The organism is Deltaproteobacteria bacterium IMCC39524 (assembly GCA_029667085.1).
Lineage (GTDB): Bacteria > Desulfobacterota > Desulfuromonadia > Desulfuromonadales > BM103 > M0040.
Genome location: JARUHJ010000001.1, coordinates 865,073 through 922,743 on the forward strand (window position 1 = coordinate 865,073; position 57,671 = coordinate 922,743).

Consider the following 57,671-nt stretch of genomic DNA (forward strand, 5'->3'; position numbering starts at 1 on the left):
AACGCAGACGAGTCATCAGGAAAGCAACTAGGGAGATGGAAAAACAAATCAGCAGAGCTCTCGGAACACAGCTCCAGTTGTGCTATGGAAGAAATCAATACCGAGAGACGGGGTTTGTTTTTTAAAGTAGTCGGTTCTTCTAATCGCGGGATCTCGATCGGCTCAATCTCGTCTGTTGAGCCATTGAGGACAAAAAGCATGCTCTTCTTGATTGTAGTGAGCTCTTTAAGTGGCAGGAAAAGGCCCTTTTGCAGATTTTCGCATTCCAACTCGCCAAGAACATGTTCCGATTCATCGCCAGGTCCCAGCCGTTGATACAAACTCTCGTAATCCAGCCCTGCTCTGCTGCCCTGCACAGGGACTAACCTCGACACAGAAAGAATTTCGAACGGGGTGATGGAAATATCAGCACTCGTTATGAAGGCTTTCAGAACCCCGCCGAACTCACCGGAAACACAAATCTTCAAGGGAGTTTTCCCAACGTCCAAGAGGGCAATCTTTGCTTGTGCCTTGTTGATAATACCGGTTCTTATGTCGTGGAGTTCAGTCTTCGTCAGTCGGATATCTGTATCAGCGGAACGTCTATTTGCTTCATGGAAATAAAGGGCGGAATTATCTCTGGGATTGTCGATAAAGACTTCATTATTGAGGTTGTCCATCAGAAAAGCATTGGTGAAATCCCGGTTAAACACCTGATAAAGAGCGGTATCATCGCCGCTGGACTGATTATGACGATAGAAATTATCGAGCAGGCTTCGCCACGCATTCACAACCGTATAGACGTAATGAAACTTCTTCATCCGCCCTTCTATCTTTACAGAGTCAACGCCGGCGTCAGAGAGCGCTTTAAGATCATTAAAAGCAGAATTGTCTTTAAGGTTAAGGGGGAATTTTTTGCCCTTAGGGGTGGTCACGTACTGCTCCCGGCAGGATTGGTTGCAGCGACCGCGATTTGCCGATTTCCCTTCAAGGGCAGAACTTATATAGCAAATCCCCGAGAAAGAGAGGCAGTGGGATCCATGGACAAAGACTTCACTGAGAATGTTATTTTCATGCCCAACCCGCGTCAGAGTATGCAACTCATCAAGATTCAGCTCCCTGGATAAATTGACCCGGGTTGCAGAGATCTCACTTAGGAATTTTATCTGACCTTCGTTGTGCGTTGTCAGTTGAGTCGAGGCATGGATTTTAAGACTTTTAAAGTAGGTTGATAACAAATAAAGCAAGCCCAGGTCCTGAACAATCACGCCATCGATTTTGGTATTTACGAGTTTGTTCAGCAGGTTGATTAGAGCTCGAATTTCACTTTCAACGATCACAATGTTGATCGCTATAAAGATTTGGCAGCTGTTCCTGTGGGCAAGAGAGACGATACCGGCTAAGTCATCAAGTTCGATATTGGTTGCCCGCATCCTGGCGTTAAAAGTATTCAGGCCGAAGTATATCGCATCAGCACCGGCCACAATGGCAGCCTTTACAGATTCGATATCCCCGCCTGGTGCGAGCAGTTCAATTTTTCTTTTCATAGGATGATCGTAACTTAATTGGAGTAAAGGCGTGCAAAAAACACTCGCTAAGAATTGGGGCACTCAAAAGTGAGCGGCCCCAAAGCTTCTGACAGAGTTTAGTCTTGCTCCTATGATCTCGTCGAAAATAGAGAGGACAACAGATCGTTAATCTGATGTCCTTTAAGTCTTTGTTGAGAACCAAAAACAGAACCGGCGAGTCGCGTCTCGCCAGACGCCTTACTTTTGTCCAAGCGGCGACAAAAGTAAGCAAAAACGCCTAGCTCCTAGCGGAGGGCATATTCCTTTGCCAGGTTCCTGAGTTTTCTACTCGTAGAGGTTTTAGCATTCCGGCCCGTTTCAGGGGGACTGGCTGTAGTGTTTTCTAGTAGCAAGAAACATAAGAACACGAAACCCTGGTACTGAAACTAATGGAGAGGTCCTCAAGGGCCTCGTCAACTACGGGGGAACAGTAGCTTGATTGTCGGAAAATCTTTGCTGAATTGATGTTGCCGTGATAACGAGCCTGACATGCCAAGCGCAGCGCCAAGTTTTCTTTTGCTTCGTTTTCTTTGTCGCCACAAAGAAAATGACGTTGCTGTCGGGCAACCCCGACGGTTTTGCTTTTGTCTGTAGGGTTCAAAGTTCAACAATGAGAGCAACAGATTAACAATCTATTGGCTTGAGTCTCCCCTGCTCCAATAATCCTGCCAGAGTTGGCTGGCCACATCCCGACTAAACGCCTCCGGTTCTCCGCAGAGGCAGCCTTGTTCTTGCTCCAGAGTCTGTTTGTTTGGAATCAGCGCCAGACATTGGCAAGGCCGTTCAGCAACCGGGAAACGACAACCGTCAACCTCGAGAAACGAGCACCCAGAGGCCAATGACCGGGGAGCAGGAATCGGCACACCAGACTTCTCCCATAGCACCAGCCCCAACCCGGGTAAACGTTCGCGAAGTTGCTCAATCGTCAAATATTGGCCGGAGAAAAATATCGCAAAAAACCGTTCTGGATCGACCCAGACTCCAGGGCTTCCTTTACAGCAACGCCCTCCACATTCCCGGCAGAGAGGCAAATCCAGAGAGTCTCTTGTTTCTAACATCATCGGCGAAATTCTTGGTCAAAAGTCAGCGGCAATTTCCACACCCATAAAACTGGGCACTCAATTTTGAGTGCCCCCGATTTTCGATTCTGCACAAACTAGCGGACCTGAACCTGCGACTTATAGTCCTTTGGTGTTTGTTGAACAGCAGCCCCTTGTTGCTGAAATTTATCAAGGGGAATCTGCATCGCCAACATGCCGAAAGAGGTCACCGCCAGCAGGGCCAGAAAAGCCAGACCCATGCCGATCCGTTTCCCTGGAGTCACCGCATAGTAGCGAGCCTTTTCAACGGCTGAACGTTTGCTCGAACCATAGATTTGCAGACTGCCCATGATGATAATCAAGGCGATAATCGGAGACCAGGTCAGATAAAAGAGCCCGACCGCTCCGATCAGGCCGAGAACCCATAATTTAGGGCTGATAACCCCGATAATCCGGCCACCGTCGAGGGGGGAGATTGGCAACAGGTTGAAGAGATTAAGCAAGAAGCCGGTTGTCGCCAGCGCATACCAGAAGGGGTTGCCGGTTAGCATGCCGACTCCGGCACAGCCGATTGCGCCCAGGGTGCCAAGTAAAGGGCCGCCATAGGCCATCAGCGCTTCGGCAAAAGCATCTTTGGGCATCTGCTTCATACCAATAAATGCGCCCATAAAGGGGATAAACATAGGCGCCGTCGCCTTGATCCCCATCATCCTCAGGGCCACCACATGCCCCATTTCATGAATAAACAGCAACGCGACAAAGCCGACCGCGAAGGGCCACCCCCAGAACATAGCGTAGGCCCAAATGCTGATCAGCATGGTGATGAAGGTTTTGAACTTGCCGACCTGCAGGATTACCGCGAGGTATTTAAGTTTACCGAAAACAAAAAAGAGCAACAGGCCGATTGGCCCGAACTTGCTCAGTAAACCCTTTTTAGCCGGTGGTGGGGCAATCGGCTCAAAGGTAAATTGAACATCCTCTTTAGACTCTGACTGTGGATCACTCATTTACATATCCATATTCAATAAAGCGGGGGACTCAAAAAGGACACTCTATTTTGAGTGTCCCAGGTTCCAATGTCCAGGCCTCCAGGTGACGTGCCTTGTGAGGTCGGCCTTTAAAATTCAATCCGTCTCACACCACGACTTCACCCGACCAACCTGCCCATCTTCAAGCCGAACTTTGATGCCGTGAGAATGAAACGGGCTTTTGGTCAAAAGATCTTTAACCACACCCTGGGTCAGCTTACCGCTACGTTGATCTTTTTTCAGAATAATCATAACCGCCATCCCAGGCGTGATCTCTTCGCGATGTTGTCCATTCATAGGTTACTTCTTTGCAGCTTTCTTCTCTTGTTTTTCAGCCTTTTTTTCTTTCGGAGTTTTAGCCGAAGCTTTCTTTACCGCTTTCTTGCTGTCTTGACCCTTACCCATGGCTTTCGCTCCTTATTGTTTAAGATTATGGTGTGTATTCATCAACTAGCATCATACACTACAATCTGGAACGGGGAGTGGTTATTATAAAGCTTCATTGCAGCTGTTCCCTCCACCCTTAGCTCTGCAATGTCATACATATAGAATGGGACTTGATGTTTTCCAGTAACACACTACCTATGTGTCATCGAAATAAGCACTATCCTTAAGGCTGTCAGTTCTTCTATGGTGTCATAAGCACCTCTAAAAAAAGGAAAGGCGGTCATCCGTTGGCGCTACTACAAAAAACAAAGAAACCGAACAAGTTCAGGAAATCAGGAGGGATGACCATTCTCCACGAAGATAAGGATCTGCTCGTGGTCGAGAAACCTTCAGGACTGCTGACCGTCGGCACGGCACGGGACAAGGCGCGCACGGCCCACTACCTGCTTAATAATTATGTTCGCAAAGGCGACCCGAAGTCGCGCAACCGGGTGTACGTGGTTCATCGCCTCGACCAGGAGACCTCCGGGATTCTACTATTTGCCAAAAGTGAAAAGGCCAAGCAGTTCCTGCAGGAACACTGGGATGAAACCGACAAATACTATCTAGCCATAGTTCACGGCCGATTGACGCCTCCTGAGGGCAAAATCTCCACCTATCTCGCCGAAAACAAAGCTCACAATGTCTACTCAACCGGTGACGTTACCAAGGGCAAGCTCTCTCATACGGAGTACCGGGTTCTTCAGGAGACCAGGGAAAACAGCCTAGTAGAAGTTCATCTGCTCACAGGCCGCAAGCATCAAATCCGTGTGCATTTCGCAGAGCAGGGGCAACCTGTTTTGGGAGACCGGAAGTACGGCACCACCGCTCGGGCGGCGAAACGACTCGCTCTGCATGCCCGCACGATCAGCTTCCTTCACCCTTTTAACGGCAGGCGGATGAAATTTGATGCCGGGGTACCGGAGGATTTTGTCAGGATGTTAGGCTAAGGGTTTTCATATTCGTTGGCAAAGGCAAGCCGGTGCTTGTTACGAACAAAGCTAAAGAGTTACGGACTTATAAGTCAAACAACAGTTGTAAGTATTTAACGCAATTTACAAGGCTGAAGGGGATTAAGGGGTGGGGTCAATCTTAAAACTATCTGAACGCTGATTTTCACGGTGAATGCTGATCAAGCCAAAGGATAAATTCTCTTCTCTACGTGCTGAACTCCAAACAGCGGCTATACTTAGCCGAACGATCCTATTATCTGAGGAGTACATTTCTGTAAGGAGGACGACTCATGGACACTTTTGACGCTATTTACCAACGTCGCGCAATCAAGCATTTTGACCCTGAGCATCAATTGACTAATGAAGAAGAAAACAAAATTCTTGAGGCGGCCATTCAGGCCCCCACCAGTTTCAACATTCAACATTGGCGGTTTGTGATTATTCGCGACCCAGCCTTGCGACAGAGAATTCGCACTGAGTTTGGCAATGATCAAGCCCAGATGACCGATGCCTCCCTTCTTATCATTATGACTGCGGATACCATGGCCTGGGCTAAAGAGCCAGGCCGTTACTGGCAGAACGCGCCACAAGAGGTATGCGACCTGCTGGTAAACTGGATGGGCCCATTTCATGAAGGACGTGAGTGGTTGCAGCGTGACGAAGCACAGAGATCAATCGGCCTGGCGATGCAGACGATCATGCTCTCTGCGAAAGCAATGGGCTATGACTCCTGCCCAATGATCGGTTTTGACATTGATAAGGTCGCAGAATTAATCAACTTGCCAGACGACCATGTTATGGGCCCAATGGTGGCCATTGGTAAAAAAACCAAGGAGTCCTGGCCAAAGCCTGGTCAATTACCTCTCAACCAGTTAGTTTTTGAAAATTCTTTCTAGTGTCGTGCCAATGATGAAAAGACGTAAAGACAACGCCGTAGTTTTTTGTGCCAGCAAGGCATGTCTTGAGTCACATAGTTGTAACTACGTGGATTAAGACATAACGAAGCAGGCGCGGAAAGGAACAAGTTGGATGCGTCAGTTTGTCGTTGACGCGGCACTAGGTTGGCTTTTCTTTAAATGCATGGCCGCACGATACTGATCGTGCGGCCATGTTATTGAAGACCCCTCCCATTAAAAATATTACCGCCCCATCTCCGGCAATGTTCCCTTGCTAAATCACCGTCACCTTTTATCCTTTAGTAAAGGTTCCGGATCACTACTATTCCAAGAAGGAGTGCCTATGGTCGACCGATTGCAGATCACCAAAAACTGGTTACCGCGCTACACCGGAATGCCGCTCGATAACTTTGGCGAGTACATTTTGCTGACCAACTTCAGACACTATGTCGACATGTTCGCGGAAATGTTCTCCTGCGATATCCACGGTGAAAGTAAACCAATGCAGGCGGCAACCAACAGTGATGGCCTGACCATTGTCAACTTCGGCATAGGCTCAGCGAACGCTGCCACCATCATGGATCTGCTCAGCGCCATACAGCCCAAGGGAGTGCTGTTTCTCGGCAAATGTGGAGGATTGAAGAAATCATCGGAAATCGGTCACTTCATACTGCCGAATGCCGCAATTCGCGGGGAAGGGACCAGTAACGATTATTTCCCGGCCGAAGTACCGGCGCTGCCCTCGTTCAAACTACATAAATTTGTTTCCGAGAAAATTCTCGAACTCGGTCACGAGTACCGAACGGGCGTAGTTTACTCGACCAATCGACGTATCTGGGAACACGACCAGAATTTTATGGAAAAGTTGCAAAAGATGACCAGCATCGGCATCGACATGGAAACCGCGACGATCTTTATCGTCGGACACTACAATGTCATCGCTCGCGGTGCCCTGTTGCTGGTCTCGGATGTGCCCCTCACCCCCGAAGGCGTCAAAACCGAAGAGTCAGACCTGATGGTGACTCAACGATGGGCTGACAGCCACTTGAAGATAGGCATTGATGCAATGACCGAAATTGGGGAAAAGGGAGAGAAAATCAAGCACTTTCAGTATTAAAGACAAGAGACTCCCTATCGTTTTAAAGAGCCAGGGATCAAACGTGAGCCATCAGCGGCCCCTTCTTGTCCGGCTATGTTATTGTCGCCATGACCTGGTCAGCAATATGCTCTGCGATACTCAAAGAGGCCGTTGCTGCCGGTGAAGGAGCATTGAGAACGTGCACCATGCGCCCTTCCGTCTGGATGCAGAAATCATCGACCATCCTGCCCTCGTTATCAACGGCCTGGGCACGCACGCCGCTGCCACCTGACACCAGGTCACTTTCCCGGACTTCGGGCATAAGCCGCTGCAGGCTTTTCACGAACTGTTTTTTCGAGAAAGAACGTCTGTATTCCTCAATCCCCGTCTTCCAGAAACGGGCCGACAATTTCCAGAAACCAGCAAACGCAAAAGTGCCAGCCAGATCGGGCAATGAAATATCACTGCGTCGATAGCCTTCGCGCTGCCAAGCCAATACGGCGTTCGGCCCTGCTTCGACAGTGCCATCGATCATACGCGTAAAATGGACGCCGAGAAACGGCATCAACGGATCTGGCACCGGGTAGATCAAATGATTCACAAGCTTGCTGCGCTCCGGTTTGAATTCATAGTATTCACCGCGGAACGGGATGATCCTTAACTTTGGGCGGAGCCCGGCCAGACGAGCAATCTGATCTGCGTGCAGACCGGCACAATTCACCAGGCTGCGGGCTTCAAAGGTTTTGTGACCACTATGGATCAGGTAGCCATCCTGCTTCGTTTGAATCTTCGAGACCGGTGAGTTCAGGTGAACCACACCACCACGAGACTGAAAAAGTTCAGCGAGCTTCTGCGTAACACGAACATAGTCAACGATTCCGGTCTGTGGCACAAACAAGCCGGCAACTCCTCGAACATGCGGCTCATGCTCCTGCAATTGAGCCACTGAAAGCCTTTGCAAACCCTCAAGACCATTCGCTTTCCCTCGGCGTTCCAGCTCCTCCAACGCGGGCAATTCTGTATCATCAACAGCAACAACGACCTTGCCACAACGCTGATGAGGGATGTCATAGACATTGCAAAAGCGGTAAAGAGCCTCTCGCCCAGACGCGCAGGTTTCCGCTTTCATGGAACCAGGCTTGTAGTAGAGACCGGCGTGGATCACACCACTATTGTGGCCGGTTTGATGAGATGCCAGGCTTGCTTCTTTCTCTAATAGAGCTATTTTCAGATTGGGATTGCGGGAGCTGATCGCAAGTGCAGTGGCACAGCCTACGATGCCTCCGCCAATGACAACCAAGTCGATGTTTGTGCTCATATGACTGAAGACCTCACAAGTTAAAGTGTTGTATCAGAAGTTAACCACAAAACATTATTATTACAACGAAAGCGGGGAGCACTAATGATTAAGTGCCCCCCGTAAGAGTTTCGTTTCGATTTGATTGAATGTGAACAGGCTGACCTACTTAATCGTTTTCGTCCTGCTCAATCGGCGACCGACCTTGGGCGCAGGGGACTTGGTGTCAGCTTTACCCCGTCGACCTGTTGTGGTCTTGGTCGGAGACTTGGCTTTCGCAGGTTTTGCTGCGGCCTTTTTGGTCTTTGCAGGAGATTTCGCCTTGGCAGATTTTTGTTTAGATTTGGACGCGCCCTTGGCTTTTTTCCCGGGTTTCGCCTTGACTCCTCGCTTGACTGCAATCACGGGGAATTCGGCAATTGATTCCTGCGGAATGGCATATTCAAGCAGCTTTTCAATTTCCACCAGCCGTGCCTGCTCAGCAGGGCAAACCAGCGAAATCGCAACACCATCTTCCCCTGCCCGGCCGGTGCGACCGATCCTGTGTACGTAGTCTTCCGGGACCTGGGGCAACTCGTAATTAACAACGTAAGGCAGATTTGCAATATCAAGCCCGCGTGCGGCGACATCAGTTGCCACAAGCACACGTACTTCACCCTTCTTGAATTCTGCCAGGGTCCGCGTTCTGATCGACTGACTCTTGTTGCTGTGGATGGGGGCGGCCTTGATCCCGTCAAAGAGCAACTCGTCGGTCAACTTATCGGCACCATAGCGGGTGCGCGTGAAAACAAGAACCTGGCTCCAATTGCCCTTACGGATCAGATGCGAAAGCATTTCACGCTTGCGACTGCGCTCAACCGGATAGATCGCCTGGGTGATCGCATCAGCAGCGATGTTACGGCGTTCGACTTCGATCCTTCGTGGTTGATCGAGCAGTTCGTCAGCAAGCTGCTTGATGCTCTTTGAATATGTAGCCGAGAAGAGCAGGTTCTGTCGATCTCCCGGCAGGAATTCCGCCACCCGAAGGATGTCATCAATAAAGCCGAGGTCGAGCATGCGATCCGCTTCGTCCAGAACCAGGAATTCAATTTCGTTAAGTTTGATCGTGCCACGTTCAGCGTGATCCAGAAGCCTGCCTGGCGTTGCGACCACAATATCAACACCCCGGTCCAAACGCTCCATCTGCGGCCGGATGTTGACACCACCGTAGATCTTGATGGAACGCAAAGACAGACGACGACCGTAGTTCTGCATCTGCTCGCTGACCTGGGCGGCAAGCTCACGGGTAGGAACCAGAACCAGGGCCCTGGGATGCCGGCGCTTTTTGTAGGTGGTCGTTTCACTCAGCATCTGCACGATCGGCAAAGCAAATGCGGCTGTTTTGCCGGTACCGGTTTGAGCGCCGGCAAGCAAATCGCAACCTTCGAAGATGACCGGGATCGCCTGACTCTGGATCGGGGTCGGTGTTGTGTATCCTTGTGTTGCAATCGCGCTCAATAGTTCAGCGCGCAGACCGAGCGAAGAAAATGACATCAGAAAAGTCCTTACACCCCCCTTTACAGGAGTAGCGTCTTACTTATAAGAAAATAGAAAACAACAGTGACCGGGACATTAGCCGATTGACCCGACACTGTCAATTAAGCGATGTTCCATCAATTGCTAAGATCAATCTCGCCCTGCAGTGCAAGAAGTGTTAGTTTGTCCAGTCACAGAGAAAAGGCCAGTAAACCTGCTTGATTTTCAGATGATTTTTTTTTATAAATTTACTCCAAAAAAAATTTTCTCACTTAAAAAACAAGGGCTTGAACATGAATGAAATCCAGGCTGTTTTTTCTGATCTGTCGAATTCGTTAAGCACCCAGGTCCTCGGACAACCACACCTGATCGAGCGCCTGCTGATTGCCTTGCTGGCCGATGGCCACCTGCTCGTTGAAGGTGCTCCGGGGTTGGCCAAAACCCGTGCCATTCAGAAACTTGGCGAACATATAGAAGCAAATTTTCATCGCATCCAATTCACGCCGGATCTCCTGCCTGCAGACCTGACCGGTACCGACATTTTTCGACCACAGGACAGCAGCTTCGTGTTTCAACCCGGGCCGCTCTTTCACAACCTGATCCTGGCAGACGAGATCAATCGCGCCCCTGCCAAGGTCCAGTCTGCACTACTCGAAGCGATGGCCGAACGTCAGATTACCATCGGCCAGACCAGCTACCCACTCGACGATCCGTTTCTGGTTATGGCGACCCAGAACCCGATTGAGCAGGAAGGCACCTATCCGCTCCCTGAAGCGCAGCTCGACCGTTTTCTGCTGCATGTGATGGTCGGTTACCCGCAGGTTGCAACGGAACAACAAATCCTGAACCTGGCACGCAACGAAGCGAGAAACGGCAGAGCGGCAAAAGAGGAAAAAGCTGCGCAGCTCAGCAACAGGCAGTTACAAGAAGCCCGCTCACAGGTTCTGGATCTCTACCTGGCAGACAACCTCGAAGAATACTTATTGCAGCTGGTGCTGGCCACCCGACAGCCTGAACCTTACGGCGAGGATCTGGCCGGCTGGATCCAGTACGGTGCCAGCCCCCGGGCAAGCATTGCCCTCGATCGTTGCTCGCGGGCACGCGCATGGCTGGCAGGTCGGGATTTTGTTAGCCCGGAGGATATCCAGTCCCTCGCCTTTGACGTCCTGCGTCACCGGGTGCTGTTGACCTATGAGGCTGAAGCCGAAGGAGTTAACGTCGATCGCCTAGTTGCTGAACTGATTGCCCGGGTTCCGGTGCCCTGAGGACTTTGTCCGTGCAACACTCCCCGAAAATATCCAGACCGCCGGAAGTCAGTATCAACCTGGCCGATCTGATCGCCTTGCGCGGTAAAAGTCGCGGTTTTTCCCTGCGCCCCGGCCAGATCCGTGCTGCGCAGAACGGTGCCTATCTGAGTCGGGTGCGAGGACGCGGCATGGAGTTCGCTGAAGTGCGCGGCTACCAGCAAGGCGATGATGTACGCAGCATCGACTGGCGGGTCACGGCACGCCAGGGCAAGCCTCACACCAAGCTATTCCAGGAAGAACGTGAACGGGCGGTGTTGCTCGCCGTCGATTATCGACGTCCGATGTTTTTTGCCACCCGTGGTTCGTTCAAGGCGGTGCAGGCATCGAAACTGGCGGCACTCCTGGCCTGGCGATCCCTGCAACAGGGTGACCGGGTGGGTGCCTTTCTCTTCTCTGAAGAACGCCAGTGCGAACTACGCCCGCAGCTCGGCAAAGCCGGCGTGCTCACCTTGTTAAGGCAAATGGTGGCAGACCCGGCCTGGCAACGCCCCTTGCACCAGCCCTTTGAACCACAGCAGCGGCTCGCCCAGACCCTGATGCGCCTGCGTCGGGTCGCACGCCCAGGCAGCCTGATTTTACTGTTGAGTGATTTTTCCCAATGGGACGAACAGGTTGAGAAGCAACTAAGCCTGCTCAGTCGACATAACGACCTGGGTCTAATCTTCTGCCATGACCCACTCGAGGCAGAGCTGCCTCCTGCCGGCAGCTACCGGGTCAGCGACGGCAGAAATGATCTGACCATGAGCACCCTTGATCGTTCCGGCCGCGACCATTATCGCGACAAATTCGCACAGCACCTTGAGACTATTGAGCAGTTTTGCCGTCAGAGGCGCAGCCTGTTTCTGACCTGCGCCACCAACCAGGCCCCACTGGACTGTCTGCAGCAGGATTTACTTAAGCGAAGCGGAGGCTGAGATGCCATCAGTGCCCTTCTCCCCTGACACTCTGCCTTTACGCGATATTCACCTGCCACCGGCGATCTCATGGTGGCCCCCGGCTCCCGGATGGTGGCTGCTGTTGCTCGTACTGCTCCTGTTGATTGCCGCACTCTACGCCCTATTCCAACGACGACAGCGCAAACAGTTACAGCGTCTAGCGCTCTTTGAATTGGAAGAACTTCAACGCCAACACAGTAAGTTTGAGAACCCGCTGCAGCTGCTTGAGGGGTTGTCCCGTCTGCTTCGCCAAGCAGCAATCCTGCACTTCCCGCAGAACCACTGTGCAGGCCTGGTCGGTGAAGACTGGCTCCGTTTTCTTGATCAGCAGCTTGAGGACCGACTTTTCTCTCAAGGGCCAGGTCGACTCTTGGCCGAAGGCCCTTACCTGCCGCGGATCGAGCAGATGGACACTGAAGCACTGTTGGTCCTCTGTCGCAGATGGCTGCAACAGCTGCCACCGGCACCGAAACCGCAGGGGAGACGAAGATGATCGAGTTTGTCTGCCCCTGGGCGTTCCTGCTGCTGCCTCTGCCTTACCTGGTCCATCGCCTCTTCCCCCCGGCGCTGGCCGCTGAAGAAGCCGCTCTCTGGGTTCCTTCTTTACAACCATTTGTCGACAACCGTCATCAACGCAGTCGGCGGCGCTGGCCATGGTGGCTGCTGATACCGATGCTCTTCTGCTGGTTGCTGCTTGTAACGGCAACAGCTCAGCCGCAATGGCTCGGTGAGCCCTTGGAGTTGCCGGTCAGCGGCCGCGACCTGGTGATGGCGGTCGATCTTTCCGGCAGCATGAAAACTGCCGACTTTGTCCTTGAAGAAGAGACCGTCGACCGCTTGACAGCACTCAAAAAAGTGGCCGTTGAGTTCATTCGCCGTCGTCAGGGAGACAGAATCGGCTTAATCCTGTTTGCTGACCAGGCCTATGTACAAACCCCTTTGACCTTCGACCGGCAAACCATAGAAAAGCTACTGCTCGAAGCTGTGTTAGGACTGGCTGGAGAAAAAACGGCCATCGGTGATGCCATTGGTCTAGCCGTCAAACGCCTGCAAGAGGCAAAAGCAAAACAAAGGATTTTGATCCTGCTCACCGACGGCGCAAATACCGCTGGCCAGGTCAGTCCCATCAAGGCAGCGGAGCTTGCCGCAAGAGAGGGCCTGAAAATCTACACCATCGGCATCGGCGCAGACGAGATGACGGTGGGGTCCTTCTTCTTCAAACGCACCGTCAACCCTTCTGCCGATCTCGATGAGAAGAGCTTGCGCAAAATCGCCGAGCAAACCGGCGGCCGTTATTTCCGTGCCCGTGACACTGCTGAGTTGGAACAGATTTACGCCATGCTCGACGAACTGGAACCTGTGGAGAAAGACCAGGAAATATTTCGCCCGGTCACTGCGCTCTATTACTGGCCGCTCGGCCTGGCGCTGTGCGGTGCGTTGTTGCTTGGGCTGATCGATCAGGGACGACAGCGTTGGGGGTGGCGATGAACCAGTTTCATTTTCTACGCCCGGACTGGTTCTGGTTTCTGTTACCAGTGGCCTTGCTGCTGGTCTGGCTTTGGCGACAACAATTGCGTAGCCGCAACTGGCAGGCGGTCTGCGATCCTCAGCTGCTCCCTTACCTGCTGCTCGGTCGTTCCCAAAGACGCCGCAACTGGCCGCTTCACCTGATCATGATCGCGCTGTTACTGGCAATCATCGCCTTGGCAGGGCCGACCTGGGAGCGCCTGCCGCAGCCACTTTTTCGCCAGAATTCAGCCTTGGTGATTCTGTTCGACCTTTCAGCGTCCATGAATGCTGCTGATCTCAAGCCGAATCGACTGATACGGGCTCAGTTGAAGATCACCGACATCCTTCGTCAGCGTCGGGAGGGGCAAACCGCCCTGGTGGTCTTTGCCGGTGACGCCTTCATCGTGACTCCATTGACCGATGACAGCAAGACGATCGAAGCGCTGCTCGACAGCCTGGAGCCAGGCCTGATGCCAGTCCTTGGAAGTCGCCCTGACCTGGCCATCAAGCAGGGACAACGCTTGTTGCAACAAGCCGGGCTGGCAAAAGGAGCTCTGCTGCTGGTCACTGACGACGATCAAACAGGCAAAGCACTGGGTGTGGCCAAGCGCCTGCAGCAGAGCGGATACCGTCTGTCAGTCCTCGGAATCGGTACAGAAGCGGGCGCGCCGATCCCTCTCAAGGACGGTGGTTTTTTCAAAGACAGCAACGGGCAGGTTGTTTTGCCGCGCCTCAACCCTGCAGCGCTGCGCGAACTTGCACAAGCCGGTGGCGGTATTTACCAGACCATCCGGGTCGACAATCAGGATTTAAAACAGTTGCTGGCGGCCTCTTTACAAAGCAAGCTAGCAATCGACCAGCAGCGGAGTGAACAGCTTGGCGACCAGTGGAAAGAAGCCGGTGTCTTGCTGCTCTGGCCGTTGCTGTTACTGACCGCATGCGCTTTCCGACGCGGCTGGTTGACAATTTTCATCTTCTGCACCTTGCTGACTCAAACGGCGCAAGCGTTTGACTGGCAACAGCTCTGGCAGCGCTCTGATCAGCAGGGCGCTCAGGCTTTTGCAGAAAAAGACTATGCAAACGCAGCAGAGCAGTTCCAAGACCCGCGCTGGCAGGCCAGCGCTCAGTACCGGAACGGCAACTACGCTGAAGCCGCCAAGTTGCTGGAGCAGGCAGAGAGCGCAGATGACTGGTACAATCGGGGCAACGCGCTAGCCAGGAGCGGACAGTTGGCCGAAGCAATCAGCGCCTACGATGAAGCCTTAAAGCTCAACCCTAAAGACCAGGATGCATTGGCTAACAAGCATCTGGTCGAAGACGCTCTTGAGCAACAGCAACAACAGTCTTCATCTGAAAACAACGAGCTTTCATCGCAGAACGATGAATCGGCATCAAAAAACAGCGAATCGTCACCGCAGAACGGTGACTCCTCCTCAGAACAGTCGGAGTCCGGTTCTGATCAGAAGGATAAAGAGTCCGATGCTGATTCAACTCAGGAGGACGGAGCGCCATCATCTCCGAATCAGGAACAGAATCCTGCAGACTCAGACAATTCAGAGACTGAAGAATCCGGACAACAACAGCCGAAAGCTCAAACGGCACAGCAGGAACAGCAGAAATCTGAACAAGCGTCCCCAGAAGCGGCCGAGGAGATGGATAGCCAAGCCTCTACGGAGGAGCAGCGAGCGGCCCAGCAGTGGCTGCAACGCATTCCAGATGATCCGGGTGGACTGCTGCGCCGAAAATTTCTCTACCAATACCGCCAACGACAAGAGCGACAAACGAGTGACAAGCCATGGTAATGCGACACATATATTCTCTCCTGATCCTGTTACTTTTACTGGTACTGAGCCCGGCGTTAAGTCTTTCCGCCCAGCTTAAGGCTGTTCCTGACCGGACCCGGGTTGGGCTGGATGAAAGTTTCAACATGGAGCTGCGCGCAGACGGCAGCCTTGACGGCGATCCGGATTTAAGCGTACTGGATCAGAATTTCGAGCTACTGGGCCGCTCCCAGTCTTCGCAGATGCAAATTATCAACGGAGACTTCAGCCGCTCAACGGTCTGGAGCCTTACCCTAATGGCACGCAGCGCCGGCAGCAAAGAGATCCCGGCCCTCTGCGTTGGCAGCGATTGCAGCAAACCGATCAAAATTGAGGTCCTGCCAGCCGGAAAGAGCAACACCCTGGCCGGTGCGAATGATCTGCTTCTCGAAGTTGCCACCGAGCCAAACAAGGTATGGGTGCAATCACAGGTTCTCTATAAGGTCAAGCTGCTAACCCGTCTCAATTTCCTGCAGGCCAGCCTCAGTGAACCGGAGCCAGTCGGCATCGAAGCGGTGGTACAGAAGCTCGGCGAGGATCGCAACTATGAAACCGAGCGCGATGGCTTACTTTACCGAGTTTTCGAACGCGATTATCTTATTTTCCCGCAACAAAGTGGCCAGCTAAAAATTCCGCCGGCACGCTTTACTGCACAGGTCGCAGATGGTGGCCGACGCAGCCTTGACCCTTTTAACCAGAGAACCAGGCAGATCCGTAGGAGCTCTGAAGAAATCAACATTGAGGTGCTGCCGGCGGCAGAAGCCGAAGGACGCAGTTGGCTGCCGGCTAGAGAACTGCAACTGGAAGACGATTGGCAAAATCCTCCGCGGCTAACCGTTGGTGAACCGGCAACCAGAACGATTACCTTGAGCGCCATGGGCGTGCCCGCGGCACAACTGCCTGCTCTGAAAATTGACGTTCCTGACGGCTTTAGAAGCTATCCTGACCAGCCAAAACGAGAGGACCAGTTAAAAGAGAACGGTGTGCTCGGCATCCTGCAGGAGAAGCTGGCCCTCGTGCCGACCCGTCCAGGCACACTCCGCCTGCCTGAGATCAAGATCGACTGGTGGGACCTGGACGATGAGCGCTGGCATCAAGGGCGGTTACCGGCGCTGGACGTTGAGGTCCTGCCGGCAACAAACCAACCTGCTGTCACCGCCACTCCGCCTGCGGTTCCACAACAAGAGCCTTTGCCGCAAGAAGACAAACCACAGGTGGAGGTTCCCACCTTACCAACGTCCGAAGAACACGGGTTTTGGCCCTGGCTGAGTATGGCGCTCGGTGGCGGTTGGTTTTTGACGCTGCTGTTTATCGTCAAGGGGAAACTGGTGAAGCGCAATCAGGAGAACAAACAGGAGCAGCAAGAAGATAGACCGGACCTCAAGACAGCACGAAAGAGATTAGATCAAGCCCTTGCCTCGGGCAACCCGGCGCTCATTCGCAGTGCAATGCTCGATTGGGGGACTGCCCTCTTCCCGAAGCAGCGGCCCGGCAATCTGGAAGAGCTGGCGGCTCTCTGCGGCGAACCACTCAAGCAGAAACTGGAACTGTTCAGCAGAAGTCTTTACAGCCGCGAGAGCAACGATTGGGATAGCCATGGGCTGAGCGCAGCAGTGCAAGAGGTACAACAAAAGGCGACGAAAGCTGAGAACCACAAAAAGCTGCCACCACTGTATCCGCATTAGATCCCTGGACAAGAGCATGTCTTTAAACCCTGCATCAAGATAAGGAATTAAACTTAAATGGGGATTGCCAAACACCCATCACGCCTCAGCTTGCCCTTTATTGACAAGCCCTACCCTGCGATCCTGGAGTTCCTGATGCAAAGGTTCCCCAAGGTCGGCATGGCTGTGTGGGAAGAACGCATCCTCAACGGCAAAGTCCTTGACGATGCCGGAGCACCGATCACTTTAGAAACACCTTATGTCCCTCAGAAGAGACTGTTTTATTACCGGGAGGTCGCAGAGGAGCCACTGATTCCTTTACAGGAGAAGATCCTCTTTCAAAATGATGAGCTCCTGGTTGCCTGTAAACCGCCTTTTCTGCCCGTTACGCCATCAGGCCCTTATGTCAACGAATGCCTGCTCAATCGCTTGCGCCGCAAAACGGGCAACAGCAGCCTGGTCCCCTTGCACAGGATCGACCGTGAGACCTCGGGCCTGGTGCTGTTTTCCATGAACAAGGAAACACGTGGGCTCTACGGAGGACTTTTTCTGTCCAGAACAATTGAAAAGACTTATGAAGCGCTTTCCGAAGTATCTTTTTCCACGGAGAGGAAGGACTGGACTGTTGAGAACAGGCTGGTTGACGATGACATCTGGTTCCGCAGCAAGGTTGTTCCAGGCGTTGTGAACGCCAGGTCCAGAATCAAACGGGTGTCATACCGCGACAACAAAGCACATTTTCTACTCTACCCGATCACAGGCAAGAAACATCAGTTAAGGGTCCATATGAGCGGGCTGGGATTCCGTATCATGCACGACCGCTATTACCCCGAGCTGCTGGACAAACAGGAAGACGATCTGAGCAACCCTTTACAATTGATCGCCCGTCGGGTCAAGTTTACAGATCCCGTTTCCGGGGAAATCATGGAGTTTGAATCCGATCGTCAATTGCTCTTATAGAGGTTTCGGTATCTTTAACCCACAAAACTATGACCATCAAGGCAGTCCTTAATAGCCTTTCTCGTAAAACAGAGGTTGTAAGTAATTTCGCGATTCAGTCAACTGAGCGGCCAAAACAATGTGGGAGGACAAATAAGATTGTCACCTGTTTGACCTCTGCTAACTGTTTGGTATATTTGAGAACATGCAAGCGACACTGTTTCAATAGTGGCAGTAAGGACCTAAGGGGAAACATGAGAATGGAATCAATAATTAACAAGGTACTCGTAGTAGCTGTTCTGTTACTTACTCAGCCATTGACAACGACTCTCGTGACCGCTGATGAACTCCCCGACTTCTTACAGAGTAAGGGCGGTGTCATCTACCCAATCACAGGTGACTCAACACAAGAAGTTTTCCGCACTCCTCCCTTTGCCACGGATTACCTCAAGCCCGGAATGCTCATAGGCGTTTTACCTAACGACTGCAAATCTGCCAGCCGGGGAACGATTGGAGATTATTACATGTGTCATCATGATTTAGCTCTCAAGCCTGAGGAGCAGGAAGGCAAAACCGTCTACAGAGTAATCGAGGTCAATTGATTCTATTGTCGTTAGTAAATGCACTCCTCATAACTTACTATTAGCAATAATGCCTCAATCCATCCAGAACACTTCTTATTGATCACCTCGCAGCGAATCCCTGGATAGCCAAATCGAAGCAAGCTTTAAAGAAATTCTCCCTCTTCAGTATTTAACGGATAATTTCTCTTTATCTTTTGTCAGAACCTGACGCACACTACCCACTGTTTAGCCTGCGCATCCGAAAGGTCAAAAGAATGGTAAAAAGCGAACAGCGCCCCATGCTGCGTTTCCTGATCGTACAGACAACAGCCTCGGTCGTCGGCCTGCAGTGTTGGATGATCCTGTTCAACAACTTCGCCGTGGAAATTGCCGGCCTCGACGGTTTTCAGGTCGGAGTCATCGGTTCGGTGCGTGAAATTCCAGGTTTCCTGGCCCTGCTCGCTGTTTTCGTCATGCTGGTGATCCGTGAGCATCGCCTTTCAGCCCTCTCCGTTATTTTTCTCGGCGTCGGCACAGCTTTGACAGGGTTCTTCCCCAGCTTCACCGGGTTGATCATCACCACACTGATCATGAGCTTCGGCTTTCACTATTACGAAACAACCAACCAATCGCTGACGCTGCAGTATTTTGACAATGCCACATCACCTCTGATCTTCGGCAGGCTACGCAGCCTTGCCGCAGCGACCAGCATCCTTGTCGGTTTACTTCTGTTCCTGATGGGTCTCGCATTCAGTTACAAGGTCATGTTCTTGTTGGTGGGGAGTTTGGTCGCTGTTGCGGGGATATGGGGGTTGTTGCAGGATCCGACTCACCGGAACCTGGTGCCGCAGCATCGCAAGATGATCCTCCGGCGAAGATACTCTCTCTACTACTTTCTCACCTTTATGGCCGGCGCCAGGCGTCAGATCTTCATGGCCTTCTCGGTTTACCTGCTGGTGAAGGTTTTCGAGTGTACGGTCACCGAGATCACCCTGCTGTTCGTTGCCAACAACGCGGTCAACTTCTTTTTAAGCCCGCTTATCGGTCGCGCCATTGTCCGTTTCGGAGAACGTCGAGTGCTGTCGGTTGAGTATGGCGGTCTGATCGCCATCTTCCTGATTTATGCATTTATTGATATCAAGGGGGTGATTGTGGCGATGTACATCCTCGATCATATCCTGTTCAACTTCTCAATCGCGATCCGCACCTACTTCCAGAAGGTCGCAGACCCACAGGATATAGCGCCAAGCATGGCGGTGGGCTTCACCATCAACCACATCGCGGCCGTGGTCATGCCGGTTATCGGTGGCGCCCTATGGATGGTTGATTACCGCATACCTTTTGTCGTCGGGGCCATTTTCAGTATGGTTTCCCTGTTGGCCGTGCAGCGTATTCCCAACGCTCAAAGAGTTACCAGTGACTAGGTCTCGAAGGCGTCAACCTTCTCTATAAAAACCGCATCAAGACGTCTTGGCTTTCGCTTCTCATAATCAAAACAGATCAGCACAGTCTCCCCTTCGGCGGTCGCTTCGCCATCACGCTCTATCCGGTAGCACATTGTAAAAGACGAGCGGCTGACATTGGTGATCCTCGCCCCGATCAACAGCTCATCACCGAGGAACATTTCGGCCAGATACTTAACATGGGCTTCCGGAAGGATGATGCCGCAACCCTTGCCGATATCCATTTCCGAGTAATCGCCTAGGTTTTTCAGGTAAGCGATACGGGCATCCTGGAAAAAATTCAGCACGGCGGAGTTCGCAACGTGTGCGCCGTAGTTAACATCGACGACGCGAACGGTGTAAGGGATGATGAAATTGAATCCGTCCATGGAGACTCCGTCTTTGATTGTTTATAAGGTGCAGTTACTTTTGACAACTGGGGCAGTAAAAAGTTGAACGCTGCCCGAGTATGATCTGTTTGACGAGCGAACCACAAGCTTTGCACTTCTGCCCTGACCGCCCGTAAACTCGTAGTTCCTGCGTAAAATATCCCGGTTTACCTTCGCTGTTTGCGAAATCCTTGATCGTGGTGCCCCCTGCAGCAATGGCTTCAGAAAGAATGCCTGTAACGGCCTGAATCAAGCGTTCGTAGGCAGCCTTACTGACTTTACCAGCAGGTCGAGCGGGAGCAATGCAGGCGCGATAGAGCGCTTCACTGGCGTAGATATTTCCTACGCCGACCACAACATGAGCATCCATCAGAAACGGCTTGACCGCAACTTTTCGGTTACGTGACAGTTTATGGAGATAGGACGCATTGAATTTACTATCGAACGGTTCCGGACCCAGGGCCGACAAACGAATATGTTGCAACGGATCGGCAAGGGTCCAGAGGATGGAGCCAAAACGCCGTGGGTCGTTGTAACGCAAGGCAGTGCCATCGGTAAAAATGATTTCGACATGATCATGCTTACGTTTTTCTGTTTGCATGGAGTCGACCCGCAGATGTCCGGTCATGCCGAGGTGCACAATCAAGGTGCCTGACGAGAAGGCAAACAGCAGGTACTTGGAACGCCGGCCAACAGCACCAATTCTCTGGCCAGGCAAGAAGCTTATCAGTTCCCGGGGAACAGGCCAACGCAAGGAACCGTTGTAAATCAGAACCTGCGCGACGACCTTATTGGCTACCAGCGGCTCAATGCCGCGGCGGGTGGTTTCTACTTCTGGAAGTTCAGGCATAACAAACCGTAACGAGGGACGAGGAACGTGTGACGAGATAAATATTCAATAATTTCCTTCGACAACCTTGGCCAAGGCAGAAAGATAATCGCCAACCTCTGGAGAATTTTCTTTGGGCGCCCAGGGAGCGAAGTCCTTATCTGACATAGCGACATAGGGGCCGGGCTTGGTTTCGAAGAAGATGCTGCCCGGTTCAAGGACTACGATCGAATGCCACTCCCCGGCCGGCAGATCGATCGCCAGGGTGTCGCAGCCATCGCCGAAAGAGATAACCTGTTTGACCTCGCCGTCGTCATCAAAAACAACCATTGCCAGCTTGCCGCGTATAGCCATGAAGCATTCGGGTTTCGGTGGATCGGTGTGACGATGCGGGCGGATGTAGGTGCCGGGTTCCATGGCAATGAAAAGCCGTTGACAAGGATCGGCATAGTCATCATGCAGATTGAGGTTCTTGCGCAGGCGCTCTGATCCCGACGCTTCGAGACTTAATTGATCGAGAACCTTATGGCTGATGATTTTCACTTGCCGCCTCTTTAGAAAATCGTTGATGGATCACGCTTGGCGAAGTCGGAGAAGCTTATTGAATGCGGATCTTCGGGAAATTCATCTTGGGTCACCTTTTGTCCGCGATGATAACGCCAGGACATCTCTTCACGATGCAGCCAGGCAAGTTCAACAAATTGCTGCACGGCCCCCTGCACTTTCATCTCCATGAGAAAGATAACCTGGCCCTCGTCTGCACTCTCCTGTTCTTGCAAAACCTGACAACGGGTTATCTCATAATCCGCCCCCAGGCTAGCCTTACCGAATTCGAGATAATCATCACGATCAGGAAACTGACGACGAAAGTTTGATTCAGAATGGTAGGTGTCGAAGATAAAACCGAAATCACCACGCGCGAAGGCTTCGCTGCGGGCGATGATAAGGTCTGAGGGTGAGTATGTAGAAAGGTTGTTTTCAAACATTTTTGAAATCCTGCGAAAAGCGGGGGTTGGGTTTTAATCTTACCTCTTACCCCCTAAAACTAATCCTTTATCCTCGGGTCCATAGCGTCGCGAAGCCCCTCACCCAGGAGGTTGTAACCAAGCACTGTAATCAGAATCGCCATGCCGGGGAAAACGGAGAGCCACCATGCGGTGCCGAGGGTTTGTTTACCGGAAATCAGCATGTTGCCCCATGATGGTGTTGGCGGCTGCACACCGATACCGAGGAAAGAGAGTGCGCTCTCGGTCAGGATGGCACCTGCGACACCAAGCGTTGCTGAGACCAGTACGGGAGAAATCGCATTGGGGAGGATGTGGCGAAAAATAATCCGGGCATCTTTTGCCCCTATCGCTCTTGCCGCAAGAACAAAATCACGTTCACGCAGGGAAAGGAATTCAGCGCGCACCAGTCGCGCAACCCCCATCCAGCTGGTCAAGCCGATAATAATCATGATGTTCCAGATGGACGGTTTAAGGAAGGCAATGACCGCGAGAATCAGGAAGAAGGTCGGGAAGCAGAGCATGATATCGACAAATCGCATAATTAATGCGTCGATCCAGCGACCGTAATAACCAGCCATTGCGCCAAGCAGGATACCGATAAAGGTAGCGATACCGACAGCCACGAAACCGACTAACAGGGAGATTCTTGCACCATAAAGGATGCGGACCAGAACGTCTCGACCGAGGTCGTCGGTACCGAGAGGATAAGCGAGGCCAGGTGGCTGCAATCTGTGGGCAATATCGATAGCCCCTGGGTCACGGCCGATAACCGGCGCTAGAATGGCGAGAAAAAACATAGCCAGCACAATAGCTGCACCAGCCATGGCCATGCGGTTGCGCCTTAAGCGCAGCCAGAGAACTTCACGAAAAAAAGTGGACATTACAACCTCTGGGGTGCATCACATCAACTCGTCCAGATCTTCAGGACCAATTAAATCTCGATCAAGAAGAATGCGGACGAGGTTCTCATAACGATCTTCAAGTTTCTTCAGAGCTACCATGTAGTGGCCCATATCAGGGACAGGCGCCGCAGGTGGTACAATCGGTGCGGGTGCGGGTGCAGGTGCAAGTATCGTCTCAGGCTCCGGGATCGGCATTACAGGAACAACAGGTTGTGCAGGTTTAGGAGGTTCGGCAAGATCCTCCAGTGCGAAATCGAGTTCTTCCTGATCGTCCACCTCGGGTCCATAATACTTTTCTATGGCAGAGGTGATCGCTTCCTCGGAAGCAAGCGCCGGCTTGATTCGGCATCCCGTCATGAATTGCAGTGAATCTGTCACCATGAGATTCGTCGGATCAGTCATGGCGACGACAAGGTGTATGCTACCGTTTATTTCTTTTTGCTCGACTGGAAGGACATGAAACTCGCGGGCTTTTTCCTGAGGGATGTAAGCCAGAACAGCCTCGGGGATTTTTCGCCCGAAAAGTTCTATCTGCGGAAGGTCAAATTGTCGGGCGAGAAAGTCCTGGAGCTTATCTTCAGTGAGATAACCGAGCTTTATGAGCGACTCACCGAAACGCCCTCCCCAATGGCGTTGATAAGACAAAGCCGAATTCAGCTGGAAATCATCGATAACCCCTGCCTGTTTGAGGATTTCTCCAAGCTTGAGATTCTTGGTCAAAACAATCTCCTGAGTAACTTAGGTCAAAAATAGACTGACTTTAATAGCTTATAACTGATCATCGAGAAATACACCATAGTATAGTCTACCAAGTTCACCTGCGACCGATACCGAAATATTCGAAGCCCTCGTCTTTCAGGCTCTGCGGGTCGTACTGATTACGACCATCGAAGACAACCAACTGCTTCATCATCTCTTTCATCGCCCGGAGATCAGGATGGCGGAACGGCTTCCATTCGGTGACAAGGGCCATGGCATCGACATCTTCAAGAGCTTCGTACTGGTGACGAACCAGCGTGATGGAACCATTTGCGAACCATTGCTCTGGCAATTCGTTGCGGGCGGCTTCAAGTGCTTCCGGATCATAAGCTTTCACGCGCGCACCGGCTGCGAGAAGCTCTTCCATGAGAACGACCGCCGGAGCTTCGCGGATGTCGTCGGTGCCGGGTTTAAAGGCTACACCCCACAACCCGAAAGTCAGGCCGCTAAGGTCTTCACCGAATCGGGCCGTTATCTTTCTGAACAGGACGTGCTTCTGGTCCTCGTTACGCTCATGCACAGCCTGCAGAACCACTGACTTATAATCGTTCTCACCGGCCGTATGGATAAGAGCCCGGACATCTTTAGGGAAACAGGAACCACCATAGCCGCAACCGGGATAGATAAAAGAATAGCCGATACGGCTGTCGGAACCGATACCAAGACGAACGTTCTCGACATCGACACCGAGGCGATCACAGAGATTGGCAACTTCATTCATAAAAGAGATTTTGGTGGCCAGCATGGCATTGCCTGCGTACTTGGTCATTTCGGCATCTTTGACACCCATAAACAGAATCCGGTCATGGTTGCGACTGAAATCTTTGTAAAGCTCTCGCATAACCTCACGAGAACGGTCGGAAGCCACACCAACAACGATACGGTCCGGCTTCATAAAATCTTCGACTGCGGCGCCTTCTTTCAGAAACTCCGGGTTACTAACGACATCAAAGGGGACATCTACCCCGCGCTTGTCGAGAGCCTGGCTGAGTGCAGCATGAACCTTCTCTGCGGTACCCACCGGAACGGTTGATTTGGTTACAACGACAGCGTAGTCAGAGAGATTGGTGCCGATCTCATCGGCAACTCCGATGACATATTTTAAATCAGCAGAGCCATCTTCACCAGGGGGCGTTCCCACAGCGATAAAGACGATCTCCGTATCCACCATTGCCTCGGCAAGTGAAGTGGTAAAGAGCAGACGCCCTTCCTCATGGTTCCGCAGCACGATCGGTTTCAGGCCCGGCTCGTAAATCGGGATACAGCCTTCTTTGAGCTTGGCCACTTTTTCTGCATCAATATCGACGCATGTAACCCTGTGACCCATTTCAGCAAAACAGGCACCCGTCACAAGGCCGACATATCCGGTTCCAACAACAGCAAGTTTCATTTTTAACTCCGGGGCGCGTAACACGTAAAGCGTGGCGCGAAAAGAAAAAAGATCAAACCATTCAAGCTTCTAAATATGTGTCCCACGCTCCGCGCCACGCGCTACAAGCTTTTTCTCCCACTCCCAAGCCGTCTTCAGGATTGTCTCCAAATTATCATGGCGAGGTTGCCATTCGAGAACTTTACGTATTTTAGCACATCCGGCGATCAGTTCAGCGGGGTCACCTTCACGGCGGTTCGTCTCTTCGACAAGAAAATCGATACCGGTGACCTGCTTGGCCATATCAACCACATCAGTGACAGAGAAACCATGACCGTAGCCACAGTTAAAAATGGCAGAAGATTCGCCGTTAAAAAGGTACGACAGGGCATCCAGATGCGCCTGGGCCAGATCTGCTACATGGATATAATCACGGATACAGGTGCCATCTTCGGTAGGGTAGTCAGTACCGAAAACCTGCAACTTCGGAAAAACCCCCAGAGCGGTCTTTAACGCCCGTGTAATCAGGTGCGTCGGATTAGCATAGTCTTGGCCGAGGCGGGCCTGCGGATCAGCCCCGGCCACGTTGAAATAACGCAGGGCAACGTAGCGAAAGTCCTTGTCTGCCAGCGACAGATCCGCCAGAAAGTGCTCGGTCATCATTTTTGAGGTGCCATAGGGATTAATCGGCAGCAACGGCGTCTCTTCAACAACCGGCAACTCGGCAGGGTTGCCGTACACAGCTGCGGTCGAGGAGAAAATCATCTGACCGACACCTGTAATTCGGAGGGCCTCCAGGAGGTTCAAGGCATTCGCTGAATTGTTGCGATAGTACTTGAGCGGATTGGAAACGCTTTCACCAACCTCGATCGAAGCGGCAAAGTGCATCACTGCGTCCGGCTTGAAACCTGTCAGGGTCTTGACCAACAGCTCCTTGTCGTCCATATCACCGATAACCAAGTCCCCGTAGAGTACCGAATCTCGATTACCGGTCGACAGGTTATCGTAGGTCAGCACTTCATAGCCTGCCTCGCCGAGAGCGAGGACAACATGGCTGCCGATATAACCGGCCCCACCAGTTACGAAGATACGTTTCTTATGTTCAGCTTGCTGCAATGTGGATCCCTCCCTAAAAATCAATCTTTTAAAATATAAGCTTAACGCAAAGTCGCAATGAAAGGCGGTAAGACGCAAAGGAAAAACCCAAAAAGAAAAAGGATTGTTTCAGTCGCTATCTTTTCTCCGCGCCTTCGCGTCTCCGCGTTGAATCAGTTTTTGTCTTTAGCGTTAACCACCATTTGGCTTTAAGGGTTTTCTTTGCGTCTTGTCTTTCACCCTTTGCGTCTTTGCGTTAACTACTCGTACCCGAATTCCTTCATCATACGGCCGGAAGAAGTCCAGTTCTTCTGGACCCGGACAAAGAGCTGAAGGTGAACCTTGACGCCCAGCATACGCTCAATCTCTTTACGAGCGCCCTGGCCGATCTGCCGGAGCATGGTGCCGCCCTTGCCTATCAGGATGCCCTTTTGCGAATCGCGCTCAACATTGATGACAGCGTCGATACCGACCATGTTCTTGACCGGGTTTTCCTGAAAGCGCTCGACCAGGATTGCCACACCATAGGGGACTTCATCCTTGGTGCGCATGAGGATCTGCTCGCGAATCATTTCTGCAACGATAAAACGCTCGGGAACATCTGTAAGCTGGTCTTCAGGGTAGTAGCGCGGACCCTCGGGCAGCAGTTGCGGGATCTCGTTCATCAAGGCCTCGACGCCGTCCCCTTTCAAAGCAGAAATCGGTACGATCGAAGCAAATGGACAGATTTTGCTGTAAGCCGCGATCAAGGGGAGTAGCTTATCCTTGGGGATCGTATCGATCTTATTGATTACGAGCAGCACCGGCCGTGTACTTTTTTCCAGCAACTTGGGAATCATAGGGTCGGTATCAACGGGGCGGTCAGCCTCGACCAGCCAGAGCACCACGTCTACATCGAGGGCTGCTGAACGAGCCTGATCGACCATGTAGCGATTCAGCGGCGAATGTGCCTCATGAATGCCTGGCGTATCGACGAAGAGAACCTGGGCATTTTCAAGGTTCTGGATACCGAGGATACGATTGCGTGTCGTCTGGGGTTTTGGCGACGTGATCGCAATCTTCTGACCGACGATATGATTCAACAGCGTTGATTTGCCAACATTAGGACGACCGATAATAGCGACAAAACCGGAATGAAATTTTTCTTCTGCAGCCATTAGTGGCCTCCCTGGACGTTATGATCGAACAATTGCAAGTCGACGTCAGACGTCCTCAATGATTCTCGTGCGACGCTTTGATCAGCGCTAATAATTATATTCGGGTTGCTCTGTTTGAGCCATTCACGATTTTCACAGCGATGGCCAAGCGCATCGCTCAGGTCTGAAGGGTTAACGGTAAGATTATTACCATGCTTACCAGCATGACTGAGTGCGCGTCGCCATAACCGGGAACGAACCAGTTGCCCGAAAGCCGGATGATACGGACCAGCAAGCAAGTTCGCCTCCAGTTGCGGATCACTCTGCAACCCCAGGCGGATAATCGGCACACCATGTTTTCGGCAGAGCAGCAGCATATCGGCACAAAGGTCTATCGCCCGGTCCAGAGGCCAGGGCGTAAAGTCACCAGCCCTCCAGAGTTCGGCCAGTTCCGTGCCTTCAACAACAACTGTCGGATAGATGCGCAGAAATGACGGTTGCAGATCAATGGCCTGCTGCAACGATCGCATGGCTTCTGCACCATCACCTCCGGGCAAGCCGGGCATCAACTGAACACCGACCCGAAAGCCTGCAGCCTGGCAGGCCTGAACCGAGCTAAAGTTATCTACATCGGTATGCCCACGCCCGGAATTCGCCAAAACTGCGTCGTTAAAACTCTGGCAGCCGATTTCAACAGTTGTAACACCTGCGTCACTCAACCGCGCCAGGGTCCTGGCATCCAGCGCGTCCGGCCGGGTGGAAATCCGTACCCCGGAAACCCGGCCGGAGGCAATATGACAAGTGGCCGTGTCCAGGTAAAGAGTCTGCTGCTCTTCTGGCAACGAGGTAAAGGTGCCGCCGTAAAAGGCTATCTCACCGTCACCTTGCTCCGGCAATACCGTTTCAAGCCAAGCGCCAACAGTTTCGGCAGAAGGGACATCAGCGTGGCTGGTCGAACGATCCTGGGCACAGAAGAGACAACGGTGTGGACATCCCGCATGGGGAATAAAAACCGGGTAAATTTTCACGTTTCTTCACTCAGTGCAACCAATGCCAACTCTGCTGCAGCCTGCTCAGCGCTTTTTTTGGTGCGCCCCTGCCCTGAGCTGATGACAGTATCGTCAAGGATCACTTCAACAAGGAAAATACGTTCATGGTCTGGCCCGGAAGCATCTGCCACCTTATAAATCGGCAAAGCACGTTGCGAAGCCTGCAACATCTCCTGAAGGCGACTTTTAAAATCCTGACCTTCAACTTTCGAGGCTTCTTCCAGCATCGGCACAAAAAGCGGCAACACGACAGCCCTGGCCGCATCAAAGCCGCCATCGGTAAAGACAGCTCCGATCAGGGCCTCAACGGCATCTGCCAGCAAACTCGATTTTTCACGCCCTCCGCTACGTTCCTCACCCTTACCCAGGAGCATGGCAGAGCCTATATCGAGAGAAGATGCAATACGTGCCAAACCAGGCATGGAAACAACTTCGGCCCTGATGCGCGTCAGTTGACCTTCCGGAGCCTGCGGGAGCGTGGTCATCAGGTACTCGCTGGTGACCAGGTCAAGAACTGCGTCGCCAAGAAATTCAAGCCGTTCATTGTCCGGCAGGTTTTCTACTTGGTATTCATTGGCAAAAGATCGGTGCGTAAGCGCTTCGGTGAGCAGAGCTTTGTCATGAAAAGAGTGCCCCAGGGACGCTTCCAGTTTCGGCCAATACTTTTGTACTTCGCTCACAAACACCTTCATTCCAAACTCACTCGATCAGTTTTTTATCGTGATTAATTCACCGCAACAGGAGTATGAGACGACACCGCTATCACGGCTTTCCTCAAGACTAAAGAGCGGCTGTGATTCAAACAGCTTAAAAGCGAGACATACTACACTAACTACCTGCATATATCAATTGCGCCTGACCACAAATCACTATACTATAACGATTCTTTTTAAATCTTCGCACCGATGCCACTAATTTCAAGCTAAGTAGCTGTTTTATGTCTTTTTTTATAACTTTTGAAGGGATCGAAGGAAGCGGCAAAACAACCCAGTTGCGCCACCTTCACAAGCACCTTCAGGATCTGGGCTATCAGACGGTCGTCACCAGGGAGCCAGGAGGCTGTAGCATCTCTGACACCATCCGCGCCCTGCTCCTCGATCCGGAGAGCATCAATATGGCCTCGCGCACGGAGCTCCTGCTCTACAGTGCGGCACGTGCCCAGCATGTCGATGAATGCATACAGCCCGCATTGAAGGAAGGTAAAGTTGTCCTCTGCGACCGCTTTGCCGATGCAACCACCGTTTACCAGGGCGCCGGTCGTGGTCTTGACATGAAACAGCTCGAAGCGATCAACAACTTCGCAACCAATGGCTTGACTCCCGACTTGACGCTGCTGCTCGATTATCCCGTAGAAGAAGGCTTGCAGCGCGCCAGGAGTCGTAACTGCTCCGAGAGTATGGAGGCAGAAGGCCGCTTTGAGCTTGAAGCCCTCACCTTTCACCGTCGCATCCGCGAAGGGTATCTCGAATTGGCAAACAAAGAAGAGCGTTTTCATGTGATTGACGCCCTTGGCGATGTGGTCAATGTTTCCAAACGCATAAGAGCTGTCGTAGATCGTTTTCTTGCCATCAGGAGTTCCGCATGACTTTCGACCAGATTCTCGGCCACGAACGCCAGAAGGAGATCCTGAACCGAGCCCTGGCAAGCGGCCGACTGGCCCACGCCTACCTCTTTGCCGGCCCGGACGGTATCGGCAAACGTCTCATGGCAATGGCCCTGGCACGTGCCATCGTCTGCGAGGAACAGCGCGGCTGCGGCAACTGTCTCGCTTGTCGCAAAATAGATCACCAGAACCATCCCGACCTGCACATTCTTGAACCTGACGGCAAGGCAATCAAGATTGAGCAGATTCGTGCCTTTCAAAGAGAACTGAACTTCAAACCTCTGGAAGCACCGCGAAAAATCTGTATAATCGAACAGGCGGACACCATGACCGTCGGTGCAGCAAACGCCTTGCTCAAAACCCTGGAAGAGCCCCGTGGTGACACCTTATTAGTCCTGCTGAGTTCACAACCAAACCGACTCCTTGAAACGATCCGTTCTCGCTGCCAACCCCTACCCTTCAACCGCCACCCGAATAGCCGGATACAGGCGGAGTTGGAGAAACAATTAGGCATCGCGTCGGAAGAATCCCACGTTCTTGCCGCCCTTTCCGAAGGCAGTTTCAAAAAAGCCTTTGGTAAAGATCGAGATCTTTACCTGGAACAACGCCGCGTTCTGCTAAAAACCTTGACGGGGTTATCCTCAGGAAGTATCTTGCCAACTCTGGATTTTGCCGATCAATTAGCAGCAGACAAGACCATTTTGCCAGACATCCTGGAGATTTTTCAGGCGTTTTACCGTGACGTTCTCATGACCCTGCAAGGTCGTGGTGATGAAGAACTGGTCAACCTTGACCTCAGGGAAAAGATTCATAAAGTTTCAGCCCGTGAAGACGTTTCGACGATCCTCGCCAAACTCGATGCCTTAATCGAGGTTCGCCGCCAGCTGGACCGTAACGTCAATCGTCAACTGGCGATGGAAGTTTTACTCCTGAAATTGGCGGCTTGAACACCAACCTGTTCCTACTGAACAAGTCATAACAACTGACTATAGAGATCCCATGACACGTATCGTTCCACTGAAATTCCAGCAGGCTGGTCGCCAATACAAGTTCAACGCCCAGAGCCTTGAGCTTAAAGCTGGTGACAAGGTGATCGTCGAGACCGATCGTGGTCGCGCAATGGCCATTGTGGTTATCCCTCCGCGTGAAATCCCTGACAATGAAGCTCCGGAAGGTCTCAAGAACATTTTGCGCACCGCCACGGAAGAAGACCTGGCACTGGCAGAGACCAATACTTCCAGAGAGAAAGACGCCTATCGGCACTGCGTGGAGAGAATCAAATCCCGTAAGCTGGAGATGAAGCTGGTCCGTGCAGAGTACGCCTTCGACGGCTCAAAGATCATCTTCTACTTTACTGCTGATGGTCGTATCGACTTTCGAGAGCTGGTCAAAGACCTGGCCCACTACTTTCACACGCGCATAGAAATGCGTCAGATTGGTGTTCGCGACGAGGCGAAACTGGTTGGTGGCCTGGGAATTTGCGGCCGGGAGCTCTGCTGCTCAAGCTTCCTCACCCAGTTCAACCCAGTCTCTGTGAAAATGGCCAAGGAGCAAGGACTCGCTCTCAACCCGACTAAAATTTCCGGGCAGTGCGGCCGCCTGCTCTGCTGCCTTGGTTACGAGTTCGAGACTTACACTCAGCTAAAAAAAGGCATGCCGAAGCAGGGCAAAAAAGTTATGTGGCAAGATCGCGAATGCGAGGTCACACATCAGAACATTCTTCGTCAGCAGGTCACCTTACGCGACCGCGAAGGCAACAGTACCGTCGTGACGATGGAAGAGCTGCGTACCGGCCAGCCAAATCAGCCTGCAGAGACTGAAAAATCAGGAGAGTCGCATACCACCCGCCTGAACAAGGGCAAACCACAGGGGCAAAGATCACAAGGTCAGAAACCCCAGGATCAAAAAGCTCAGGGACAACGTTCTCAGGGTCAGCGGCCCCAGGGACAGAAATCACAGAGCCAACGGACTCAGGGTCAAAAGCCCAAAGGACAAGGCGGCCAGGAGCAATCGACCAGGAAGCAACCCAACAGGGGACAGAAACCGGCAAACAGACCGGCCAGTCCTGAAGCGCAAAAAGCGGAACAAGTCAGAAAGCCAGATGAGAAGCAGGATAAACAGAATTTAAGCGCGAATGAAACAGCTGGGAGCAAGCCATCAAGCAGACGTCGCAGGCGCGGCAGACGCAGGCCTCGTAGTGGCGGCAAACCTGACCCGAGCAAGCAGGGAGAATAGTCATGTCGGATGAGAAACACTTTTACCTGTCAACACCGATCTATTACGTCAATGACGTTCCCCATATCGGTCACGCCTACACAACTCTGGCTTGCGACGTGCTGGCTCGCTACAAGCGCGCACGCGGTTATGAGGTCAGTTTTCTGACCGGTACCGATGAGCACGGTCAGAAAGTCGAGAAAGCGGCTCAAGCCAAGGGAGAAACGCCCCTTGAGCTCGCCGATCGCGTGGTCAAACGCTTTCAATCGCTCTGGGACAAGCTCAACATCTCGAATACTGATTTCATCCGGACATCTCAAGAGCGCCACAAGCTGGCCGTTCAGGAGATCTTCCGCAACATTGAGGCCAAGGGAGATATTTACCTTGGTGAGTATGAAGATTGGTATTGCACACCATGCGAGACCTTCTGGACCGAGACCAACCTGCTCGACGGCAACTGTCCTGACTGCGGTCGGCCGACTGACAAACTCAAGGAGGAGTCCTATTTCTTCCGTATGAGCAAATACCAGGAGCAGCTCCTCGCGCATATCGAAGCCAACCCGGACTTCATTCAACCGAAGAGTCGTCGCAACGAGATATTAAGCTTTATCCGTGAAGGACTGCGTGATCTGTCTATCTCAAGGACAACCTTCTCCTGGGGAATCCCGGTCCCGGGCAATGACAAGCACGTCATTTACGTCTGGTTCGACGCCCTGACCAACTATATTAGTGCTCTTGGTTACCCGAATGACAATGAGGGTGAGTTCAGCAAGTTCTGGCCTTGCGACGTACACGTTATCGGCAAAGACATTCTGCGCTTTCACACTGTGTACTGGCCAACCTTCCTCATGGCGGCCGGTATCCCTTTACCGGAAAAGGTCTTTGCCCACGGCTGGTGGACGGTCGAAGGACAGAAGATGAGCAAGAGTCTGGCCAATGTGGTTGAGCCGAACATGCTGATCGACAAATATGGTGTTGACGCCATTCGCTACTTCCTGTTGCGCGAAGTGCCTTTTGGTCTGGACGGTGATTTCTCACATACCGCCCTCGTCCATCGCATCAACTCTGACCTCGCCAACGACCTCGGCAACCTGGTCAGCCGCTCCACGGCAATGCTCAACAAGTACTTTAAGGGTGAGCTTACAAGCCTAGGAGAAACAGAGGATATTGATAAAATCCTTCAGGACAAATTCACCAAGCAGGTCAAAGTGATTGACGGTCATATGGAAGCGCTCGCCTTCAACAAGGCGTTGCAAGCGATCTGGGAGCTGGTCAGCGCTGCCAACAAGTATATTGATGACTCAGCCCCCTGGACCCTGGCTAAAGATGAGGTACAACGAGAACGCCTCGGTTCGGTCATGTACAATCTTCTCGAAGCTGTCCGCATGATCGGCCTGCTGGTTACTCCATTCATGCCGGAAACCGGAGCCAATATAGGCAAAATCCTCGGCGTTGACCCAGCAGACCAATTACTTGAGGAACACGATTCCTGGGGTCTCCTGAAGCCAGGCACAATCATTGAGAAGGCCGCCCCACTCTTCCCCAGGATTGAAACTGAATAGAACCGGAACGCGCTACGTGGCACGAGGAACGCGGAAAAGCTTTTTGACTTCCTCGTCCCTCGTTCCGCGTCCCTCGTAACGGAAATTTTTCATGAATAAGTTAACTACCCCACTCGTTGATTCCCATGCCCACCTGGACGCCAAACCTTTCACCGAAGATCTGGATACAGTCATCGAACGTGCTCGCGAGAATGGTGTTGAGCACATTCTGACTGTTGGATGTGACCTGGAAAGTTCGCGATCCAGTGTAGACTTGGCTCTGCGCTATCCCAATATCTATGCCAGCGTCGGCATTCACCCTCATGACGCCAACACAGTCAATGACAGCGTCATGGATGAGCTCAGCCGCATGATCGAATCGGTGGGAAAGGTTGTTGCTGTCGGGGAGACGGGCCTCGACTTTTACCGCGACCATTCACCGCGAGAACAACAGAGAAGTTCGTTCCGCAGGCATATCCAGATGGCGAAAGAAGCAGGTAAACCGCTGATCATTCACGATCGTGATGCACACGACGAAGTCATTCAGATCATGCAGGAGGAGAATGCCGCAGTTGCAGGAGGTGTCCTTCACTGCTTCTCCGGAGATCTCGAGATGGCACGCAAATGCCTGGAGATGGGGTTTTACATCTCCTTTGCGGGTCCGTTGACCTACCCTAAGAACGAAGCTTTAAGAGCCATTGCGCAGGCCTTGCCGATCGACAGGATGCTGGTAGAGACCGATTGCCCTTACCTGTCGCCACAGGGATGGCGTGGTAAACGCTGTGAACCAGCTTACGTCAGGACCACGGCAGAAAAGCTTGCCGAGATTAAAGGTTTGACGATTGAGGATGTCGCCCGCATCACCAGCCTTAACGCCTGGCGACTCTTTGGCATAGGCAAAGTCGACCAAAGCACGCGCATTGCCTACGTGATTCGCAACAGTCTCTATCTCAACATCACCAACCGCTGCACCAACAGCTGCACCTTCTGTGCAAAGTTCAATGATTTTACCGTCAAAGGCCATCAACTCTGCCTGGAGAGGGAGCCGAGCGTGGAAGAGGTCATGAACGCTATCGGTGACCCTTCTCCCTACGACGAAGTTGTCTTTTGCGGCTACGGTGAGCCTTTGCTGCGGCTCGACCTGGTTAAGGAAGTCGCAGCTGCCATGAAGCAGAGCGGCGTCACCGTGCGCATCAACACCGACGGTCAGGCCAACCTGGTTCATCACCGCAACATCCTGCCGGAGCTTGCCGGACTGGTCGATTCGGTCAGCGTCTCACTGAATGCGCCCGATGCAGAAACCTACCAGAAGGTTTGCTGTTCAGCGTTTGGTGAGCAGGGTTATGCGGCACTCAAAGACTTTTTGCTTGAGGCCAAGAGACATATCCCTTCGGTTACGGCAACGGCTGTCACCCTGCCTGGCATAGACATCGAGGCCTGTCGTAAGGTTGCAGATGAGTTACAGGTGGAATTTCGCGAGAGGATTTACAACGAAGTCGGCTAAAATCAAATTTTCTTGAAAAGCAAAAATCAACGGGGGCTGCATTTAAAAATGCAGCCCCCGTTTTTATATATGACACACCGAAGGATGAATATTAATGACGCATCGGGGAGAAAAAATGGCAAACCTATGGTAAATAACCAGGAAGCATAGCCTACATTCAGCTACCAAGAACTTATGTATCGCCGTCCTGCAATTCGACTTTTTCAGGAGTCACCAGATCGCCAAGGAAGAGACTGCCATTATGCACAAAGAAGCAGCTCTGGAACCCTTCAGCCAACTCATCCAGACGCTCCGCGTAAGCGTCTTCTTCTCCTTCGTCAGGAGTCGCCAGACCTAGAAGAACAGCATCGGCCTTGCCACTTTCACGGTGCATGATATCAACAACACTTTCATCCTCATCTTTCACCGTGACTTCAACATCTGCCTGAATGCGAATTTCTGGGATCAATTGCGCGAGAAATCTTTCGGTCTGCGCTTTCATCAGTTCGTTGGAAGCAATACTCAGTATCCGAATCCGGGCATTACGCCAATCGGCATTACGGGTTAGGAGGTACGCGAGCAAGAGCAACAGGTCACCATTACGTTTAAGCCCACCCCACCAGACATGGATTTCCTGAACCTGACCTTCCCGGAAGTCATTCAAAGGACTGACCTTACCAAGGATCAGGCTTTGGTTAAGATGTTTGAGTGGTCTGAGCAAGCGCAGGAAGTTAACCAGTCGTTCACGATCATCAGGCCAACCGACCAACAACGTATTGCTTTCCATGCCAGCAATCCCATTGGATTGAGCAACCGTGAGAATGCCTCGAACCAGGTTCTGAACAATATTCACCTCACCAAAAGCTATGATGCGATGTTTTTTAAGAACATTATTAATTTCCTTTTGTCGCGCCCTGACATCGACGTCAAGATCTATAATATCTCCATGATAGAGTTCGCAGATAGAGACAACACCGCGGTTCTCTGCGAACCAGGCGCCGAAGCGAGCCAGGTCCAGACGCTTCTCAACGTTACTGACAAAAACCAGTATATGAGGACGCCAGTTGCGAACCGTCATAGGACGATCATTGAGTTTGACCAGAGCCCAGCGGATCAGCGATTCATAGAGATCACGTCTGACATCGCCCCAGGAGTCCTTACGAACACGTCTTTTCAAAAGAAGCCAAATCATCAGCTCTATCGTTACGGCAAAAATCGTTGCGGGCCAGTGAATCAACAACATCACTCCAAAACAACCGATACCGCCGACCAGGCTGAGAGCCCAGTGGATATTCATGGTTGGACGCCACGAAGGGTTACCGGAGAGGTATTCGAGTGCAGCGACCAGGTTGATCGTGCCATACACGCTCAAGAAGAACATGGTCGCAACCGTTGCGACCGTATTGAGATCACCCAGAAATACTGCTGCAAGGCTCAGGGCGAGAGTCAGGAACATTCCGGCCTTGGGCTCTGTTTTCTTCTTCGCAGAACCTGAGAACCAACGAGGCACAAGCCTGTCCATCGACAGGGCTTGCAGCGTACGGGGAGCACCCAGCATAGAACCAACGGCCGATGAAAAGATCGCCCCCCAGAGACCGGGCAGGATCAACCATGGGCCAAGGATGGCGATGCGGTTCCAAATTAATGGATCGGACGTCAAACTGGCAGCATCAGCACTGAAATAGAGAAGGACAGGAACGATCAGGTAAACCAGTAGACCGACCAGGGTTGCCGAAACAGTGCCACGAGGAATTGCACGGCGCGGATCAGCCAGATCACCAGAGAGGCTCAAGCCAGCCATGATGCCGGTGACGGCAGGGAAGAACACGGCAAAGACCAGCCAGAATCCTGCGGGAGGAAGAGTGATCACATGACTTGCTGGCGTGCTGACACCTTCTCCCCAGATCGTACCGGAGGCCAGCGCCAGCAAAGAGATGCCAATCAGAACCATGACCGGCACCTGCAAACGTAGTGCAAAGGCAGCCCCCTTTGAAGACAGCAAAGCAACCAGGACAATAATCAGGAAGGCGGCCATGGGGACAGGCAGGCCAGGCCAGACAAAGGTTAAAGACTCGGCAAGACCGAAGGCATAGAGGGTTACCGACAGGGCTTGGGAGATATAAAGAGGAAAACCGATAGCGCCGCCGACCTCGAGACCGAGGCTACGGGAGATCATATAATAAGCACCACCGACACCGACATGACTGTTGGTGGCAATGGCCGAAAGGCTCAGGGCTGTTAACAGCGTAATGCAATTGGCGAGCAAGACAATCAGGAGCGTTTTCAGCAGACCGACCTGACCGACCACCCAACCAAAGCGCAGGTACATGATGACGCCGAGGATCGTCAGTATGGTCGGGGTAAAGACGCCGAGAAAGGTCCCCAGTTTACCCGCACTGGACGGTGTCCCTTTGGGTAAGGAAAGCTTGTCAGCTGGTTTTGCCGTTGCCATGTAATCTTCTCCAAACAACAGTTAGCAGAAATGCCGAGCCTTAGCGACAGCGGGTCAGAAGATCAAAGATTCAATCTCAAGAGCTTTACCGCGGTTCTTTTTTTCCTCGACCGGCAAGACATCTTCACTCGGCCAGAGTCCGCTGATAAGAGTGTCAGCATAACCGTTCACCAGGCCGGCGTCGAGCATCGTTTGTCGTGTCTGTTCAGCAGGGTAACTCAGGCGATGCCATTCGCACTTGATCATATTATCGACAAGATCAATCACCAGGTACCAGCCATCCGTAGTGCCATCATTCGCCGGCAAGCCGATAACCCCGGCGTTAAGCCACGCCCTCCCCTCGATCATCTGGCCAAATGGGATACCGCAATGGCCTGTAAGCAAACCATCAATACCCTGGCTGAGAAGGCTCAATTCAGCAGCTTTCTCTGCCTCAGGCGTCGAAGCAAAGAGAAATTTGTTAATCGATTCAACACCGCCATGCACACATGAGAAACGTTGGGAACCAAGCTGAAAGGTCAACGAAACAGGCAGCTGACCCATCCACGACCTGTTGCCCTCGGATATTCTAGCATCGGCATAACGAAACCATTGCTCAGAAAGAGCAGAACAGGTACTCCCCGCTTCGAAGCCGCAACCACAATCAAGAGCCCGTGAAGCGAACGACTCTTCACAGTTTCCCAACACGACATGAACACCCCACTCACGAATCAGATTGACGGTTTCTTCCGGCTCGGCACAATAAGCCACCAGGTCGCCGGTGCAAACAATACGTTGTGGCGGGATAGCCAGTTTTACAGCGACGTCACGCAGTGCGCGTGTCGCAGCAAGGTTGCTGTACGGACCTCCGAAAATCAACAAAGGTCCTTCCAGCACGCCAAGGTTTTGAATACGGGGCAGATTCATGCTTTTACCCGACAGTTGGCGGCACGATTGATCAAGCCACCCAGCCAATAAGAAAGACAACCAAGGACAAGGATGGAAATACAGATATAGAGCAGCTTGGTATATTTATGGAGGTCACCCAGCAATGCCGAGTGTCCACTCGACTCGGTGAAATAGAGTGCTGCACCACTGAGAGCCAGGACAAAGGTAAAGAGATAACTCCAAACCGGGATATCACTTCTTCTGCCCCAAAGAGAAAAAAAGACCACTGGCGCCAGATACATCGATGCCGTGCCACTCACAGCAACTGCGCTGAACAGATCTTTATTGCCCGTGAACACCAGAAGGAGACCGAGAAGCATAAAAACAGCCATAACCATGCGGCCATTGCGGAGGCTCATACGAAGAACGCCCATGTCTGAAGCAACCAATTTGGCAGAACTGGAAAGAGTGCTATCGAGGGTCGACATCGCCGAAATAATCAGGCAACCACTGAAAACCAACATGGGCCACTCGCCGAGCAGTCGCATCAGAGCATCGTTCATCGATTCTCCACTTATGGCGTTGGCTCCCGCCAATACACCCATGCAACCGAAGGTCAAAATGCAGAGGAAACTGATCCAGCAGGCATGGAAAAAGCTGCGTCGGGTCGTTTCGCGATCGGCTAGAAAACCACGATCCATCATAACCGGATCGTGCATCGGGTAGCTCCAGATCTGCAGCAAAGCAACAACCATCAGAACAGGCCCGGGTTGAGTCATTTCGAAAGGCTTGAACCAGAGGTCATTAAAGGCAACAGCGTTACTGTTTATCACCAAAAAGACCAACATCACCAAGGTTCCGAGGAACAGGATCATCTGAAAAAGATCTGTTCTCAGCGATGCGCGCAAGCCACCCACCATCGAGTAAAAGAGCGTGACACCGGCAAAAGCGAGAATGGTCAGAGTGTAGCTATTCGATCCGGCGGCACCAAAAAGGATACCGATGACCAGGAGGTTGGCAAAGACCTCGCTGATCAACCTGACGCCAATCACGAAATTGTAGCATCCAGTTCCCCAGGTCCCGAAACGGGCAGCGAGGAAAGACTGAACACTGTGGAAGCCATGTTCAAAGCGCAGACAATCAACAATACGGCCTCCGGTCATAAAAGAGAAATAATAGAAGGCGTATGCCAGGGTCCCCCAGATTCCGTAGTAAAAGCCCAGGATTGCGGCGTTCAGAAGAGAGCGGGCAAATATCCAGGTCGTGACTTGGGAAAACACCAAGGTCAGCAAACCGGGCTGTTCACCAGAGGCACTCAAACCCTTGAAAAAAGAACCCTCTGTTTGCGCTTTTGGAGAGAGTAAAACCGAACTGATAGCAACAAAACCAGCCAAAGCGGGTAAGACGTAATCCAAGGTGACTCTCCTCAGTTAATCTGTATTTAGGACTCGTTAGTAAAGATTGAACCAACGAATATTACTTGAATTAAGTCATCGAGCAAGAGTTTAAATCATTATTTGCAGTCATCGTGACCTGATCTGTCACCCAAGATCAGTTCAGTTTGAACTCAGTGGGGGAGGCACTTATTCCACAAAGCATTGACCACCAGGGTCTCCTCCTTGGTGGTCATTTTATTTAATTTTTCCTATTGACATATCTGACCAAAATGGTATTCTATTAATCGGAACTTGATTCTTCATGTTCTACCTCCTAAGCAAAACCCATAGAAACCCGTTGCCCCACAGTCTCCCTCCTGAGCTGTGGGGCTTTTTTTCTTAAATATCAAAGTCAGAGGAAATATTACTTCTCTGCCAGGCTGTAATGCAAAATGATTGTACGAGAGTTATACTGGTTTCAGCTGTTTTTATTTGAGAACCCTACCAAAGGATACCGCTATGTTTAAAGCCAAAGCCTATTCAGCTTCCAGCGCCACCTCACCGTTGGCCCTCGACAGCATCCAGCGCCGCGAGCCCATCGAAAGTGATGTGCAGATCGAGATACTGTTCTGTGGCATTTGCCACTCTGATCTGCATACAGCACGTAACGAGTGGAGTAGCGTTATGCCCACGACCTATCCCTGCGTGCCGGGTCACGAAATTGTCGGACGGGTCATTAAAGTCGGCAGTAACGTCAAGAATTTCAAACCGGAAGAAATCGTCGGGGTCGGCTGTTTGGTCGATTCAGACCAGTCTTGTCCCGCGTGCCAGGCCAATGTCGAACAGTTCTGTCCCGACTCAACTTTCACTTACAACTCACCGGACAAACACCTCGGCGGTGTGACATACGGTGGTTACTCAGAGAGTATTGTTGTCGATGAGAAGTTTGTGCTCAAGGTTCCCGGCAACCTGAAACTGGCCGGGGTTGCGCCACTATTGTGTGCTGGGATCACAACTTATTCACCGATCCGTCGTTGGGGCGACATCAAAGGGAAGAAGGTCGGCGTGGTCGGTCTTGGTGGCCTCGGACATATGGGGGTCAAGTTCGCCAAGGCATTTGGAGCCCATGTGGTTGTCTTTACGACCTCACCGAGCAAAAAGGACGATGCTGTGCGTCTTGGTGCAGATGAAGTCATCATCTCTACCGATGCAGAACAAATGAAGAAACACGCCGGCAGCTTTGACTTCATTCTTGACACCATCTCGGCCGATCACGACATCAATGTTTACTTGGGTATGCTGACCATGGACGGTACAGTCACATTGGTCGGCGCACCTGAGAAGCCGTTAGCCGTCTCTGCTTTCGCCTTGATCTTCGGCCGCAAAAACCTCAATGGCTCGCTGATTGGCGGGATTAAGGAAACCCAGGAGATGCTTGATTTTTGCGGCGAACACAACATCACATCCGACGTCGAGGTTATTCCCATCCAAAAGGTCAACGAAGCCTATGAGCGTTTGGTCAAATCAGATGTGAAGTACCGCTTCTCCATCGATATGGCTTCTCTAAAAGCAGAGTAAACGAAAATGGCCACCTGGTTCAACTCCGGGTGGCCATCTTTATTTGTCAGGATCAACAAGAATTAGGTCTTTCAGCCAATCCCCTGACACCCTGGAACAATATAGAAATACAAACAAGAAACCTTCTTCTTTAACCTCGATCTATGAGTGTGTATACTTGGAAAGTTAATATTTATGTTGGATTATGGAATTCAGTTAAAAAGTCCGATGCCATCACAAAGGGTGCAGCCGTTTTCATAACAGGCGGAACGTCCATACAAAGATGTCGACCGACAGCTTTCCATAACGACAACAATCACAGAGGGCTTCCCAAAAAAATGGAGAAACAATGATGAAGAAATTGGCACTTGTCTTATTAGGCTGCTTTATTGCCACGGGGGCGCTTGCAGAGACCCAAGGTTTCCAATTGAGTTTAATTCCTGATGTCGCCATTCATGCTAAAACCACCCACATCAAGGGTGTCTCTCTCAGCATTTGGGGAGAAAATCCCCAAACTGCTTTAGCCCTCGGTGTTGCCAACGGATCCACCGGCGAAAGTTCAGGGATTTCTCTCGGCTTGTTAGCGAATTATGCAGAGAGCTATGAAGGAGCGCATCTCGCATGGATTGCGAATTACTCTTCTGTGAAGTTCACCGGCCTGCAACTGGCCGCATTCAACTATGCTGAGAGATTAAATGGTCTCCAACTTGGGTTTATAAATTTTGCAGCGTCCACTGACAAAGGAGTTCAAGTAGGATTGATCAACTTCATGAGAAGCACGCAAACATGGTTCACCAATTTCCCTGACGAGCTTGCGCCCGCTATGGTCTTTGTCAACTGGCGCTTCTAGTGCTCGGCGTTCATAAGTTTTTCCAAGGTAGACAATTATAAAATGGGGTCATGGTAGCAACCGTTACAAAACACTAAAGCCCTCGATCTTCGGACCGGGGGCGTAAGATAAAATCAGGTACTGCCTGCTAAGTCCCGAGTACCTCACATTATGCTTTATACAAAACAAAAAGGGCGCCCCGATAAGGGACGCCCATTTGTATTTGTCTGAATCAGAAGGTCTGGATTAGATCTTCTCGACGTTCGACGACTGAGGACCTTTATCGCCTTCGGTCACATCAAAGCTGACGCGATCGCCTTCGCCGAGAGTTTTGAAACCCGAGCCCTGGATCTGTGAAAAGTGGACAAAAACGTCAGGACCGTTGTCCTGCTCGATAAATCCAAAACCCTTAGCTTCGTTGAACCATTTTACTGTACCTTCAGCCATCTTGTAACTCCTTCGCTCCCTGTTGGGGAGATGTTCTGTTGTGCAAATTCGCCTGCTTAAAATAAAAAAGCACTCAGCCTAAACATAGGTCGTGAGTGATTTGTTTCAAACTGACTACCTTTAATCTGTCTGTCGAGCAATGGAATAAATACACAAACTTATTTAGATTGGCATTTCTAACACACCACACTAAGGCCGTCAACCTATTTATATAATTTTTAAACGTTTTTTATCAGTCGAAAGAAAAACAATCAGGGTCTCACAACAGCCTTGCGTGGAGAGACTCATCCTGCCAGCAAACGGCTTTGACCATGACACATTGTCCAGAAAGAGCTGCCTCTCCAGAGAACCGGATATCGAGATAATTTCGTGACACTCCCTTGAGGAGGCCCTCTTTCTCACCGGACTCAACAACGATTTCCAATTCTTCACCAATAAAACCTTCTGCGAAGGAACGGTGTTTTTCTGCCGCAAGCTGACGCAGCCGTTCGGCTCTTGCCTTGCTGACGTCGCCCGTCACCTGATCGGAATAACCGGCAGCCGGGGTTCCGGGACGTTTACTATAAGGGAAAACATGCAAACCCGTCATGGGTAAGCGAGAGATGAAGTTATAGGCGCTCTCAAATTCCTCTTCTGTCTCACCGGGAAACCCGGTAATCACATCAAGACAGATCGCTGCGTCAGGTATTGAAGCTCTGACTCTTTCGAGCAATTGTCCGAAAAATTCCGTGTTGTAGGTTCGCTTCATGCGCCGCAGAACATGGTCATTGCCTGCCTGTAAGGGGATGTGCAAGTGCTGGCAAATGACCTGTGAGGAAGCAACCGTTTCGAGTAACTCCTCTGTCAGTTCTGTGGGTTCAATTGAGCCCAACCTTAAACGACGGATACCTGTTTCGACTTCGATCCTGCGCACTAGATCGTTCAGGCTCATGGGAGTGTCCAGATCCGCGCCGTAGCCACCGATATGAATTCCGGTCAGAACGATCTCCTGGAAGCCGGCAGCAACCAGACCATCGATCTGCTGCAGAATCTCATCCGGAGGCGCTGAACGACTGGCACCACGGGCATAAGGAATGATGCAGTAGCTGCAAAAAGCATCGCAGCCATTCTGGATCTGTACAAAAGCACGACTACGACCCGAGAAAGTCGTCAAAGGAGGCAGACAGACTTTCTCGACCTGGCGGATATCAGAGACAACTACAGCTGTTGTCTCTTGATCTTCCGTGAGGTAATCAAGAAGACTCTGTTTCTCTTCATTGCCAATCACCAGGCTCACACCTGGGAGCTCTTGCAAGGCTTCCGGGTCGACCTGAGCATAACAACCGGTGACAACCACCCGACAGGCGCCGTTAAGCTTGCGGGCGCGACGAATCAGGTTGCGTGACTGGGCGTCGGTCGCGTTGGTCACCGTACAGGTATTGACGATAACCAGGTCCGCACCCTCATCAAAAGGGACAACCTGGTAGCCCGCAGACTGCAAAGACTCCTGCATCGACGCAGATTCAAACTGGTTGGTTTTGCATCCCAGGGTTGCGAAGGAAACGGTGGCGCGTGGCGTGTGGCGCGGGGCAGGATGTTCATTTTTGTCAATTGAGGACATATTTACTTGTCTATTGCATCAAAACAGAAAGATTTCTTTTGCTCTCTCTGCGTCTTTCAAGGGAGTTCTTAGCGTCTTTGCGTTACGTTTTTGCTTTAAGTTTTTCCTCGAACCACGATCCGCGTTCCTCGCCTTTCACGATTCAATACACCCACCACCCAGAACACGGTCACCATCATAAAAGACTGCGGCCTGACCAGGAGTGACTCCGCTCTGCGGCTCTTTGAAATCAACCCGAACGGAGCCATCATCCAGGAGTGTGATCAGTGACGGAACTTCTTGGTGTCTGTAACGGATACGGCAAGCCGCCTCAAGAGGCTCTTTGGGAACATCAATCAGCCAGTTGATATCAACAACGTGGCAGTGGGACATGGCAAGATGTTCTTTTTCACCAACGATGACTTTACGGTTCTCCGAGTCGATACCGACGACATAGAGTGGCTGCGGCCAGGAGAGGCCAAGACCGCGACGTTGACCGATCGTATAACGGTAGGTTCCCTGGTGCTGCCCCAACGTTTTGCCGCCGACATGAACGATATCGCCGTTCATGGCACCGGATCCTCGCTGTTCTTCTAAAAAACGGACATAATCGCCGTCCGGTACAAAACAGATATCTTGACTTTCCGCTTTCTCGGCGACTTTAAGCCCAAGTCGCGTAGCCTGGCCACGCACCTCATCCTTGGTCATGCCGCCCAGGGGAAAACGGACATACTGCATCTGCTCCTGAGTCAAGGTATAGAGAAAGTATGTTTGATCCTTGTTAAGGTCCTGCCCTTTCTTTAAGACCGGGCCATCGTCGCCCTCTACCAGTTGGGCATAATGACCCGTCACCAGGTAATCAGCCTGAAGTTCCAGAGCTCGACGCAGGAGTATTTCAAACTTGAGGACCTGGTTGCAGATGACACAGGGGTTAGGTGTCCGGCCATTAAAGTAATCATCGCAGAAACGATCAATAACCTGCTTTTCAAACTGTTTCTCGAAGTTGACAACATAGAAAGGGATATCGAGAGATTCAGCAACCCGACGCGCATCATATACATCGTCAAGGGAACAACAAGAGCCAAAACTCTCGCCATGTTCATCGGTAAACTTGGAATAGTCCCAGATCTGCATCGTCATACCGACCACCTCACAGCCCTGCTCTTTAAGCAAAGCCGCAGCGACCGACGAATCGACCCCGCCACTCATGGCAACGACAACTTTTTTTCCTGGCTCAATCATTATAAAATCCAGCTATAAGGCTGTAAGCTTTAAGCCGTAAGCAGTAAAGCAATAAGGCTGCAAGGCTGCAAGTTTAAACCTTACAGCTTACAGCCCTAAAGCCCTACAGTTAACAGCTTGTTTTCGGTTAACCATTCTCCGCTTTGTAGTTTTTTATCGCTTCGTGTAAAGCATCAGCGGCCAGGTTAGAGCAATGCATCTTCTGTGCAGGGAGACCATCGAGAGCCTCTGCTACAGCCTGGTTGCTCAGTTCAAGAGCCTCGTCAATGGTCTTGCCGATCGCCATCTCCGTCACCATCGAGGAGGTAGCAATGGCTGCACCGCAACCAAAGGTCTTGAACTTGACGTCCTGGATAATATTGTCTTCAACCTTGAGAAAGATCTTCATGATGTCGCCACAGGAAGCGTTACCAACCTCGCCGACCCCGTTAGCATTTTCAATCTCACCCACGTTACGCGGGTTGGTGAAGTGATCCATAACTTTATCTGTATACATATATTTTCTCCTTCAATAAATCGTGATAATAGTCTGATTAGATTCTGCGTACCGTTTCACAGGTCTCGCAACCTTCGGCAGTTCTTCCACAATTATATAACGGGCTCATATCGCGGAGACGCTGCACTGTCGCCGGCAGCACTTCCAGGACTTTATCAATTTCTTCTGCGGTGGTTTCAGGCCCGAGGCTGAAACGTGTGCTCGAATGGGCCAGAGTGACTTCTACGCACATCGCACCCATAACGTGGGAAGGTTCAAGAGAACCTGAGGTGCAGGCAGAGCCCGACGAGGCCGCGATACCGAACATATCGAGGTTGAGCAGGAGAGATTCCCCCTCGATGTAGGCAAAGCTGACGTTCAGCGTATTTGGCAAGCGATCATCACGATCAGGCGTACCGTTCAACTTGATATCCGGAACCTGGTTCAAGACACCGTCTTCCAGTCGATCACGCAGGGCGCGAACACGTTTGTAATAATCCTCTTGTTCAGCAGCGGCCATCTCACAGGCTTTCCCAAGACCAACGATTCCGGCAACATTCTGGGTTCCGGCGCGACGGTTGCGCTCCTGGTGACCACCGTGCATGAAGTTCTTCATGCGTGTGCCGCGGCGGATATAAATGGCTCCAACCCCCTTGGGGGCTCCGATCTTGTGTCCCGAGATCACCAGCAGGTCTACATTGGCTTTCTGCACATCAACAGGGATCTTGCCGACCGCTTGCACCGCGTCGGTATGGAAACGAATATTGTACTTTTTGGCGATTCTGCCGATCTCTTCGATCGGGTAAAGGTTACCGGTTTCGTTATTGGCCCACATGATCGAGATCAGAATGGTCTTGTCGGTAATCGCTTTTTCAAGATCGGCCAGATCGAGCTGTCCGTCTTTACTGACCGGCAGATAGGTCACATCGTAGCCATCCTTTTCCAGAGCCTGGCAGGTCTCCAGAACAGCTGGATGCTCAACCGACGTGGTAATGATGTGATTGCCTTTTTCTTTAAGAGGGTCAAGAGACCCTTTAATCGCCATGTTGTCCCCTTCGCTGCCACAGGAGACAAAAACAATCTCTGCCGGAGAAGCGTTGATCAGAGAAGCGACCTGCTCTCGGGCTTTTTCAAGAGCACCGGAGACTTGCCGACCCGCCCAATGGACGCTCGAAGGGTTGCCGAACTGTTCCTTATAAAAGGGCAGCATGACCTCAAGTACTTCGGGCCTCACTGGCGAGGTGGCATTATAATCCAAGTAAATCTGGTTCAACGGTCAATCCTCCGAAAGTTTAATGCTTTAGTTTACTCTTGGCCTCAGCGGTGAGGTCATCAAGAGTTATCGATGAGAGAAATTGTCGAATTTTTTCACCGAGGCCGTGCCAGACGTTGTGAGTGACGCACTGCTCATCACAGGCACAACCTTTTTGCTGATCCATGCAGGACACCGGCACCAGGGATTCCTCGACACTGTCAATGATTTCATCGACCTGAATGTCCTTCGCCGGTCGAGCCAGCAGGTAACCACCACCTGGGCCACGAACACTCTTGACGATCTGGCCGCGGCGTAGTTTAACGAAAAGTTGTTCAAGATAAGTCAGGGAAATACTTTCACGTAGTGAAATATCGCGCAAAGAGACAGGCTGGCCTTCTGAATGCAGGTTCAGGTTAACCATAGCCCTGACTGCGTATTGAGCTTTTGTTGACATGCGCATCTTGTTCTATGCCTCACTCTTCTCCGTTTTACGGGTACGAGTGGTTGTTGCTTTAGTCGTCGATTTCTTTGCAGGAGCCTTCGCTGTTGCCTTGGCAGCAGTACTTTTTGCCGTAGCCCGTTTCGCCGCAGGTTTTGATTCAGCCTTTTCCAATCGGCTGCTCAAAACCTCAACCTTCTTTTCAAGGGCACGGATCTGGTCAAAAAGACAACTGATCGCCTTGGCTTCGGGGTCGGGCATTTTGCCATGTTCAAGGTCGGGACGCGCCTCCTCAACCTTCTTCTCCTGCTGCATAACCACGCGGCCAGGGATACCGACAACGGAGGAGTTCTCCGGGACTTCTTTAACAACAACCGAGTTAGAGCCGATTTTGGAGTCTTTACCAACGGTAAAGGGGCCGAGAACCTTGGCACCTGAACCGATGACAACATTGTCGTCAATGGTTGGATGGCGCTTGACCTTATCCCAGGTTACGCCACCGAGGGTCACGCCATGATAAAGGGTGACGTTGTTACCGATTTCAGCTGTTTCACCGATGACCACGCCCATACCGTGGTCGATAAAGAATTTCTCGCCTATTTTTGCACCAGGATGAATTTCAATTCCGGTCAGGAAACGACCGATGTGGGAGGTAAACCGACCGAAGAAGTAGAGCTCATGGGTCCAGAACCAGTGAGCGACACGATAGAACCAAACTGCGTGCAGGCCTGGATAGCAGAAGATAATCTCGAGGACACTCCGTGCGGCAGGATCCCGATCGAATACTGAATAGATGTCTTCACGAATCTTGGCAAACACTTTAGGTACCTCCTCCACGTCCCGTTTCCTGTAAAAATACCGGCACATCTTCTGCCGGCTCAAGAGCATGGTTAACGGATAGCATACCTGAGTAAAACTGTCAATTACTTTTCTAGAGATATCAGAGGAATAGCAGGTAAGCCTGGTTGTCAGACTCCTCGACATAACGGTAGCCGAGATTGTCGAGAAAAGACTGCAATAGTGGCTCTTGACCAGGAGGAATCTCCAGGCCGACAAGCACTCTGCCGAAGTCACCACCCTGCGTGCGGTAGTGAAACAGGGAGATGTTCCAGTCAGCACCCATGGCGGTGAGAAAACGAGCTGTCGCTCCGGGTCGTTCGGGGAACCAGAAACGGAACAGGCGTTCACTGCAGGCATCTGTGGAGCGACCGCCAACCATGTAACGGACATGGGTCTTCGCCAGCTCATTATCTGTCAGGTCGACATTCACAAAGCCATGAGAGTCCAACTGTTTGCTAAAGAGCTGTCGCTGCTCATCGCCATCAACAGCAATACCGACAAAGATATAAGCGGATTCCCGCCCGGACAGGCGGTAATTGAACTCGGTAATATTTCTCTCGCCTACGACCTCGCGGCAGAAGCGGAACAAGGAGCCGGGCTCCTCTGGAATGGTGACTGCAAAGAGGGCTTCCTGTTTCTCACCACTCAGAGTACGTTCAGCCACGTAACGCAGGCGATCAAAGTTCATATTGGCGCCAGAGTTGATCGCGACCAGGGTCTGACCTTTGATCTCCCGCTCGCGGACATACTTTTTAAGGCCCGCCAAAGCTAGAGCACCGGCAGGTTCGACGATGGAACGGGTTGCCTGGTAGACACTTTTTATAGAGCTGCAAATCTCGTCGATATCGACACGGATGATTTCGTCAACATGATGACGACAAAGCTCGAAGGTCAACTTGCCGACTTCGCGAACGGCAACACCATCGGCAAAGATGCCGACAGAATCAAGCTTGACCCTGCGTCCGGCATCAAGAGACTGGCCCATGGCATCACTATCCACCGGTTCGACACCAATCACCTTAACGTCCGGGCAGAGCGCCTTGAGAAAGACCGCCATCCCGGCAAGCAAGCCACCGCCGCCGACAGGGATAAAGACCGCGTCCATATTCCCGGCGCTTTGCCTCAACAGTTCATTGGCAACGGTTCCCTGGCCGGCGATCACCAGCTCATCATCGAAGGGCGGAATAAAAATCATGCCTGACTGAGCTACGAGCAGGGCGCAGTGCTCAGCAGCTTCCGAGTAATTATCGCCATAGAGGACAACTGTCGCGCCATAGGATTTAACGGCAGAAATCTTGATGGCGGGGGTTGTCATCGGCATTACGATAGTCGTCTTTATCCCCAGCTTCTGCCCGGAGAAAGCCACGCCCTGAGCATGGTTCCCGGCTGAAGCGGTAATCACTCCCCTGCCCCGCTCCTCTACTGTGAGGTTAGCAATCCGGTTATAGGCCCCACGCAGCTTGAAGGAAAAAACCGGCTGCAGATCTTCTCGCTTGAGCAGGATGCGATTATTCAAAGCCTGTGAGAGAACAGCTGACTCCTCGAGCGGCGTCTCAATGGCGACTTCATAAACCTTGGAAGTCAGTATTTGTTTCAGCAGCTTTTGCATGTGTTTAAGTGCTCAGACTTGAGAAGTTATGTTTAGATTTGCCGACTGAGAATAAGCTTAACATCCGACGATTTCAAGAAAAAGGATTGTTTCGACAATTTACCTGTCATTTAAGCTCCAAACTTATGCTCCGACTTAACGTTAAACAACACTTAATTATCGACAATTGTATACAGTTTAGCTATACTTCCAATCGGTTTCCGTCCGGGGTCACAGCTTCCCGGAGAATATATTTCATGTCGTTCTAAAGGAGAGAAATCATGCCGGAATTTTTTTACCAGAACCCTCTTCCCGTTGAGGCGGACAAAACCACTTACTGCAAGATTGAAGGCTCGGAGAAGTATGTCAGCACCGTCAACTTTGACGGCAAGGACATTCTCAAAGTTGATCCGGAAGCAATCACAGTCCTCGCTAACGCGGCCATGAAGGACGTCTCCTTTCTGTTGCGCAAAGAGCATAATGACCAGGTTGGCAAAATCTTGACCGACCCCGAGGCCTCGCGCAACGACAAGGGTGTCGCTATGGCCTTCCTTAAGAACGCAATGGTCGCAGCCCAGTTCGACCTGCCAACTTGCCAGGACACAGGCACGGCCACTGTCGTCGCCAAGAAAGGTCAACAGGTCTGGACCGGCGTCAATGACGCCGAGTACATCTCCAAAGGCATCTACAAGACCTACACCGAAGAGAACCTGCGCTACAGCCAGACCGTAGCTCTAGATATGTACAAAGAGAAGAATACCGGCACCAACCTGCCGGCCCAGATCGACCTATTCGCCACGGAAGGTGACTCCTACAAGTTCCTCTTCATGGCTAAAGGCGGCGGTTCTGCGAACAAGACCATGCTTTTCCAGGAGACCAAGGCGCTGCTCACCCCTGAGAAACTCTTTGACTACCTGGTGGCCAAGATGAAAACGCTGGGCACAGCGGCCTGCCCTCCTTACCACCTTGCATTCGTCATCGGCGGCACCTCAGCCGACGCAGTCATGAAGACAGTCAAGCTGGCGACCGCCAAGGAACTTGACGGCCTGCCAACTGAAGGTAACGACCACGGTCAGGCCTTCCGTGACATCGAACTTGAAGAGAAGTTGCAGAAAGCTGCCCAGGAACTCGGCATTGGCGCCCAGTTCGGCGGCAAGTACTTTACTCACGATGTCCGCGTCATTCGCCTCCCTCGTCACGGCGCCTCCTGCCCTCTCGGCATGGCTGTTTCCTGCTCTGCAGACCGTAACATCAAAGCCAAGATCACCAGGGACGGTCTTTTTGTCGAAGAGATGGATCGCGATCCGGGTCGTCTGCTTCCCGAGCAGTACCGCATGGCCAAGCACGAGCATGGCACCAAGCTCGACCTGAACCAGCCAATGGAGAACATCCTTGCCGAGCTGACCAAACTCAAGTGCGGCGACGCTCTACTCCTCAATGGCACCATCGTGGTTGGGCGCGACATCGCTCACTCCAAGTTCAAGGAAATCCTTGATAGCGGGCAGCCACTCCCTGAGTACCTCAAGAAACACCCGATCTACTATGCTGGCCCGGCCAAGACTCCACCAGGACGCCCTTCCGGATCTTTCGGCCCCACCACCGCGGGACGTATGGACTCTTACGTTGGCCTGCTCCAGGAAAACGGCGGCTCTATGGTCATGATCGCCAAAGGCAACCGCTCTCAACAAGTTACTGATGCCTGTGCCAAGTTCGGTGGTTTCTACCTCGGCTCTATCGGTGGTCCGGCCGCCCTGCTCGCCGACGAGAACATCACCAAGGTCGAATGTATCGACTTCCCGGAACTCGGCATGGAAGCCGTCTGGAAGATTGAAGTCCAGAACTTCCCGGCTTACATTCTGGTTGATGACAAAGGGAATGACTTCTTCAAGCAGTTGGGTCTCTAAAGATTCACCTCATAACGACAAAAAAGCCCCGGACTCTCCGGGGCTTTTTTGTGTCTTCAGTTTTCAATTCACAACGGGTGGCACAGAATCACCAGTGCCCTGCAATCGCCATCAAAATTGGCAGCAGGAAGGTTGTCATCAAGCCATTCAAGCCTATCGCCAGGCCAGAAACAGCACCGGACAGGCGATCAACCTCAAGCATTCTTGCGGTACCGATACCATGAGCAGAGGTCCCAACGGCCAACCCGGTTGCCACCGGTGAGGTTATCCCTATACGCTTGCAGAATTCCGGGCCGCAAACAGCCCCTATGCAACCAGTCAGTACAACGAGAGCCGCAGTTAAAGGTGCAATGCCGCCGATCTTTTCCACGATACTGATCGCAATCGGTGTTGTTACAGATTTTGGTGCCAACGAGAGGATGACTTCGCGACTACCACCAAGAATCCAGGCGAGACCGCATGCAGACAAGATAGAGGCCAGCGAACCGGCAAAGACCCCCATCATGATCGGTCTCTTGCGTTTCCAGATCTCTTCACGGCGTTGATAAAGGGGAATCGCGAGAGCGACCACAGAGGGCCCAAGCAAGAAAACCAGGATATCGCCGCCACGTGCATAATCACGGTATTCTATTTTACAGAGCTGGAGCAGGAGGATAATCGCAACGATCGAAACCAGCACCGGATTAGCCCAGACCTTACCCACGCGTCGATAGAGTTTCTGCGATAGCAGATAGGTGACAAGAGTGAGAGTGATACCGAACAAGGGGGTCTCAAGCATCTTCTCCCCCATCATCGTCCGTTGAAGGCTCCAGCTTCTGGGCAATTTTTCCGGTGACCGCCATGACCACAAAGGTACTCAAAACAGTAGCAACGGTAATCGGCAACCATTCGGCAGCTATCAGATCGCCATAAACCATGACGCCGACACCGGCAGGCACAAAGAACAAAGCCATGTTTGACAACAGCAGTTCTGCGGCCTCTTCAAACCACTTGATATCAACCAGCTTTGTCGTCAAGCCCAGGAGGAGAAAACCCATACCCAGCACATTGCCGGGAATCGGCAAGTCAAAAAGACGACTAACGGCTTCACCACTGAACTGAAAAAGCAGCAGGAGTGTCAGACCACGCAGCATGCCTAGGACTCACCCTTCAGCCCATCGATCAGAGCGGAAACTTCCGCACAAATCTCTTGCGACGCCGGGCTTGTCTCAAGCTTGAGGAATTCCTTAAAACAGTGCACGGACTCCTGAACCTGTTCCTGATCAAGGCAGATATTACCAAGGGTCAGGTATGCAAAAGAGAACTCAGGGTCAAGGGTAACGGCACGGCGACAGTGCTTTTCGGCTTCCTGCAGATCGTCATTGTCGTAATGGTATTCCGCCAGGTTGAAATGGCCCTGAGGATCTTCGGGATCCAGAGCCAGCGCTTTTTCAAAACATTCACGGGCTTCATCATTACGCCCCGTGGCAAAACAGACATCGCCCAGAGAGTTCAAGGCAAACACTGACTCAGGACTCTGTTTCAACGCTTCTCGATAACACGCTTCGGCTTTATCCATACGCTCTTGATGGTAATGGATCAAGCCAAGACTGACCCTGGCATCAACCTGATCAGGAGCCCGTGAGACAACGCTTTCATAAACTTTGCAGGCATCGTCAGGCCGACCGAGCTCAAAATAAAGGTCACCAAGGTCATATTGCAGATCAAAATCATCCGGCAACTGGCCGGCAACGTCCTCGAGGACAGAAACAGCCTCTTCGAGGTGACCGGCTTCAATCAGGGCTTCACCAAGCAACGCCTTGGCATCACTGTTGTCACCCTGCTCCTGCAAAAACCTCTTTAAAATCCGCACAGCTTCTTCAGCTTCACCATTTTCAAGAGCTTGCTCGGCCCGGCTTAACGATATTTGTTCATCGGTCATTTATTTGCTCCTTATATTTTCAGTTCAAAAAGCTTAAACAATTTAACGCGGAGGCGCAAAGTGCTCAGAGAATAACAACATAATTTTACAGGATTCTCACCCAAGCTCCATACTTAAGGTGTCAAGCATATCCCAAAGGCCCCATGGGTCTGCAGCAAAAACTTCAGTCTGTTTATCGAAACGCTCTACAAGATCATCAATGCTCACGTCATCGAGGAAAACCTCTTCACCCTCTCGAAGCATGACATCAGGGATCATTAGAATGTCACCTAAGTCTTGTTCAGCCAGTTGAGCAAGTAAATCCTGACCAGTCAAAAGACCTGTAACAGTTACATGGCCACTAAAAAAATCGTTTTTGATAACATGCACACGCAAATCAAAGCCGCATTTGTCGGCAAGCCTTCTAGCAAAGGCTTTAATATCATCGGCTGCGGAGACCCCGGTCACCATACTGATGGGCGGGAGATCCAGGGGCTCTGCGATATCGAGGACCTCGTCGGCCTGTGATCTGAATTGTGGAATCAAACCAACGCCATTCTCAACCTGGGACAGCTCTTCGTACACAGAGAGGGAGGGGAAGTCTTTCTCAGCTTTCAGGTAAAGTTCGTCGGCAGCAAAGATGAAACGTGTACCAAGCATCTCAAGCAGGTGCCCCTGTGTGGCTTCAACCCATTCAACCAGATCAAGAGCTTCCTGACGCGTATGTGGTCGCAGTTCAGGAAGCCGCTGCCGGTGGCCGGTTAACCCGACAGGTACAACAGCAAGAGATTTCACACCGGGCGCAAGGGCAACCAACTCTCTGCAGGTTTGAGCCAGCTGTTCTCCATCATTGATCTGCGGGCAAACTACCACCTGGGTATGCACCTCGATGCCCCCTGCCACCAACTGTTGCAGAATCGGCATAACATCCGGTGCAGGGTTGCCCAGCAGCTTCTGTCGCAACATATGATCGGCGGCGTGGACAGAAACGTACAAGGGTGACAACTTTTTATTGAGGATTCTCTGCAGGTCTTGTTCAGACAGGTTGGTCAGCGTCACGTATGCGCCGTAAAGAAAGGAGAAGCGGTAATCCTCATCCTTGACGTAGAGGGTTCGACGCATGCCACGCGGTAGTTGATGGACAAAACAAAAGACACAATTATTACCGCACTGTTTAGGTTCCGGATGCGGAAGGACCAGGCCAAGAGGCTCCTCTGAATCGTGCTCGATATCAAGCACCCACGGATCCCCGGAGGCTCTTTTCAATGCGACATGGAGCGACTCTTTGGGTTCTTCGATCAGGTAATCGACCAGGTCGTTAACAGGCTCGCCATTAACTGCAACAAGACTGTCTCCAGCCTGAATTCCCAGTTCATTAGCAATACTGCCAGCTTCTACCGATAATATTTCAAGCATTGTTAGACCTGCTGTTTCAAATTATTTCACGAAAAGACAAAGGCCCCAGGCCAGAGCTTTCCGGCGAGGGACCTTTATTGTGTCTATCGACCAGATAAAAATCAGTCGCGACCACCATGAAGGCGGAAATTACCGTCTGCGGAGGTGATCGAAGTGATGGCATGTTTGTAAAGCAAGAGGTCACCGCTGCTGTCTACCAAAACACAAAAGCTGTCAAAAGACTTAATATGGCCCTTGAGTTTTTCGCCAGACATCATGGAAATTTCCACAACGACTCTCTCTTTACGTGCCTGATTAAGATATTGATCCTGGATATTGAATGGTGATTTTGCCATAACAACCGCTCCTTTTCTAAATGCAATAGAATTCATCAATCATTTTCCGAATTGTAACAAAGTCGACACAGGATTCAAGCCAAATCATTGATTTGTCTTTACGAAACCAGGTTAATTGTTGTTTTGCATAGCGTCTTGTTGCTTGCTGCAGACTATCGAGAGCCTCCTCATATGTCATCGTGCCACTCAACAGAGCGAAAGCCTGACGATAACCGATAGTACGCAAGGTCTTTAGAGCAGGATCATAGCCAGCTTTCAACAAGGACTCTGCTTCTTCCAGCAATCCCTCTTCAAACATGACTTTGGCTCGCTGGTTGATTCGCTGGTACAGGGCGTCTCGATCCATGTGTAAACAGATCTTGATGGTTCGATACGGCTGGCCTCTAAAGCCATGGTCATCCTGCAGAGACGATAAGGGCTTTCCTGACTGCTCATACACTTCCAGGGCACGGACAATCCTGATCAGATCATTGGGGTGCAAACGGGCGGCAGACTCAGGGTCCACCCTGGCAAGTTCTGCATGCAGCACCGAACGACCTTCTTTCTCAGCCCGCGCTTGCAGATGCTCACGAAACGCCTGATCAGCTGAAGGCGCATCCAGAAGCCCTTCCGTAAAAGCCTTGATATAGAGACCCGTACCGCCAACCAGGAAGGGCCGTTTATTCCTTTGTGTAATGTCTTTTACGAGAGGTTCAGCATGAGCCAAAAAGTGAGCAGCGTGAAACTCTTCATCCGGCCAGGCCACATCGATCAGGTGATGCCTGGCCCTTTGCTGTTCCTCAAGAGTCGGCTTTGCAGTGCCGATATCCATGAAGCGAAAGACCTGGCGGGAATCTGCAGAAATGATCTCACCGTCAAAGGCCTCTGCCAACTGCAGGGCGAGGACCGTTTTTCCCACAGCTGTCGGTCCGCATATAACAGGGAGCACCGGTCGCTTGTCAATTTCAGTCGACACCATTAGCCTCGATGGAAGAGTTTCTCAACTTCGCGTTTTGACAGACGATGCATAATCGGCCTCCCGTGTGGACAGCAGCTACCGAACTCAATGGCAGCGAGATCATGTAACAATTGTTGCATCTCACTCTGGGATAGAGCCTGATTGGCGCGCACCATACTGTGGCAGGCAAGGACGGCCAGAACACGCTCTATCTCATCATCAAGTTGAGCGGCACGACCGATCTCATTCAATTCAGCAGCCAGATCACGCACAAGACGTTCGACATCGACATCCGCAACCAGGGCAGGCACTGACTTCACCGTAAAAGATCGTCCTCCGAAGGCTTCAACCTCAAAGCCGAAGCGAGCGAAATCGTCGAGATTATCTGCCAAAACAGCCGCCTCACGGTGTTCCAGCTCAAGGACCATCGGGAAGAGCAAGGCCTGGCTCTCGATGCCATCAGATGCCAACTGCTTACGAAGCCTCTCAAAACCGATACGCTCATGAGCAGCGTGCTGATCGATCAGAACCAGCTCGTCGTCAGCCTGACACAACAGATAACTGTTCAGGTACTGTCCAATCAGGCGCCAACCTTCAGGTAGTGACTGCGTCTCCTGGCGGCCTGTCGACCAACCGTCAATTTCACCCTTAACCGTCGAAACCGCGGCAATAGTCGGTACGCTAGCGACTTTTTCGTTAAAGGCTGCCAGCGATTCCTGCACGCGCTCGCGATAAACCCGTTGTTCTGGCGTTTGCGGAGCAGAGGTAACGGGAGGGGGGCTAAAAGAAGAGGGTTGAAATGCACTCGAAACGCGAGCAGGTTCGAAAGAGACCTGCTGCAAGCGGTCACGCAGTGAAGTTACGATAAAATCATGCACCTGCTGCTGATTGCGAAAGC

Annotated in this window: 55 protein-coding genes (2 of these 55 running past the window's edge); 20 read left to right on the forward strand and 35 right to left on the reverse strand. The window is 51.7% G+C overall.

The features are described 5' to 3' along the window. The 4 genes from P9J64_04050 to P9J64_04065 all read right to left on the reverse strand — a co-directional run. Positions 1-1,526, reverse strand: partial view of a U32 family peptidase gene (locus P9J64_04050; protein ID MDG5467488.1) — the 5' portion only. 733 nt of this gene lie to the left of the window's left edge; the window shows 1,526 of its 2,259 coding nt (coding positions 1-1,526); its start codon is at positions 1,524-1,526; its stop codon lies off the left edge, out of view. A gap of 653 nt (positions 1,527-2,179) precedes the next feature. After that, on the reverse strand, positions 2,180-2,608 hold the full coding sequence (locus tag P9J64_04055) for a hypothetical protein (protein ID MDG5467489.1): 429 nt from the start codon (positions 2,606-2,608) through the stop codon (positions 2,180-2,182). Between the two features lie 95 nt (positions 2,609-2,703). Beyond that, on the reverse strand, positions 2,704-3,594 hold the full coding sequence (locus P9J64_04060) for a site-2 protease family protein (protein ID MDG5467490.1): 891 nt from the start codon (positions 3,592-3,594) through the stop codon (positions 2,704-2,706). A 117-nt stretch (positions 3,595-3,711) separates the two neighbouring features. Beyond that, positions 3,712-3,912: a YwbE family protein gene (locus P9J64_04065; protein ID MDG5467491.1), complete on the reverse strand. Its 201-nt coding sequence runs from the start codon at positions 3,910-3,912 to the stop codon at positions 3,712-3,714. Between the two features lie 431 nt (positions 3,913-4,343). Between P9J64_04065 and P9J64_04070 the strand changes: the two genes are divergently transcribed. The 3 genes from P9J64_04070 to P9J64_04080 all read left to right on the forward strand — a co-directional run bounded on the left by P9J64_04070 (position 4,344) and on the right by P9J64_04080 (position 7,007). After that, positions 4,344-4,991, forward strand: a complete 648-nt coding sequence (locus P9J64_04070) for an RluA family pseudouridine synthase (protein ID MDG5467492.1) — start codon at positions 4,344-4,346, stop codon at positions 4,989-4,991. A 293-nt stretch (positions 4,992-5,284) separates the two neighbouring features. Next, positions 5,285-5,890 carry a nitroreductase family protein gene (locus tag P9J64_04075; GenBank protein ID MDG5467493.1) on the forward strand — a complete coding sequence of 202 codons (606 nt, stop codon included), beginning with the start codon at positions 5,285-5,287 and terminating at the stop codon, positions 5,888-5,890. 343 nt (positions 5,891-6,233) lie between these two features. Next, the gene (locus P9J64_04080) at positions 6,234-7,007 is read left to right on the forward strand and encodes an AMP nucleosidase (GenBank protein ID MDG5467494.1); all 774 of its coding nucleotides are present in this window, start codon (positions 6,234-6,236) and stop codon (positions 7,005-7,007) included. Positions 7,008-7,080: 73 nt separating this feature from the next. On the opposite strand, the gene lhgO is transcribed toward P9J64_04080, so the two are convergent. Further along, positions 7,081-8,286: an L-2-hydroxyglutarate oxidase gene (lhgO, locus tag P9J64_04085; protein MDG5467495.1), complete on the reverse strand. Its 1,206-nt coding sequence runs from the start codon at positions 8,284-8,286 to the stop codon at positions 7,081-7,083. 144 nt (positions 8,287-8,430) lie between these two features. Further along, positions 8,431-9,798 carry a DEAD/DEAH box helicase gene (locus P9J64_04090; GenBank protein ID MDG5467496.1) on the reverse strand — a complete coding sequence of 456 codons (1,368 nt, stop codon included), beginning with the start codon at positions 9,796-9,798 and terminating at the stop codon, positions 8,431-8,433. 275 nt (positions 9,799-10,073) lie between these two features. On the opposite strand from P9J64_04090, the gene P9J64_04095 reads away from it, so the two are divergent. The 9 genes from P9J64_04095 to P9J64_04135 all read left to right on the forward strand — a co-directional run bounded on the left by P9J64_04095 (position 10,074) and on the right by P9J64_04135 (position 19,941). Further along, a complete protein-coding gene (locus P9J64_04095; GenBank protein MDG5467497.1) occupies positions 10,074-11,045 on the forward strand; it encodes a MoxR family ATPase in 972 nt (323 codons plus the stop codon). A gap of 11 nt (positions 11,046-11,056) precedes the next feature. Further along, entirely contained in the window at positions 11,057-12,001 is a 945-nt protein-coding gene (locus P9J64_04100) for a DUF58 domain-containing protein (protein ID MDG5467498.1), read from the forward strand. Between the two features lies 1 nt (position 12,002). After that, a complete protein-coding gene (locus tag P9J64_04105; GenBank protein MDG5467499.1) occupies positions 12,003-12,515 on the forward strand; it encodes a DUF4381 domain-containing protein in 513 nt (170 codons plus the stop codon). Then, positions 12,512-13,510 carry a VWA domain-containing protein gene (locus P9J64_04110; protein MDG5467500.1) on the forward strand — a complete coding sequence of 333 codons (999 nt, stop codon included), beginning with the start codon at positions 12,512-12,514 and terminating at the stop codon, positions 13,508-13,510. The genes P9J64_04105 and P9J64_04110 overlap by 4 nt, the downstream gene beginning before the upstream one ends. Continuing rightward, positions 13,507-15,333: a VWA domain-containing protein gene (locus P9J64_04115; GenBank protein ID MDG5467501.1), complete on the forward strand. Its 1,827-nt coding sequence runs from the start codon at positions 13,507-13,509 to the stop codon at positions 15,331-15,333. The genes P9J64_04110 and P9J64_04115 overlap by 4 nt, the downstream gene beginning before the upstream one ends. Continuing rightward, a complete protein-coding gene (locus tag P9J64_04120; GenBank protein ID MDG5467502.1) occupies positions 15,333-17,036 on the forward strand; it encodes a BatD family protein in 1,704 nt (567 codons plus the stop codon). Before P9J64_04115 ends, P9J64_04120 begins: the two co-directional genes overlap by 1 nt. A gap of 57 nt (positions 17,037-17,093) precedes the next feature. After that, positions 17,094-17,975 carry a pseudouridine synthase gene (locus P9J64_04125; GenBank protein ID MDG5467503.1) on the forward strand — a complete coding sequence of 294 codons (882 nt, stop codon included), beginning with the start codon at positions 17,094-17,096 and terminating at the stop codon, positions 17,973-17,975. A gap of 239 nt (positions 17,976-18,214) precedes the next feature. Continuing rightward, complete coding sequence (locus P9J64_04130; GenBank protein MDG5467504.1) at positions 18,215-18,556, forward strand: hypothetical protein; 342 nt, start codon at positions 18,215-18,217, stop codon at positions 18,554-18,556. A gap of 236 nt (positions 18,557-18,792) precedes the next feature. Continuing rightward, complete coding sequence (locus P9J64_04135) at positions 18,793-19,941, forward strand: MFS transporter (protein ID MDG5467505.1); 1,149 nt, start codon at positions 18,793-18,795, stop codon at positions 19,939-19,941. On the opposite strand, the gene P9J64_04140 is transcribed toward P9J64_04135, so the two are convergent. From P9J64_04140 to rnc, 11 genes are all read right to left on the reverse strand, one after another. Beyond that, entirely contained in the window at positions 19,938-20,348 is a 411-nt protein-coding gene (locus P9J64_04140) for a thioesterase family protein (protein ID MDG5467506.1), read from the reverse strand. The genes P9J64_04135 and P9J64_04140 overlap by 4 nt on opposite strands. Before the next feature lie 34 nt (positions 20,349-20,382). Beyond that, entirely contained in the window at positions 20,383-21,198 is an 816-nt protein-coding gene (mutM, locus tag P9J64_04145) for a bifunctional DNA-formamidopyrimidine glycosylase/DNA-(apurinic or apyrimidinic site) lyase (GenBank protein MDG5467507.1), read from the reverse strand. A 45-nt stretch (positions 21,199-21,243) separates the two neighbouring features. Next, entirely contained in the window at positions 21,244-21,720 is a 477-nt protein-coding gene (locus tag P9J64_04150; protein MDG5467508.1) for a WbuC family cupin fold metalloprotein, read from the reverse strand. An 11-nt stretch (positions 21,721-21,731) separates the two neighbouring features. After that, complete coding sequence (locus tag P9J64_04155; GenBank protein MDG5467509.1) at positions 21,732-22,163, reverse strand: YchJ family metal-binding protein; 432 nt, start codon at positions 22,161-22,163, stop codon at positions 21,732-21,734. 59 nt (positions 22,164-22,222) lie between these two features. Further along, on the reverse strand, positions 22,223-23,065 hold the full coding sequence (locus tag P9J64_04160) for an ABC transporter permease (GenBank protein MDG5467510.1): 843 nt from the start codon (positions 23,063-23,065) through the stop codon (positions 22,223-22,225). Between the two features lie 18 nt (positions 23,066-23,083). Beyond that, positions 23,084-23,806 (reverse strand): hypothetical protein, encoded by a 723-nt coding sequence (locus P9J64_04165; protein MDG5467511.1) that lies wholly within the window; start codon positions 23,804-23,806, stop codon positions 23,084-23,086. Positions 23,807-23,900: 94 nt separating this feature from the next. Then, complete coding sequence (locus P9J64_04170; GenBank protein ID MDG5467512.1) at positions 23,901-25,235, reverse strand: UDP-glucose/GDP-mannose dehydrogenase family protein; 1,335 nt, start codon at positions 25,233-25,235, stop codon at positions 23,901-23,903. A gap of 69 nt (positions 25,236-25,304) precedes the next feature. Further along, entirely contained in the window at positions 25,305-26,330 is a 1,026-nt protein-coding gene (gene galE / locus P9J64_04175) for a UDP-glucose 4-epimerase GalE (protein MDG5467513.1), read from the reverse strand. Positions 26,331-26,569: 239 nt separating this feature from the next. Then, positions 26,570-27,466 carry a GTPase Era gene (era, locus tag P9J64_04180; GenBank protein ID MDG5467514.1) on the reverse strand — a complete coding sequence of 299 codons (897 nt, stop codon included), beginning with the start codon at positions 27,464-27,466 and terminating at the stop codon, positions 26,570-26,572. Next, entirely contained in the window at positions 27,466-28,473 is a 1,008-nt protein-coding gene (locus P9J64_04185) for a radical SAM protein (protein ID MDG5467515.1), read from the reverse strand. Before P9J64_04185 ends, era begins: the two co-directional genes overlap by 1 nt. After that, positions 28,470-29,174 (reverse strand): ribonuclease III, encoded by a 705-nt coding sequence (gene rnc, locus P9J64_04190; GenBank protein MDG5467516.1) that lies wholly within the window; start codon positions 29,172-29,174, stop codon positions 28,470-28,472. The genes P9J64_04185 and rnc overlap by 4 nt, the downstream gene beginning before the upstream one ends. 257 nt (positions 29,175-29,431) lie before the next feature. Between rnc and tmk the strand changes: the two genes are divergently transcribed. The 5 genes from tmk (at position 29,432) to P9J64_04215 (ending at position 35,356) form a co-directional block, all read left to right on the forward strand. Further along, positions 29,432-30,079: a dTMP kinase gene (tmk, locus tag P9J64_04195; GenBank protein MDG5467517.1), complete on the forward strand. Its 648-nt coding sequence runs from the start codon at positions 29,432-29,434 to the stop codon at positions 30,077-30,079. Next, a complete protein-coding gene (gene holB, locus P9J64_04200; GenBank protein ID MDG5467518.1) occupies positions 30,076-31,044 on the forward strand; it encodes a DNA polymerase III subunit delta' in 969 nt (322 codons plus the stop codon). Before tmk ends, holB begins: the two co-directional genes overlap by 4 nt. Positions 31,045-31,096: 52 nt before the next feature. After that, positions 31,097-32,332 (forward strand): regulatory iron-sulfur-containing complex subunit RicT, encoded by a 1,236-nt coding sequence (gene ricT, locus P9J64_04205; GenBank protein MDG5467519.1) that lies wholly within the window; start codon positions 31,097-31,099, stop codon positions 32,330-32,332. A gap of 2 nt (positions 32,333-32,334) precedes the next feature. Continuing rightward, positions 32,335-33,873 (forward strand): methionine--tRNA ligase, encoded by a 1,539-nt coding sequence (metG, locus tag P9J64_04210; GenBank protein ID MDG5467520.1) that lies wholly within the window; start codon positions 32,335-32,337, stop codon positions 33,871-33,873. Between the two features lie 91 nt (positions 33,874-33,964). Continuing rightward, positions 33,965-35,356 carry a YchF/TatD family DNA exonuclease gene (locus P9J64_04215; GenBank protein ID MDG5467521.1) on the forward strand — a complete coding sequence of 464 codons (1,392 nt, stop codon included), beginning with the start codon at positions 33,965-33,967 and terminating at the stop codon, positions 35,354-35,356. A gap of 172 nt (positions 35,357-35,528) precedes the next feature. Here the strand turns inward: P9J64_04215 and P9J64_04220 are convergent, their stop codons facing one another. From P9J64_04220 to P9J64_04230, 3 genes are read right to left on the reverse strand one after another with little or no spacing between them, the layout of a single operon-like run. Then, positions 35,529-37,787, reverse strand: coding sequence for a Na-K-Cl cotransporter (locus P9J64_04220; protein MDG5467522.1), 2,259 nt, complete (start codon positions 37,785-37,787; stop codon positions 35,529-35,531). Between the two features lie 54 nt (positions 37,788-37,841). Continuing rightward, positions 37,842-38,693, reverse strand: coding sequence for a metallophosphoesterase family protein (locus P9J64_04225; protein MDG5467523.1), 852 nt, complete (start codon positions 38,691-38,693; stop codon positions 37,842-37,844). Continuing rightward, entirely contained in the window at positions 38,690-40,069 is a 1,380-nt protein-coding gene (locus P9J64_04230; protein ID MDG5467524.1) for a sodium:proline symporter, read from the reverse strand. Before P9J64_04230 ends, P9J64_04225 begins: the two co-directional genes overlap by 4 nt. A gap of 480 nt (positions 40,070-40,549) precedes the next feature. On the opposite strand from P9J64_04230, the gene P9J64_04235 reads away from it, so the two are divergent. Beyond that, positions 40,550-41,608: an NAD(P)-dependent alcohol dehydrogenase gene (locus P9J64_04235; GenBank protein MDG5467525.1), complete on the forward strand. Its 1,059-nt coding sequence runs from the start codon at positions 40,550-40,552 to the stop codon at positions 41,606-41,608. 328 nt (positions 41,609-41,936) lie between these two features. Then, complete coding sequence (locus P9J64_04240) at positions 41,937-42,437, forward strand: hypothetical protein (GenBank protein ID MDG5467526.1); 501 nt, start codon at positions 41,937-41,939, stop codon at positions 42,435-42,437. A 225-nt stretch (positions 42,438-42,662) separates the two neighbouring features. Here P9J64_04240 and P9J64_04245 read toward each other — a convergent pair whose 3' ends face one another. From P9J64_04245 to ilvA, 8 genes are all read right to left on the reverse strand, one after another. After that, positions 42,663-42,863: a cold-shock protein gene (locus tag P9J64_04245; protein ID MDG5467527.1), complete on the reverse strand. Its 201-nt coding sequence runs from the start codon at positions 42,861-42,863 to the stop codon at positions 42,663-42,665. A gap of 259 nt (positions 42,864-43,122) precedes the next feature. After that, entirely contained in the window at positions 43,123-44,463 is a 1,341-nt protein-coding gene (gene mtaB, locus P9J64_04250) for a tRNA (N(6)-L-threonylcarbamoyladenosine(37)-C(2))-methylthiotransferase MtaB (GenBank protein MDG5467528.1), read from the reverse strand. 135 nt (positions 44,464-44,598) lie between these two features. After that, a complete protein-coding gene (mnmA, locus tag P9J64_04255) occupies positions 44,599-45,684 on the reverse strand; it encodes a tRNA 2-thiouridine(34) synthase MnmA (protein ID MDG5467529.1) in 1,086 nt (361 codons plus the stop codon). A gap of 127 nt (positions 45,685-45,811) precedes the next feature. Beyond that, the gene (nifU, locus tag P9J64_04260) at positions 45,812-46,180 is read right to left on the reverse strand and encodes a Fe-S cluster assembly scaffold protein NifU (GenBank protein ID MDG5467530.1); all 369 of its coding nucleotides are present in this window, start codon (positions 46,178-46,180) and stop codon (positions 45,812-45,814) included. A gap of 37 nt (positions 46,181-46,217) precedes the next feature. Continuing rightward, positions 46,218-47,432 (reverse strand): cysteine desulfurase NifS, encoded by a 1,215-nt coding sequence (gene nifS / locus P9J64_04265; protein ID MDG5467531.1) that lies wholly within the window; start codon positions 47,430-47,432, stop codon positions 46,218-46,220. 19 nt (positions 47,433-47,451) lie between these two features. Continuing rightward, entirely contained in the window at positions 47,452-47,874 is a 423-nt protein-coding gene (locus P9J64_04270) for an Rrf2 family transcriptional regulator (protein ID MDG5467532.1), read from the reverse strand. A 6-nt stretch (positions 47,875-47,880) separates the two neighbouring features. Continuing rightward, the gene (gene cysE / locus P9J64_04275; protein MDG5467533.1) at positions 47,881-48,672 is read right to left on the reverse strand and encodes a serine O-acetyltransferase; all 792 of its coding nucleotides are present in this window, start codon (positions 48,670-48,672) and stop codon (positions 47,881-47,883) included. Between the two features lie 121 nt (positions 48,673-48,793). Next, entirely contained in the window at positions 48,794-50,302 is a 1,509-nt protein-coding gene (gene ilvA, locus P9J64_04280) for a threonine ammonia-lyase, biosynthetic (GenBank protein MDG5467534.1), read from the reverse strand. A 260-nt stretch (positions 50,303-50,562) separates the two neighbouring features. On the opposite strand from ilvA, the gene P9J64_04285 reads away from it, so the two are divergent. After that, complete coding sequence (locus P9J64_04285) at positions 50,563-52,185, forward strand: fumarate hydratase (protein ID MDG5467535.1); 1,623 nt, start codon at positions 50,563-50,565, stop codon at positions 52,183-52,185. An 88-nt stretch (positions 52,186-52,273) separates the two neighbouring features. On the opposite strand, the gene P9J64_04290 is transcribed toward P9J64_04285, so the two are convergent. From P9J64_04290 to mutL, 7 genes are all read right to left on the reverse strand, one after another. Further along, the gene (locus P9J64_04290) at positions 52,274-52,963 is read right to left on the reverse strand and encodes an LrgB family protein (protein ID MDG5467536.1); all 690 of its coding nucleotides are present in this window, start codon (positions 52,961-52,963) and stop codon (positions 52,274-52,276) included. Then, entirely contained in the window at positions 52,956-53,318 is a 363-nt protein-coding gene (locus P9J64_04295; protein MDG5467537.1) for a CidA/LrgA family protein, read from the reverse strand. The genes P9J64_04290 and P9J64_04295 overlap by 8 nt, the downstream gene beginning before the upstream one ends. A 2-nt stretch (positions 53,319-53,320) precedes the next feature. Beyond that, positions 53,321-54,106, reverse strand: a complete 786-nt coding sequence (locus tag P9J64_04300; GenBank protein ID MDG5467538.1) for a tetratricopeptide repeat protein — start codon at positions 54,104-54,106, stop codon at positions 53,321-53,323. A 96-nt stretch (positions 54,107-54,202) separates the two neighbouring features. After that, positions 54,203-55,501 carry a DUF512 domain-containing protein gene (locus tag P9J64_04305; protein MDG5467539.1) on the reverse strand — a complete coding sequence of 433 codons (1,299 nt, stop codon included), beginning with the start codon at positions 55,499-55,501 and terminating at the stop codon, positions 54,203-54,205. A 101-nt stretch (positions 55,502-55,602) separates the two neighbouring features. After that, positions 55,603-55,836 (reverse strand): RNA chaperone Hfq, encoded by a 234-nt coding sequence (gene hfq, locus P9J64_04310; GenBank protein MDG5467540.1) that lies wholly within the window; start codon positions 55,834-55,836, stop codon positions 55,603-55,605. Positions 55,837-55,852: 16 nt separating this feature from the next. Beyond that, positions 55,853-56,794 (reverse strand): tRNA (adenosine(37)-N6)-dimethylallyltransferase MiaA, encoded by a 942-nt coding sequence (miaA, locus tag P9J64_04315; protein MDG5467541.1) that lies wholly within the window; start codon positions 56,792-56,794, stop codon positions 55,853-55,855. Continuing rightward, on the reverse strand, positions 56,794-57,671 hold the 3' portion of the coding sequence (gene mutL / locus P9J64_04320) for a DNA mismatch repair endonuclease MutL (GenBank protein ID MDG5467542.1). The gene runs 925 nt beyond the window's last position; only the last 878 of its 1,803 coding nucleotides appear in the window; its start codon lies beyond the right edge, outside the window — the gene reads right to left on this strand; the stop codon is at positions 56,794-56,796. Before mutL ends, miaA begins: the two co-directional genes overlap by 1 nt.

Excerpts from the sequence above, each read along its gene's own strand:
- P9J64_04055 (MDG5467489.1), bottom strand. The coding sequence starts at position 2,608 with ATGATGTTAGAAACAAGAGACTCTCTGGATTTGCCTCTCTGCCGGGAA.
- P9J64_04060 (MDG5467490.1), bottom strand. The coding sequence starts at position 3,594 with ATGAGTGATCCACAGTCAGAGTCTAAAGAGGATGTTCAATTTACCTTT.
- P9J64_04065 (MDG5467491.1), bottom strand. The coding sequence starts at position 3,912 with ATGAATGGACAACATCGCGAAGAGATCACGCCTGGGATGGCGGTTATG.
- P9J64_04070 (MDG5467492.1), top strand. The coding sequence starts at position 4,344 with ATGACCATTCTCCACGAAGATAAGGATCTGCTCGTGGTCGAGAAACCT.
- P9J64_04075 (MDG5467493.1), top strand. The coding sequence starts at position 5,285 with ATGGACACTTTTGACGCTATTTACCAACGTCGCGCAATCAAGCATTTT.
- P9J64_04080 (MDG5467494.1), top strand. The coding sequence starts at position 6,234 with ATGGTCGACCGATTGCAGATCACCAAAAACTGGTTACCGCGCTACACC.
- lhgO (MDG5467495.1), bottom strand. The coding sequence starts at position 8,286 with ATGAGCACAAACATCGACTTGGTTGTCATTGGCGGAGGCATCGTAGGC.
- P9J64_04090 (MDG5467496.1), bottom strand. The coding sequence starts at position 9,798 with ATGTCATTTTCTTCGCTCGGTCTGCGCGCTGAACTATTGAGCGCGATT.
- P9J64_04095 (MDG5467497.1), top strand. The coding sequence starts at position 10,074 with ATGAATGAAATCCAGGCTGTTTTTTCTGATCTGTCGAATTCGTTAAGC.
- P9J64_04105 (MDG5467499.1), top strand. The coding sequence starts at position 12,003 with ATGCCATCAGTGCCCTTCTCCCCTGACACTCTGCCTTTACGCGATATT.
- P9J64_04110 (MDG5467500.1), top strand. The coding sequence starts at position 12,512 with ATGATCGAGTTTGTCTGCCCCTGGGCGTTCCTGCTGCTGCCTCTGCCT.
- P9J64_04115 (MDG5467501.1), top strand. The coding sequence starts at position 13,507 with ATGAACCAGTTTCATTTTCTACGCCCGGACTGGTTCTGGTTTCTGTTA.
- P9J64_04120 (MDG5467502.1), top strand. The coding sequence starts at position 15,333 with ATGCGACACATATATTCTCTCCTGATCCTGTTACTTTTACTGGTACTG.
- P9J64_04125 (MDG5467503.1), top strand. The coding sequence starts at position 17,094 with ATGGGGATTGCCAAACACCCATCACGCCTCAGCTTGCCCTTTATTGAC.
- P9J64_04130 (MDG5467504.1), top strand. The coding sequence starts at position 18,215 with ATGGAATCAATAATTAACAAGGTACTCGTAGTAGCTGTTCTGTTACTT.
- P9J64_04135 (MDG5467505.1), top strand. The coding sequence starts at position 18,793 with ATGGTAAAAAGCGAACAGCGCCCCATGCTGCGTTTCCTGATCGTACAG.
- P9J64_04140 (MDG5467506.1), bottom strand. The coding sequence starts at position 20,348 with ATGGACGGATTCAATTTCATCATCCCTTACACCGTTCGCGTCGTCGAT.
- mutM (MDG5467507.1), bottom strand. The coding sequence starts at position 21,198 with ATGCCTGAACTTCCAGAAGTAGAAACCACCCGCCGCGGCATTGAGCCG.
- P9J64_04155 (MDG5467509.1), bottom strand. The coding sequence starts at position 22,163 with ATGTTTGAAAACAACCTTTCTACATACTCACCCTCAGACCTTATCATC.
- P9J64_04160 (MDG5467510.1), bottom strand. The coding sequence starts at position 23,065 with ATGTCCACTTTTTTTCGTGAAGTTCTCTGGCTGCGCTTAAGGCGCAAC.
- P9J64_04170 (MDG5467512.1), bottom strand. The coding sequence starts at position 25,235 with ATGAAACTTGCTGTTGTTGGAACCGGATATGTCGGCCTTGTGACGGGT.
- era (MDG5467514.1), bottom strand. The coding sequence starts at position 27,466 with ATGGCTGCAGAAGAAAAATTTCATTCCGGTTTTGTCGCTATTATCGGT.
- tmk (MDG5467517.1), top strand. The coding sequence starts at position 29,432 with ATGTCTTTTTTTATAACTTTTGAAGGGATCGAAGGAAGCGGCAAAACA.
- holB (MDG5467518.1), top strand. The coding sequence starts at position 30,076 with ATGACTTTCGACCAGATTCTCGGCCACGAACGCCAGAAGGAGATCCTG.
- ricT (MDG5467519.1), top strand. The coding sequence starts at position 31,097 with ATGACACGTATCGTTCCACTGAAATTCCAGCAGGCTGGTCGCCAATAC.
- metG (MDG5467520.1), top strand. The coding sequence starts at position 32,335 with ATGTCGGATGAGAAACACTTTTACCTGTCAACACCGATCTATTACGTC.
- P9J64_04215 (MDG5467521.1), top strand. The coding sequence starts at position 33,965 with ATGAATAAGTTAACTACCCCACTCGTTGATTCCCATGCCCACCTGGAC.
- P9J64_04220 (MDG5467522.1), bottom strand. The coding sequence starts at position 37,787 with ATGGCAACGGCAAAACCAGCTGACAAGCTTTCCTTACCCAAAGGGACA.
- P9J64_04225 (MDG5467523.1), bottom strand. The coding sequence starts at position 38,693 with ATGAATCTGCCCCGTATTCAAAACCTTGGCGTGCTGGAAGGACCTTTG.
- P9J64_04235 (MDG5467525.1), top strand. The coding sequence starts at position 40,550 with ATGTTTAAAGCCAAAGCCTATTCAGCTTCCAGCGCCACCTCACCGTTG.
- P9J64_04240 (MDG5467526.1), top strand. The coding sequence starts at position 41,937 with ATGATGAAGAAATTGGCACTTGTCTTATTAGGCTGCTTTATTGCCACG.
- P9J64_04245 (MDG5467527.1), bottom strand. The coding sequence starts at position 42,863 with ATGGCTGAAGGTACAGTAAAATGGTTCAACGAAGCTAAGGGTTTTGGA.
- mtaB (MDG5467528.1), bottom strand. The coding sequence starts at position 44,463 with ATGTCCTCAATTGACAAAAATGAACATCCTGCCCCGCGCCACACGCCA.
- mnmA (MDG5467529.1), bottom strand. The coding sequence starts at position 45,684 with ATGATTGAGCCAGGAAAAAAAGTTGTCGTTGCCATGAGTGGCGGGGTC.
- nifU (MDG5467530.1), bottom strand. The coding sequence starts at position 46,180 with ATGTATACAGATAAAGTTATGGATCACTTCACCAACCCGCGTAACGTG.
- P9J64_04270 (MDG5467532.1), bottom strand. The coding sequence starts at position 47,874 with ATGCGCATGTCAACAAAAGCTCAATACGCAGTCAGGGCTATGGTTAAC.
- ilvA (MDG5467534.1), bottom strand. The coding sequence starts at position 50,302 with ATGCAAAAGCTGCTGAAACAAATACTGACTTCCAAGGTTTATGAAGTC.
- P9J64_04285 (MDG5467535.1), top strand. The coding sequence starts at position 50,563 with ATGCCGGAATTTTTTTACCAGAACCCTCTTCCCGTTGAGGCGGACAAA.
- P9J64_04290 (MDG5467536.1), bottom strand. The coding sequence starts at position 52,963 with ATGCTTGAGACCCCCTTGTTCGGTATCACTCTCACTCTTGTCACCTAT.
- P9J64_04295 (MDG5467537.1), bottom strand. The coding sequence starts at position 53,318 with ATGCTGCGTGGTCTGACACTCCTGCTGCTTTTTCAGTTCAGTGGTGAA.
- P9J64_04300 (MDG5467538.1), bottom strand. The coding sequence starts at position 54,106 with ATGACCGATGAACAAATATCGTTAAGCCGGGCCGAGCAAGCTCTTGAA.
- P9J64_04305 (MDG5467539.1), bottom strand. The coding sequence starts at position 55,501 with ATGCTTGAAATATTATCGGTAGAAGCTGGCAGTATTGCTAATGAACTG.
- hfq (MDG5467540.1), bottom strand. The coding sequence starts at position 55,836 with ATGGCAAAATCACCATTCAATATCCAGGATCAATATCTTAATCAGGCA.
- miaA (MDG5467541.1), bottom strand. The coding sequence starts at position 56,794 with ATGGTGTCGACTGAAATTGACAAGCGACCGGTGCTCCCTGTTATATGC.